Source organism: Streptomyces sp. NPDC008001 (assembly GCF_042958085.1).
Taxonomy (GTDB): Bacteria; Actinomycetota; Actinomycetes; order Streptomycetales; family Streptomycetaceae; genus Streptomyces.
This window is the reverse complement of sequence record NZ_JBIBIZ010000003.1, coordinates 566,067-622,176: the sequence shown is the minus strand read 5'-3', so window position 1 is coordinate 622,176 and position 56,110 is coordinate 566,067. Positions and strand designations below refer to the sequence as shown.

The window sequence follows — 56,110 nt, the reverse complement described above, 5'->3', positions numbered from 1 at the left end:
CCCAGCGGGCCGAGGATTCGCCGCTGCAACTCCTCGGCGAACGAACGGCCGGTGACCTTCTCGATCACCAGCCGGGCCAGCACGTAGTTGGTGTTGGCGTAGCTCCAGCCCGTCCCCGGTGCGAACCGCGCCGGCTTGGACAAGGACAGCCGTACCAGCTCTTCGGGCAGGTAGGTCTTGAACCGGTTGTCCACCCACTCCTTGCCCTGCCAGGGGACCCCCAGCACGATCGTTCCGTCCTCGTAGAGCTCGCCGGTGTGGTTGAAGATCCCGCTGGTGTGCTGCAGCAGCATCCGCACGGTGATCCGCCGGTCGAGACCGAACCCGGGCAGGTAGTCATCGGGCCGGGGCGTCCAGACCGATCTTTCCCTCGGCCACCAGCATGAGCACCGCGGTGGCGACGAAGTTCTTGGTGCTGCTGCCGATGCGGAAGTACCCGTTCGTCAGCGGCTTGGCGCTCTGCCCCAGCTCGCCCACGCCGGCACTGCCGACCCACTCGCCCTGCTCGTCGTTCACCCGGAGCTGGACCCCGGCGAAGCCGGACTCGGCCAACTCCTCGATCGTCTTCTGCAGCTCCGGACGATCCTGGCCCTGGCCGGAAAGGTTGGTGGACATGTTGCTCCTTCACATCGGTTGTGCCCAGGTCGGCGTCGCGCCGATGTGATGAGCCTCCAGCCTGCCCCGGGGTCAACCTCAAGCGTGATCCAGCCCACAGTCGCTTCAGCCGGCGGCGGCAGCCGGGAAGTCAATCGTCCGGCTCAGGGGATTGCGCAGCGGCGGACGGTGCGTCGACATCGGGGACAGCGTCCAGCCCCATCCCGGCGAGCGTTCCGTGCTGCACGACTGCACCGGCCGCGGCAGCAAGACGGACGGGACGGGCGGCCGCTGGCAGGCGGAGACCTTCGGCGACCGCACCCTCCGCTTCCGCAACGAGGCCGCGCACCTGTGCCTGGTGCCGTCGGCACGGGAGACGGGCTGCGTGACGATCCAGACCTGCAGCGAGGACGCCCGTCAGCGCTGGACGATCGTGCCGTAACTCCGCGACCGCGAGGCGACGGAGCCGGTTACGAGTGCGCGGTGACCGTCGGCTCGCCGCCGGGGCCGTACTCATCCGCAGGCCCGGATGAGGACGGCCCCCGAGCCGGGCAGAGCAGGTCCGGGCAAAGCAGGTCCGGGCAAAGCAGGTCCGGGCAGAGCGGTTGCGACCCCCGCGAACGCAGGTCGGGGCCCCTCACTCGTCTGCCGTCAGGATCGAGGCGATCACGGCGGGGGCGGGAGGGCCGTCGAGGACGCGGCGCAGTTCCGCCACTCCCCCGCGTCGCTGTTCCGGTGTGAGGGAGAGGTACTGCTCCATGCGTTCGTTGAACGTCCTGCGGAACCTCGCGTAAAGGTCGTCGTCCTTGAGGACCCGGCCGGCGACGCTCACGAGGGCCTCCGTGCCGGCGTAGTCGTCCTCGGGCAGCACATGGCCGGGCAGGACGTCCGCGAACCGGGCGGCCGAGTCCCCGAAGAGCGTTCCCACCAGCTTCCGGACGGTGAATGTGTGCGCGTAGTGCTGTTCGTGGAACCCCAAGGGCAAACGGCCCAGGAGCGTGGCTTCGTGGAGCGCCGACAGGCCGGGGGCGATGAGGGAGTGCGGTGTTCTCGCCACCTGCGGCAGCAGCTCGCGCTGGGGCAGGAAGCGTCGGTCGACACGGCGGCCGGATGCCCGGTGGGTGCCGCCGCGGCGTCCGGCGTACGGGCCTCCGCAGAGCAGGACGCGGGTGAACCGCGGCCAGTCGGCGAGGAGGTCCGGGATCCAGCGGTCGATGAGCCGGAGGTAGTCGTTGTTGACCTCGAAGTCCAGGAGGAAGTTCCTGAAGCCGCCGACGTTGATCAGCAGGTCGTAGTCCGGTCCGGCGACTGCCGGTTCCTCTTCTCTCGCCTGCCGCAGACCTTCCAGATCGACGAGGGGACCGGTCAGGTGCATTGCGCCGTCCGCCCCGGCATGGGCACCGGCACCGGCACCGGCACCGGCACCGGCACCCGCGAACTCCGCCATGCGCCCGGATACTCCGGGGAAGTTCTGGACCACGCTGTGGTCGGCCAGTAGATGGGCGGCGAGGATGCGCTCGTGCGGCGAGAGGCGGGCCAGGTGGCGGTGTGCTGCCGGGAAGGAGTGACGAGGGACGGTCGCGCACAGCTCGCGGATCTGCGCCGGCGAGTGCTGGTGGTGGTGCCAGAAGCCGAACAGGCAGTCCACCAGGACCACCGGGCGGCGCGCCACGACGGAGCGCAGGACGAGGTCGGCGTCCATGACCGAGACGACCTGGTCGCTGCTCTCCAGCAGCCGGTCCAGGAGTGCTGCTCCGTTCGCGCGCGGCCCAGTGAGCTCGTGGATCCCGTCGAAGGCGGTGGCGTTGCGGCGGGCGAACTCCGCCGCGACACCGCTCCCTACGAACACCCGCTCGTGCCCGGGAAGCAGCCGGGAGACGGCGACGAGTACGGAGGCCGGGCCGAAGCCGCAGTTCTGGGCGCCCATCAGGATGCGCATGTGCATCAGCCGGGTGCGGGCCGGGTGCCGGCCAGGACTGCCGCGAGGTGCTCGGCGAAGGGGGCGGGGTGGGTGGCGTAGCCGGCGTGCCCGCCGGGGAACTCCGCCAGTTCCCGGCCGAGCCGCTGCGCGAGGAGAGCCACCGGCCGGTGCACGTCGTGGGTGCGCGATGCCCGTCCGCCACCCGGGACGACGCGATCCGCGACGGCCGTCAGGGCGGTGACGTCGGGCACGCAGCGGGTCGAGGGCAGCATCACGTGGGAGAGGAAGAACTTGCTGTTGTCGGTCGCTGCGGGAAGAGGCGGCGAGGGCCTTCCGCTGAAGACGGCCCGGAGCCTGTCCAGGGCTGCCGGAACGCCTTCCCGGCGGAACGTCGCGTGTACGTCGTCGAAGAATGCGGCATGTCGTGCGGCGTCCGGCAACAGCCCCATGGCGGGCGGTTCGTGGGCAACGGCCAGCCGGATCGTCTGCGGATCGCGGACCAGGAGCTCCAGGGCGATCAGAGCGCCCGAGCAACTGCCGAACACCTGCACCGCGTCGCCGGGCCGGGTGAGGTGGTCGAGCAGCCGGGCGGCGTCGCCGGCCTGGGTGTCGAGCCACGGTTCGGGCGGTGGTCCGTCGACGGGGCTGCGGGAGATGCCGCGCGGGTCGTAGGTGACGACGCGGTGGCAGGCGGCGAGGTCATCGGCCAGGTCCCGGAAGACCTCGGCGTCGGAGGCACCGCCGGGGATGAGCAGCAGGGGCGGCCCGGTGCCGCGCACTTCGAAGTACAGCCTTGCGCCCGGCACGGCCAGTGCGCCGCTCTCCAGCGTGTCCATGTCTCTCCAGCTCGCTCCGGCACAGGCCCTGGGGGAGGCAGAAGGGGACGGCACGAGAGTACGCGTGGCACGGCCGGCGCGGACAGGCGTGCGGGCCGGTTCGCGCGCGGGGCACGTGACACCTGGCGTCCGTCGTCGCTCCGGCGCGCCGGTCTGAGGGCCGTACGGCGGGGGCATGGAGTGCCCCATGTTCCTCAGTGTGAAGAGAGCCGCGGTGGCGGTCGGTAAGAGGCAACTGCGCGCGGGGGCCCTGGTGGCTGCCTTGCTGCTCGGTGCGGCCGCACCGGTTCCGGCGTCCGCCCACCCCCGGGGATCGGGACTGCTGCAGTGCGAGGGCACCGAGTCCGTCAGCTACCAGCCGGGGATCACCCTCCGGGCACGACGCATTCACGTCACGGTCGACGGGCAATTCGCGTCCTGCGTCGGGGGCGGGGGCGGGGATGAGCGTGACGGCGGGGTCAAAAACGGCAGCTACCACGAAGAGTTCACGCTCGTCACGGGCTGCAGCAACCTCCTCGAAGGATTCAAGTCCCGGCGGACCTACACCTGGAACACCGAGGGCACCGGCCTCCGGCACACGGGTGACTCCAGCACTGCCGACATCAGCGGCAGCAGCACGGCTGTGGCAGGCCAGGTGGTCACCCAGGTCACCGGCACCATTCCCTATGGCCGCTTTCGCGGCCATAGTCTGCTCCAGGTCATCGTCTTGCCTCAGCCGAGCGCCCTGCAGTGCCTTGCGGGCGGCCTCACCGGCGTCACCGGGGCGACGACACTGATGATCTTCTAGTTGCTGTGACCGGTGGCGGCGTTCGCCGCGTTGCTCCTCGTTCCTCAGGCCGCCACCCACAGAGCCCGGAACGCTCGTTACGGGCGCAGCAGTCCCCATCACAGGGCCCATGTGCTGGGGGCAGTGAGGCCGGGAGGGCTGAGGTGATCTCTTAGAGTGCGTGACCGTGACGATCACTTCGGGAAAGTCGGCGCTGTGGCGCGACCGGCGGTTTGTCCTGCTCGTTTCTGCTCGGACCATCTCGGTCCTGGGCAATGGGTTCGCCCGGGTGGCTTTGGCCTTCGCCGTGCTGGCCCTGCCCGGCGCCGGCCCCGGACGGCTTTCACTCGTGCTGGCTTGCCAGGCGGTGCCCCAACTGGCGTTCATTCTTGCCGGGGGTGTGATCGCAGACCGGATGTCACGGTCTCGCCTCATGGTCATCGCCGATGGTGCGGGAGCAGTGGCCTACGCGGGGCTGGCCGCGATGACCTTGTCCGGGCATGCGCCGTTGCCCGGGATGTGCGCGCTGGCGGTGATAGCGGGCGTGGCGACCGCTCTGTTCGCGCCGGCGTTGGACGGTGTTGTGCCGCTCGTGGTGCCCACTGAACGCTTGCAGCAGGCCAACGGGTTACTGCGGATGAGCACCAACACCTGCTTGTGTCTGGGACTGGCGCTTTCGGGGCTGGTCGTCGCGTGGGTCGGAGCGGGCTGGGCCTTGGCTCTGAACGCACTGTCGTTCGTCGTCAGCGCTGCACTGACCGGCCGCCTGCGGCTGCCTGCACGGCCGACCAAGGCGTCCTCCGTGGGGGCAGACCTGCGTCAGGGCTGGCGGGAGTTCGCATCGCGCCAGTGGCTGTGGGTGGTGGTGGTTCAGTGCACGGCTGTGGTCGCCGTCTTCAACGCGACCGTGGGAGTCCTGGGACCACTGGCAGCCCAGCAGCATCTGGGCGGGGCTCGCTCCTGGTCGGTCATCGTCGCAGCCCAGGCACTGGGCGCCATCGCCGGAGCCGGCCTGGCCGTACGGGTCCGCGTCGGCCGACCGGTCCTGGTCGCCGTCCTCGCCACGTTCCCCGTGGCCCTGCCGATGGTGTTCCTGAGCGTCTCGGCACCGGTATGGCTGATCGCCGCCGCCATGTTCTGTGCGGGTGTGGCCGGTGACGTCTTCAACGTTCTGTGGGCCAGCACGCTGCAACGGGAGATACCCGAACAGATGCTGTCCCGCGTCAGTTCGTACGACTTGTTCGGTTCCCTGGCCTTCGCTCCGATCGGCCTGCTCGCCGCCGGACCCATAGCCCAAGCTGTCGGTTCCGGCACGGCTCTGGCCGGGTGCGCGGGCGTCGTCGTCCTCGCCACGGTCGCTGCCCTGTCGTCCCCCGGAGTCCGCGCGCTGCGGCGTACCGAACCGCCGCAGCCCGTGCCGTCAGCAACGGCAAGCAGCCAGGCCGACGAAGAGGGGGCTGTCCGGCGGGGCTGATGCGCGCCGGGACAGCGGCGGCGCGCCATCGCGTCAGAAGGCACCCAGGTCGGCGGACACCCAGTGTTCCGGCTGCATGCAGATGACGAGGTGCTCACCGAGCCGGGTCCGGTCGTATTCCACGAAGCCGGCGACCTTGTCCTGCGGCAGGTACCGGGCGGCCATCTCCCAGGCCTGCTCACGGCTGTCCGGTGCCGTCCTGGTCACCGGCCCCTCGACCGACACGTAGCGCACCGTCGGCTCGACCCGCTGCACCATGAGGCTGAAACGCCCCGCAGAGCGAATCGCTCGCGCCTTCCGGGAATCGGGCCCGGTACGCACCCACAGCTCGCCGCCCGGCGTGTACTGGTACCAGATGGGAACCGTCAGCGGCGCGCGGTCCGGCCGTTCGACGACCGACAGCGCGCCGATATGAGGTTCCGCCAGAAACTGCTCCCGCTCCTGTACCGACAACGTCATACCACCGACCATAGCGGCGCGTGACGTCTCCCGCTCGCAGCCGACGGCACGTAGCTTCCCGGGGCCTCATACGTGTGCGGGCAGCTGCGCGGGCGGCAGTCGGCTCAGTTCCGGGTTCTGCGGCATACGCCCTCAGCCCGGAATCGCACCCGGCCGGTACGTCCTCCTCGAGCCCCGCTACGAGCCGCCCGCCCACGCTGGGCCCGCCGGTCACCGCTGGATCACCCACCCGGACGGCACAGCCACCAACCTCGGAGCCGCCACACTCCCGGCAGGAAGCCACTGCCGGATACCGCACGCCCTCGTCTGCCCGTGCAGCGAAGAACCTTCAGGGCCGGCTGTACTCAAAGCCCTCTGGCAGCACAACTCAGGACTCATCCCCCACGTCGACCAGGTAGGGGACGGTCGGGCGACCTGAACCCCCGTTCCCCGGGAAACCGGACGGTCTCAGTCGCCCCTGCGGCCGCGTGCGCACCAGCGTGATCGGTTGTCGGACCGACGGCCTAAGATCACACCGCCCCGGGCGGCCGGAACGGTCAATGCCCGGGGCGGACAGTGACACAACGGGGAAAGGCTGATCAGAACGTGCGACTTACCGGCAAGCGCCGAATAGCCGCTGCCGCCGCGGGTGTCGTGGCGGCGATCGCGGTGACGGCTCAGCTCTCGCCCGGCGCATTCGGCACCGAGGGCACCACGACGGACGCCGCCGCGGCACCGGCGAGCACCGATCCGGCGAACGAGCCGGCGAACGAACCCGCGGACCAGGCGGACTCCGGCGTCTCCGCGACCGACGGGACCGTCTTCAAGAACGGTGTGATGTCGCTGAGCGCGGCACCCGTGCACACGAGGGCGGCCGTGGCCGCGGCACCCCAGGGGGAGGGGTGGAAACTGGCCAACGGCGTCACCAAGTCGCTGGCGAGCGGCTACACGATCAAGTTCTACGACCAGAAGTCCGTGGACTGGCTGGGCCGCTACGTGAAGGCGTCCGCCACCGACCTCAAGCGCATCACCAACCTGCCCATCACCGTCGACACCACCCCCGTGGGCTGGGACTACTCACGCCCCAAGGGCGTGATCGTCATCGGTGTGCTCAAGCGCCCGTGCGTGCCGCCGGCGGACAACGGCCAGACCGGCTGGAAGATCGTGCACGACGGCTCGGGCACCCCCAACCTGAGCTGCGGGCTCATCTCCTCGTCGGTTCCGAGCACGGTGACCAGCGGACACGCCTACATCGACAGCGAGTTCTTCACCGCGGACGGCAAGCCCGCGCCCTCCTGGGGCGAGACGTTCATGCGCAACCACATCAGTCATGAGCTCGGCCACACCATGGGCCTGACGCACGCGGACCGCAGCGCGAAGCGCGGCGACTGCGCCGTCGGCAAGGACTCCGGCGAGAAGCCGGTGATGTGCACCGCGAACCACGGCTACGAGGACGGGCGCGCGGGCGACTACATCCAGCAGTTCGACGTGCAGGGCCTGCGCTACCTCGCCGCCGGTGCCGGCGTGGCCGTCCCGCCCCAGGGCAAGGTGACCGGCCTCGGCGGCAAGTGCCTCGACGTCAAGGGCGGGAAGGCGGTCAACGGCACGCAGATCCAGCTCTACGCCTGCAACAGCTCGGTGGCGCAGTCGTGGATCCTGGGGAACGACGGCACGTTCCGCGCGCTGGGCAAGTGCCTGGACAACGCGCGCAACGCGAGCACCGACGGCAACAAGATCGAGCTCTTCGACTGCAACGGCGGTGCCTCGCAGCGCTGGTCGGTCAATGCGAAGGGGCAGATCGTGCACGTCGCGTCGGGCAAGGTCCTCGACGTGACCGGCGGCAGCACCGCCAACGGCACCAAGATCGAGCTGCACTCGGCCAACACCTACAAGCGTCAGCTCTGGTCCGTCCCGAAGTAACGGCCACCTGATGTACGGGCTACGGGGTGGCCCGCGAACCGCCCCGTAGCCTGCGGCATGTGGTGGCACATGCCCCGGCAGACGCCCACCGGCGCCTGTCGGAGCCGGCCGCAGCCGGAGAGCCGGTTCCGGGCAATGCCATGCGATCAACTCGCTATCGTCGACAGGCGGTTCCAGGACCGTACGGACTCTTACAGGGCCGACGAGGGGAAAGCCGATCGTGCCCGACTCCAATGGCCGGATCAGGAACGCTGCCACCGGGATCGTCGTCAAGGATCAGCATCTGCTGATGATCCGGGCGAGCTGGCGGCCGCGAACCCTGACACCGGGCGGCCACGGCCCGCATCGCCGCCCGGGGCCTGGGTAGGCGAAAGGCGGGGCCCGGCAGCGGTGCGGTATGCCGGGGAGTGAGCAGGGAGGGATCGCCATGGCTGTGGAGAAGCAGGCTCACGGAAGCCGCGAGGGCGACAGCGCGGAAGCCGACCGGAGGAGGGCCGAAGGGGCGGCCGAAGGCAGCCGGGAGGCGGAACGTCGCCTCGCCGGGCAGGAGCCGGACCACGAGTTCGGCGGATCGCCGACTTCTCGGGCGTCGCTCTCCCTGACCGTTGAGGAGTCCGGCACCGCTACGATCACCGCACGCGGGGGCAACGGAATACCGAAAGCGATCCGTGTCGTCGACGAGTCCGGCACGCTGATCGCCGCCTACATGGGTTTCGCCCTGGACGACCTGAGCGTGGCCAAGTCGGCCCGGTCCTCGGTCGCCGGCGCGATCGCGCTCTCCCTCGACAGCACCGACGAGGAGGACGAGGCCAAGGCGGAATCACCGTCGGGCGTCATCGCGGGCCGGACGGGCGAGGACGTCCCGGTGCAAGTGACACCCGAAGAGTTCCGGGACCGTGCCGTCGCTCTCTTCGCCGGTGAACTCATCGACCTGTCACGCGAGCTACGGGGAACGGCGCTGCGGCAGGCAGGGCAGCCGGCGGGCGGTGCGCCCCAGACATAACCCCAGGCACCCCCTTCAGCGCTGCTGCGGCTTCAGCGCTGCTGCGGCCGCCATTCGAAGAGGAGGATCGTCGCATCGTCCCGCAGGTCGTTGCGCTGGTGGTCGAGAATCGCGTGAATGAGCAGCCGTAGCACCTCTGCCGGGCGCTGACCGGCGGCCGTGGAGCGGATGATGAAGTCGGTGAACCGGTCGAGTCCGAACTCCGTTCCGCCTTCGCTGCGCGCTTCCGTGACACCGTCGGTGTAGAGGAGGATGCGGTCCCCGGGTTCGAGCACCGTTTCGTGCACGTCCCGGCTGATCGGTGCGAGCTGGAAGGGCAGCCCCATCGGCGGCTGCGGAGGATTGGCCAGGGCGTGATCGATGACGCGCTCGTCGCGGATCAGCAGCGGTGGCGGGTGGCCGCAGTTGATCCACCGCAAAGCCCCCGTTTCCACGTCGAGTTCACACAGGACACCTGTGCAGAACTGATCCGGGAGCCACTGAGCGAGTGTCTGGTCGATGGTGCCGACCAGATCGGGCAGGTCGGCACCGCTGCGGCGGGCGTTGCGTGCGCCGGCGAGGGCGACCGAGGTGGTCAGTCCCGAGGCGAGATTGTGGCCCATGGAGTCGAAAATCGCGGTGTGGAGGATGTTCTTGACCACCGAATGGTCGAACGCGTCACCACCGAGTTCGTAGGCCGGTTCCAGTACCGCGGTCGAGACGCACTCGCTGTTGCCGATGGTGCGCGGCGGGAGGAAGGCCCGCATCATTTCGGCGTGCAGGTGCATGGGTGCCCTGCGCGTCCGGGCGACCAGCCAGTCGCTGTAGGTCCGTTTGGAGGTGATCGCCATTGCGAGCAGGTCCGCCAGCATCCGGCTCCGGCGCAACCGCGGGCCGTCGAGCGTCGCCGACCGTACGGCGAGCACTCCCAGTCGTTCCGCACCGTCGACGAGCGGTACCCAGACGACCACGCCGTCGTCCTCGTTGGCTACCCGCAGCGATACCGTGCGGTACGCCCAGCCGGCCGAAGTCCCGTCCACCGGGACCTCGGGATACTGCTCGACGAGCGGGACGAGCAGTCTTTGCTGCAGGTCGACAAGGTAGATCAGCGCCGTGTCCATGCCCAGGACGGCGGCGCATCGGTCCACCAGTGCGGAGAGCTCCACCGGCATGGCGGTGTGCGCCGACGAGATCAGCTCTTCCAGCTGTTTGTCCTGGATTCCGGCTCCGGGCTCGGCGGGGTCTGCCGGGGGCCCGTGCAGTCGGTCGGGCACGGAGATCACCTCTTCCCACCGGGTCTCACCTCAGTCCCTGCGCCTCGGCGGTCGCACGCACCGGTTTGCGGTCGCACGCACCGGTTTACGGCTAGGGTGAGCCGCGCCCGGCCCACCAGCTTGCGCCCGGCCGGCGCGTCCCGCACGCGGGCCCTGGTCCGAGCGGTCCTCGGGCTCAGTCCGGAGGCTCCTGCTCCGGCAGCTCTCCAGTGCCACCCTTGGCATCGGTGCGCTTGCGTTTGCCCTCGCCGTTCTCCCGGCGCGCAGCCCGGTCGACGGGCGGGCCGGCCGGAGTGCGCGCCGGGGTGGCGCTCGCCTGCTGATCCTGCATGTCCCGGGGCACGGCCTTGCCACGGCCTGCGCGCTTCTCACCGCGCCGGCCGGTCACGGCTGGGTCCTCTTGCCGTGCGCCTCACCGCGTGTTCGCTCCTTCTCCTTCCTCTTGCCCTTCTCCGTAGCGTCACCGCTCGCCCTCACCCCTTCCAGGGCCTCGTCCTGCGCCGTGCCGCCCCGGGGCCCGTAGCCCTCGCGGGCACTCGCCGTACCCGGCACGGAACGCTCACGCGCCTGGCTCTCCTGACCGGAGTGAGCCCCCGGCTCCTGGTCGTCACGGGCCCGCTCAAACGGTTCACGATGTGCATCCTTGCGCTGATGCCGAGCCATCTCCGCCACCTCCGCAGTCGTAGGCGTTCGTCCCGCCGCGCAGACACGGCGGGACAACCCGGGTACCCGAACACCGACAGCACATGCGTCCCAGTGGCCTCATCGCCCGACCCGAAGCGCGATCGCCTGCAAGCGTGTACATGACCACCCATCGCTCCAGGGCGGCCCTCGCCACTACGCCTCCGCTCGCGATCCGCCGGGCAGCGCATAGGCTTCCGTCGTGATCGACGCGACGCACGGCATACGGATCAGACCCGGCAGCCCGGCCGACGTACCGGCCATCCTGGACATGCTCGACTCCGCGGTGGCCTGGATGAACGCCCGCGGGAACACCGAGCAGTGGGGCACGACACCGTATTCGCAGAAGCCCGGCGGGGCGGCGCGGGTCGAGCGGTACACCACCGAGAACGCCCCGTACATCGCGGAGCTGGACGGAGTACCCGTCGGAGCCCTGGTGCTGGACTCCGGGCCCAGCCCGCAGATGCCGATCGCACCGGCCGCGGAGCCCGAGCGGTACGTGCGGCTGCTGGTCTCCGACCGGCGGTACGCCCGGCAGGGCATCGGGGCCGCAATGCTGGCCCATGCCGCCGAGGAGACCCGGCGGGCCGGCGTGCAGCTGCTGCGGGTCGACTGCTGGGCGGGAGGCGGAGGCGAACTGGTCGCGTTCTACGAGCGCAACGGCTTCACCGCCACCGACAGTTTCCTGAGCGGCTCCTGGCCGGGTCAGGTACTGGCCCGACGAGTCGGCTGACGGCCTTCGGTCGCGCACGCTGACTTGCCGGGCGGGGTCCGGCTCAGGGTCCACGGTCGGGGGATCTTACGTCGGCCACCCGCCCACCGTCTGCGTCCTACAGGCGCAGCCCCGCCACCTCCGTTGGCGACAGCATGAGGTCGGCCACCGCCGCCGAGTCGCGGATGGAGGACGGGCGGCGGGCGCCCGGGATCGGGATGACGGCCGGTGACTGCGCCAGGTGCCAGGCCAGGCAGACCTGCTGGGGGCTGACGCCGTGGGCGCGGGCGAGAGTGTGGAAGGAGGAGTCCGGTGCCGGTTCGGTGGTTCCCGGATCGTCGACGGCGCTGAGCGAGATCCCGCCGAGCGGGCTCCACGGCAGGAAGGCCAGGCCGAGCTCGGTGCAGAGGTCGAGGGTGTCCCGGGTGGACGGATGTGCCGGGGAGAAGCGGTTCTGCACCGAGACCAGGCGCGGGCCGAGGATCTCCCGGGCCGTGCGGATCTGTGCGCAGTCCACGTTGGAGAGGCCGGCCATCCGGATCGTGCCGGCGTCGGCCAGGTCCCGCAGGGCGCCGATCGAGTCGGCGAAGGGGACGGCCGGGTCCGGCTTGTGCAGCTGGTAGAGGCCGATCGCCTCCACTCCCAGCCGGGCCGCGGAGGCCTCCGCCGCGCGGCGGAGATGGCGCGGGTCGCCGTTGACCGTCCATGACCCGTCGCCTGGACGGCCGCGACCGCCCTTGGTCGCCACCAGCACCTCGTCCGAGCCGCTGCCGTAGGCGGCCAGTGCACGGGCAATCAGTCGTTCGTTGTGGCCGAGTTCGCCGGCGTGCCAGTGGTAGCAGTCGGCGGTGTCGATCAGCCGCACGCCCGCGTCGAGCGCGGCGTGGATCGTGGCGATCGCCTGCTCCTCGTCCGGGCGGCCCTCGACGGAGAGCGGCATCGCGCCGAGGCCGATGAAACCCACCTCGATGCCGCCGATGGTACGGGCGGCGGCGTGCGCGGCCGGATTGCCCTTCGTCTTCATTTTCGCCGTCGCCTTCTCCGTGGCCTTCTCCGTCATCTTCACCGTGTCCTTCATCCCCGGACCTCCTTGAGAACCAGCGGCAGCCAGTCGGCGACCGCACCGAACCGGAAACCGAGGCGGTCCACCCGGCCGGTGTCCATTGCATAGCTGCGGTCGAAGGAGAGCGGCGAAACCGGCTCCCCCGTCCCGGCGACCAGCCTCGGCTCCAGGCCCACCACGCGGCCGACCGCCGCGCACAGCTCTCGCACGCCGAGCGTTCCGCGGGATGCCGCGTTGACGGGGCCCGTGAAGTCCGCCGCAGCGGCCCATGCCAGGAACCGGGCGATCTCCGGTGCGTGGACGAAGGACGCGGGCTGCGGGGCAGGGTGGACCACCACCGGCAAGCCCTGCTCGATCCGCTCGATGTAGTGGTCCAGCCGCCCGGTGAAGTCGCCGGCGCCCAGGACGTGCGCGGTACGGACGACGGCGACGTCGAAGGGCGCCTCCTGGGTCAGCAACGCCTCCGCCTGGCGCTTGCCCTCGCCGTAGCGTTCCGCGCGGAATTGCGGGTCGTCCCAGGCGAGTCCCAGGTCCACCGGCCAGGCCGACGGGTCGACGGCCTGTTCCGGAAGGGCCGCTCCGCCAGGGCGGCCGAGTTCGGCGTAGACCTCGACCGTGGAGGTCAGGACGTAGCGCCGGGTGCGTCCGGTGAAGGCCCGCGCGGCGATGGCCGCCTGGAGCGGTGAGTAGCAGACCTGGTCCACCACGACGTCGAAGGACCGGCCGGCGAGCGCAGCGTTCAGCGCGGCCTCGTCGTCGCGGTCGGCGCGCAGGTGGATCACGCCCCGCGGTACCGGCGCCGATCCGCGGTTGATGACGGTCACCGTCGCGCCCGCGTCCCGCAACTCCTCGACCAGCAGCCGCCCGAAGTAGCGGCTCCCCCCGATCACACACACGTCCATTCCGCGGCCCTCCCGGTCCGTCCGTCCCTCAACGCGTTCTCGGCTCACTTTGTGTTCTCGGCTCTCTTTGCGAGCTCGCTGATCAGCCTGCCCGATGTTGATCAAGAGCAGTAGCATGGATGACAGCGCCTCGTTTTAAGGAGAACTGTTGATTGACGTCCAGCGGCTGGCCGTGCTGCGCGAGGTCGCCCGCTGCGGCAGCTTCAACCAGGCGGCCCAGGCTCTGTTCTGCACACCCTCGGCCGTCTCGCAGCAGATCGCCGCACTGGAACGCAGCCTCGGCACGCCTGCCGTCGAGCGCTCCACCCGGGGCGTCACCCTCACGGACGCCGGCCGCCTGCTGGTGGAGGCCGCCGACGCGATCGCCGCCGAACTCACCGACACCCAGCAGCGCATCGAGCGGCTGACCGCCGAACGGATCACCCTCACCATCGCCACCTTCGTCAGCGCGGGCCGACGGCTGCTGCCCGCCGCCCTGGCCGGATTCGCGGCCGACCATCCCGAAGTCGAGCTGGCGATCATGGAGGCGGAGCCGGAAGAGAGCCTGCCCGCCGTCCGCGAAGGACGCGCCGACCTCGCCCTCGCCTACCACCTCGACGGCCCGCCACCAGCCCGGCCCGGCGACCGGTCCGGGCTGGACTGGACGCCCCTCGGCCCGGACCCCCTGCGCGTCGTGCTCCCGCGCCACCACCCGGCCGCGGCCCGCTACCGGACCCGGCCCGAGCCGCCGCACCTGGCCGAACTCGCCGACGAGCGATGGATCCTGGGCTGCCGGAAATCCGCTGCCCAGCTCGCCCGCCACGCCGATCTGGCCGGCGTCGAGCTGACGATCTCGTGCACGGCGACGGACTACGACTTCGCCCAGTCGCTCGTCCGCGCCGGCATCGGCATCGCACTCATCCCCGAAATCGGCCTGAGCCGGCATCCGGAACTGATCGCCCTCCCCCTGGCCGAGCCCAGCCCTCGCCGCCACCTGGGCCTGGCGCTCTCCCGGCGTCGCCGCGGGCCCGCCGCACGACTGGCCCAGGCGCTCGCATCCCTGCTCGTCGAGCAGACGCGGGTGGTGGCCGGTCCGAGCGCGGTTTTGGAGGAGGAACCGGAGCTCGTGCCGGGCCCGCGTGGAAACCTTGCCGCGGCCACGGGGCCGTCCCTGTGACGACGCGCTCGTCGTGATTCGCCGTACGTACCGGTCGTGGTCGCTGATCGGCTCGATGTCAGAAGTTCAAGTGGCGTTACGCGACGCTCGGGTTCAGTGACCAGGCGAAGCTGGACGAAGGCGCGATGTGGGCGCCCTGGTCACTCGGTCCCCGCCGGCTCGGGCCTGCCCGTTTCCCCCCGTGGGGCCCGGCGCCCACTCCCCCGTGGCCCGGGCCCCGGACGTGCCCCCCATGGGCCCGAGCCGGCGTCGCACCGGCGCCGTAAGCGGTGCTGCGCCTCGGTGCCGGTGTGCCAACCATTCAGCCCGGGGAGGCGGTGCGTGTCGAGGAGTTTCCTGGTTTCCCATGGAGGAGGAGACCGGGAAACCCCAGCTGACCTGCAGGGACCCCTCGCGGCTACTGCGGAGGGCTTGAGTGGCTCGGCCGCCGGTCGCCGAGGTCTATGAACGCGCGCCAGGGCCCGGCGCCGGCGGCAATCCTGCGTGGGAGCGCGGCGAAGGGCGCCCGCGCGTCAACACCGTGCAGCCCTCGTACACCCGGCCCAGCCGGCGGTGGGCGGGGCCCTTCTCGCCGGCGGGTTGCCGGTGTTCGGCGGGTCTACCGTTCTCGCCCGCCCTACCAGTCCCTCCTGCCAGGTCGGCTACAGGCCGGGAAACCACCACCCGGGGTCTCCGTGCACGGCCTGTCAGCCAGTCCCCCGGCACGGCCGGGACGACGGCGCGGCGCTGTCCGCCGCGAGCGAAGCTATTGGCCGTGCCGGCTGGTGTAGATCACGAGGACGATCAGCAGGAGCCCCGCGAGGAGCACGCCTCGGCCGGGCCAGGGTGCGGAGTCCTGGGCCCGGATGCCGTCACCGTCGGGGACGCCACCGTTGTGGGCCTCGCGGCGGTGCCGGTCGCGTTCCTGCTCGGCTTGTCGCATGTTGGTGACCTCGTCCCAGGTGATGCCGCACACGGCACACCGGTACTGATAGTTGGACACAGCGCTTACCTCCCGCCCGTGGCGGCCCCGTCCCGAGGCCGCGAACCTGTGGGGCTCCCGAACCCTAGTGCGGGCTCGGCCCGACGGGGGGCCACTCCGGCAGGCTTCCCACGTTCGGGCGAGATCCCGTAACGGCCGATGTGGTGAATGTGACGCTTGAGGAACGGCGAACGGCATCCGCGACCGACCGCGCGCATGCACACGATGCCGGTCTCACTGCGTCAAGCTCTGGGTGGAGGGCAGGAGTCAGGCGAGTACCAAGGCACACCCTTCACACCTCACCGTGCGGAACAGTTCGTCCGTCTACCTCTGCCGCAGGTGGGGTGACATGGGTAACATCGCGGCTCACACTCGGCAACAGGAGCGGGACAACCTCATGGCAGACACAGCCACTTCCCTTACGGACCAGTACACAGCGCAGGTCGCTGCGGACATCGAGCGCGTGTCCCAGGAACGGGAGCAGGTCCGCGCGGAGATCTCGGCGCTGCAGGAGCGCCTGGAGACACTGGAAGCCGACCATCAGCAACTGCTGAAGCTACAGGCCACCCTCACCGGTCAACTGGCCGCAACGGCGCAGCCCTCGGCGGGTGGGACCGCTGCCGAGCCGGAGGCCGGCAGGAACACGGGGGCGAAGGTGCCCCGGCCTCGCACGTCCCAGTCGCCGGAGGGAGGGCGATCCCCTCGCCGCGGCACGAAGGCAGGCCGGCGGGACACCACGTGGGGGGAGATCGTCCTGGCATACCTGGCCGGGCAGCAGGGGCCTCAGTCCGTTGCCGAGATCGCGCACGGCGTGAGCACCGCTGATCCCGCGCGTACGGTGCAGGCGACCGTGGTCCGGAACACTCTCGAAGCACTCGTCGCCCGGGGCAAGGTGCAACGCAGCAAGCAGGCGCGGTCGGTCGCCTACAGCGTGGCGGGCCAGAAGGAGGGGACGGCCCGGTCCAAGCAGAAGCAGGCAGACGTCGAGCCTCCCGAGTCGGCATAGGGGCATGGGCGGTGGCCGTGGCGCGGGGGCCACGACACCCTGCACATCAAGGTGGATCTGCACGTGGAGTTACGCGTAGATCTATTCATGGGCGTCGGCAAGCTCGGCAGCCATGAGCGCGCCGCAGCGTCGGCGCGGCTCAGAGAGCGCTCACCGAAAATTCTGGCCACCGTCCGCACTCCGCACCCCGTCCCGCCCCCGAAAGCGCTGCCTCACCCCTGGAGCAACCGCACCGCGGCATCCAGGATCTGTGCGTCCGTCGCCTCCGAGCGGAATCCGGCGACACCCGACCGCATCAGGGCGGCCCCTTCGACGAGTGCCACGAACGCCTCGGCGCGGGACCGGCAGGATTCCGCGGGCCACTCCGGCCGGCCCTCCCGTACGAATGCCTCCACATGGCCGACGTACTTCCGGTAGAACTCCCGGACGACCGTGGCGATGTCCTCGTCCCGGGCCGCCAGTGCCCACACTTCGGCGAACAGCCGGACCAGCTGGGGGTCCTCCTGCTCGGCCAGGAGCACCGCCACCGCCTCGCCGGGATCCGCCCGTACCGCCTCGGCCATGCCGGCCAGCCGCTCCAGCGAGCGGTCCAGTGCCCGTTCCAGTACGGCCTTGATCAGTTCGGCCCGGGTCGGGAAGTAGTGCTGCAGGTGGCCGACCCGCATCCCCGCCTCGGCCGCGACGGCCCGCAGGGACGCGTCCGCGTTGCCCCGGGCGATCAGTACGCTTTCCGCCGCGTCCAGGAGGCTCGTACGCCGGATGCCGCCCTGCTTCGTCAGCTGTTTCCCGGTCATGCCACCATCACCTCGGCTCCCGCCTTTTCCAGTGCGGCCACCACGTCTTGCGGGGCCGGTGTCATCTCGGGGAAGACCACGCCGCCGGGCGCGGTGGAACCGTCCTCGCCCAGGACCCGGCGCAGGCCCAGCAGGCCGCCCACCGCGGTGAGGTGCGCCTGGCCGGCCGGATCCGCCACCACCGCCGTACGGCTCGCGCCGTCCCGCCCGCGTACGTCGATCCGCAGCAGGGCAGTGCCGCCCTCGCCCGGGGCGTACAGCACCGAGCGCCGCAGTGAGGTGAACCTGTCCCCGCGCGCCCACCGGAAGAACCCGGTCTTCTTGAGCGCCAGCAGGGCCGTCGTCGAGGTGTTCGCGCTGAAGCCGATCCGTGTGACCGCCGTGTCGACGCCCAGCGACAGCGGCAACGTGAACTGCTCGGGGGTGTCGATCCGGGCGACCTTCGTGCGGTGCCCGCCGATGGTGACGTACCCGGCACCGCTCAGCGGCATGACCATCCGCCGCCGCCCCGCCTCGGTCACCTCGTAGTCCAGGCCCAGGCGGTCCATGAAGGCCACCGAGTCGGCGCCCGCCCGGTCCTTGAGGTCGTACCGTACGGCGATCTCCACCGCCGACGCCCCGCCGAGCGCGTCCGCCAGGGCCGCGGCGACGAGTGAGCTCACCCCGCCCATCCAGCCGGACGACAACAGCACGGGTGCCTTCGGCGGGGACACGGCCGCGAGTGCGGCGGCCCGCTGCAGCCGCGCGGTCCACCGCGTGACGTCCACGTACGGCACCCCGCCGCGGAGGGCGGCCCGCAGCACCCGGTCGTCCGGGTCGTTCACCGTGCTCACCACGGCCCGTACGCGCGCCGAGAAGGGCTCCGGGTCGCCGAGGTCCCAGCGCCGCACGGACGCGCCCAGTTCCTCGGTCAGTGCCCTGCCGCGGGCCGGGGTGCGGCCGGTGAGGAGCAGGGGCCACGAAGGGGCGGCGAGCCGGGCCAGTTCGCCGCCGACGGTGCCGTATCCGCCGACGAGAAGCACCGGACCTGTCACATCGAGCTGTAAGGCGTCGTTCATGCGAGCGAGACTAGGTCAGTCGACCTAGAAATCTCAACTGCCCGGCCACGGTGGAAAACAGGTCGCTCAATGGCCGAACCGGGCCACGAGATGGGCGGCCGTCATGCACCATGTGACCGGAGGTGCCTGATGGAGCACGAACTGCGCGCCGAGTACGAGGACGGTTCCGGCCCGGGGGACCCGGCCCCCGGGGTCAAGATCTGGCACGTCGTCCGAAATCATGCGGGCCCGGATCACGCGGGCCGGGATCACGGGGGCCGGGATCACGGGGGCTTGGGCCACGCGGCCCGGGATGCGGCCCCGGGTGATGGCCTCGCGGCGATGTGCGGCCGTGAACTCGACCCCGCCTCGGCCGCCAGGCCGGCCGACGACTGGGGCACCGCCCGCGTCCCGGTCTGCCACAGCTGCGGGGCGCTCTACCTGCGCGAGGCGCCATAGCCTGCCGAACGGCCGGCCGGCCGGGCGATCGATCGGTGTCGCATTCGGGTAGCCGCTGTGCCAGAACGTCGCATTCCGCCGTGATGCCGCGAAAGCGCCTTCCGGCCCGCTACGGCTTAACTGCGCCCGGCTGCTCCGTGGCCTGTTCCACGCACATCCGCGGGCCGGAATATGCCTTAAATCGTCACTCCGGCCGGGTTGGGTCGGGGCAATGCGACAAGATCCGGCCACGAGTTCTAGCGGGTATTGCCCTTACCGGCTTCGTGGCCCTCCCTCAGGATCGTGGGACATCCGGAAGACCTGCGTCCGGTTAATCGGCTCTGCACCCCTATGAGGACTCATGTCGGCCCCCTCCCACTCCCCCGCCGCCCCGTTCGCCGGGAGCCCCGGCGGAAGCCCCGCGCTCAGCGCGCCGCGAGGGCGGAACGCCCCGGGCGATGTCACCTCATGCTGCGCCCGGGGAAGGCCGTGCCGGACTGCGGGCGGGGAGCGCTGACCCCTTGAGATTCCGGATCGGCCGCCCCGGCGGCACCCCCGCACCCCCGTCCCCGCAGTCCGCGCAGGCCCCTGCATCCGCCCTCCGGGCCGTATACGGCGAAGAGCCGGAACACCCGGAGTACGCGGAATACCCGGAATACGGACACCCGGACCCCGGATATCCGGAACCGGGATACCCCGACCCCGGACACCCGGAACCGGAATACCCGGAATACGGCCGAGAGCCGCAGGCGGACACCCCCGAAGCACCACTCTCCGACCACGAGATCGGCCTCATCAGGACGTCCCTCGCCCTGGTCGAGCCCCTCGCAGGCGAGATCACCGTCTACTTCTACGCCACGCTGTTCGCCCGCTACCCCGAAGTCCGCGCCATGTTCCCGCAGGAGATGGACACCCAGCGCGACCGCCTCCTGCGCGCTCTGCTGCGCATCGTGGACCTGGCGGACGACCCCGGGAACCTCGTCCGCTTCTGCGGGCACCTCGGCCGCGACCACCGCAAGTTCGGCACGCTCCCCGCCCACTTCCCGGCCGTGGGCGAATGCCTCCTCGCCACTCTCGCCCGCTACGCCGGCCCCGCATGGACCCCCGACATCGCCGCAGCCTGGACGAAGGCCTACGGCACCGTCGCCCAGGTCATGATCAGCGCGGCCGAGGAGGACGAGGCCCTGCGGCCCGCGGTGTGGCCCGCCACCGTGGTGCACCGCGTCTCGCGCGGCCACGGCATCGCCGAAATCACCGTACGGCCCCACACGCCCTACGCGTACGCCGCCGGTCAGTACGTGAGCGTCGAGACTCCCTGGTGGCCCAAGCAGTGGCGCTACTACTCCCCCGCCAACGCACCCCGCCAGGACGGCACCCTCACCTTCCACGTCCGTGCGGTGCCCGGCGGCTCGGTCAGCCAGGCACTGGTCCACCGGGCGGCGGTGGGCGATGTGATCCGGCTGGGACCTCCCATGGGCGACATGACCCTGGATGCGGCCGGCCACAGAGAGCTGCTCTTCGTCGCCGGCGGGACCGGGCTCGCCCCGATCCGCGCCCTCGTCGAAGAGGTCGCACGGCGAGGAGGCCACCACCAGGCCGTGCTGTTCCTCGGCGCCCGGACCAGCGCCGAACTCTACGGAGTCGACGACATGCTCCGCATGGCCCAGCGCCACCACTGGCTGACCATCAGGGGAGCGGTCTCCCACGAGCACATCCCCGGGATCCGGGGGTCCCTGCCCGACGTCCTGGCCGAGTACGGGCCGTGGTACGAGCACGACGTCTTCCTCAGCGGTCCCGTGCAGATGGTCGTCGCCGCCAAGGAAACGCTCACCCTCAGCGGCACCCCGCCCCACCGGATCCATCACGACCCGTTCGACACTCCGGTGCTGTCCACTCCCTGACCACACCGCACCGCCGCACCGCCGCGCCACCGCGCCGGAACAGCTCCGTACCGCCGTACCCACCGTCCTGCCCGCCTGCCAGGAATTCCCGGAGAACCCCTCGTGACCTTGCCTCCACCGCCATACGGATCAGCAGGAGAACACCGGCTGCAGCAGCACTTCGGCACCGCCGACCGTGCCGCCCGGTTCTACGACCAGCAGGTGCGTCCCCATCTCACACCCGAGATGCGGGACTTCATCAGCCGCCAGGCCATGGTCTTCCTGTCCACCGCCGACTCCCGCGGGCAGTGCGACGCCAGCTTCCGTGCCGGGCCCCCGGGATTCGTCCACGTCATCGACGACTACACGCTCGCCTATCCCGAATTCCGCGGGAACGGCGTTCATGCCAGCGCCGGCAACATGCTCGAGAACCCCCATCTCGGCATGCTCTTCGTCGACTTCACCCACCATCGCGTAGGGCTCCACGTCAACGGCACGGCCCACCTCTACCGCGACGAGGACCTGCGCAGCGTCCACCCCGCCCTGCCCATCGACACCGCGCCCGGGCGCAGCCCGGAGTTGTGGGTCCATCTCACGGTCGAGGAGGCGTACATCCACTGCTCCAAGTTCATACCCCACTTGCAGCCGGCCCCCGGTTCCGCCGCCCGCGACACCAACCGCCCCAAGGACGCGGACTACTTCACCGCTTCCCACGCCCACGGCGGATGAGGTGGAGAAGGGTTCCTCCGCCTGCTGCCGCTGATACCTTCCGGCCGTGAGCATACGGAAAAGAGACGGCAGTGCGGGGGACACGGACTACGGCGCGATCGGCGCGGGCTATTCCGGCTACCGGCAGCCCGATCCGCGGATCGCGGATGCCGTCGCCCAAGCCCTGGGTGACGTGAAGACCGTGGTGAACGTCGGTGCAGGAGCAGGCTCCTACGAGTCGGCCGCGTGGGAGGTGACGGCGGTGGAGCCGTCGGCGTCGATGCGCGCGCAACGGCCGGCGCACCTGCCGCGAGCCGTCGACGGGCTCGCCGAGGACCTGCCGTTCGACGACGACAGCTTCGATGCGGCCATGACCACCTTCAGCGTTCACCAGTGGAGCGACGTCGAAGCCGGTCTCCGTGAGATGCGGCGCGTGGCCCGCGGCCCGGTGGTGGTCCTGACCTGCGATCCCGACCGGGTGCGCGACTTCTGGCTCCACGAGTACGCGCCCGCGGTCCTGGACACCGAAGCCCGGCGCTACCCGCCCGTCCCTGCCGTCGCCGCCGCGCTGGGCGGCACCGTGACCGTCCGGCCGGTACCGATCCCGGCCGACTGCACGGACGGTTTCAACGAGGCCTACTACGCACGGCCGGAGCGGCTGCTGGATCCCGGTGCCCGGCAGGCGTGTTCAGCGTGGAGCTTCGTGGACGCCGCGCTGAGCGAGCAGTACGTCCGGGCACTGCGACGTGACCTCGCATCGGGAGCCTGGGACGAGCGTCACGGTGCTCTGCGCGAGCAGCCCTTCCTGACCGGATCCCTCGTCCTGATCCGCTCTCTTCCCTCGTAGCTCCCCCATAGCTCCCTCACAGTTGCAGGGGCGGGGACGCCAGCCTCTCCAGATAGTCGTCGAGGAGCTCGATCTGCCGGGCGGGCGGGAACCCCGCGGGATCGAACAGGGCCTGTACCACCAGCCCGAGCACGAAGGCCTGGGCGCCGGCCGCGATACGCGCCGGGTCCCCGCCCGGCAGCTCGCCGAGCCCCTGCGCCGCGGCGACCAGATCACGCAGCTTGTCGCGGCTCTGCCCGTACATGCGGGCGTAGTCGCTGCTCACAGCGGGGTCGGCGAGCGCGGTGTCCCAGGAGGACACCCAGATCCGGTTGCTGTCCGTGGCCTCGGCCGTCAGCGGCAGGATGTCGAGCAGGGCGGCCCTCACCGCGGCCAGGCCGCCCTCGGCCGCGCGCCGGGGGCGGGAGGCGCTCCGCTGCGCGAGCAGGTCGAGGGCGTGCGCGACCAGGTCGCGCTTGGCGGGGAAGTAGTGGGTGAGCAGGCCGGTGGTGGCGCTGAGTTCGGCGGCGACGGCGCGCATCGTCAGCCCGCCGAAGCCGTGCGCGGCCAGCACCCGCCAGACCGCCTCCGATACGTCACGGCGACGGGCTTCGTGATCACCCTTGGTACGTGGCATGCTGCTACCCTACATATCCATAACGCTTGTTGTGTGAATGGGGTCATCATGTTCTCCCTCCCGCTGCGGGACGACGCTCGCCTCCGACCGCTCGAGACGTGGCATGCCGAGGAGTTCGCCGCCCACATGGACCGGGCCCGCGAGCACATCCGGCCCTGGGTCGGCCGGTCCTTCGTCACCGACGACCTCGGCGGAGCGCGGGAAACCCTGCGCCGCTACGCCGAACGCCAGGCCCAGGACGGCACCCGCCTCTACGGCATCTGGCTCGGAGACACCCTGGTCGGCGGCGTCATGTTCACCGACTTCGCCACCGCCTTGGGCTCCTGCGAGATCGGCTGCTGGCTCGAACCGGCCGCCGAAGGCCACGGCCTGGTCACCAAGGCCTGCCGGGCCCTGCTCGACTGGGCCTTCACCGACCGGGGTTTGCACCGCGCCGAATGGCACTGCCGCGCCGACAACGACCGGAGCTCCGCCGTGGCCAAGCGCCTCGGCATGACGCTCGAAGGCACGCGACGCGAGGCCTGGCCCTACGGCGGCGCCCGCCACGACAAGCAGATCTGGGGCATCCTCGCCTCCGAATGGCGAGCCGGTCACCGTTAGCCACTCCCCCGGCCGGCCACCTGCGGCATGGGCGTACGCCCCGGGCAGTACCATCGGCCCTCCGTAGATGATCACATCGGCTGCTCCTGGCCGCTTCCTGCTCCCTGCTTCCCTTCCGGGGCAGGGGGCGGGGCCGGGAAGCGGCCAGGAGGGCAGAACCGTGTCGGGTGGAACCACGTCCTGGCTGGCGGCGAGACGCGCGGAGCGGGCCTGGCTGGACGCCGTCGGCCTGCTCGGGAAGGGCGACACCGCCCGGGCGGCGGCGCGTTTCGCGGACGCGGTGCGCGAGGACCCGACCGCGGCCGATGCGTGGCTCGGCCTGCACGCGACGGGCGAGCGCCAGGAGGAGGCCCTGGCCGCCATGGACCGGCACGCGGCGAAGTTCGGGGCCCTGCGGGCCAAGCACCGGACATCCCTGGCGTCCCAGTTCCCCATCGGCCGCTTCGTCAGCCTCGCCCTGGAGACGGGCCAGGAACTGTGGCTGGCCACCGTGAGCGCTCGTCTGGACGCCGGCGCCCTCGACGAGGCGTGGCAGTCGCTGGCGGGTGCGGCGCTGGACTGCGACGAAATACGCTTCGTCGCCACGCGGCTCGCCCACCTCTCGGAGGACTGGGACTGGGTGCTGTCCGCCTCGACCGGCATCGGCGAACCGCTGCTCAGGGCCGAGGCACAGCTCTACGTCGCGCAGGCGCTCATCGCGCAGAAGGTGTGGCACGAGGCCCTCAACACCCTCGGCCGGCTCACGGAGGAGACCGACGCCGGCAGCCCCTTGGACGCCGAGCTGGCGTACTGGACCGGCGTGGCCCACGAGGGCCTGGGGGCGCAGGAGGAGGCCCTCAAGCACTACCAGTACGCCTTCCGGTACTCCCCCGCGCTGTACGACGTGGCGGAGCGGGCCCAGGTGGTCCGGGCCGGGTCCGGCTCGGCCGCCGTGGCGGCGGAGGAGCGCGCGGACCTGCTCGCCGAGGCGCGTGCCGAGCTCGACGGAATGATCGGCCTGGAGTCGGTCAAGCGCCAGGTCCACACCCTGATCGCCCAGCTGGAGATGGCCAAGCTCCGCGCGGAACAGGGCATCCCCACCCGTACGCGGCCGCAGCACTTCGTCTTCGCCGGCCCGCCCGGCACCGGGAAGACCACGGTGGCGCGCATCGTGGGCAAGGTCTTCGCGGGGCTCGGCCTGCTGGAGCGCGGTCACGTCGTCGAGACGCAGCGCGTCGACCTGGTGGGCGAGCACCTCGGGTCCACCGCGCTGAAGACGTCGGCGGTCATCGACTCCGCCCTGGACGGCGTGCTCTTCATCGATGAGGCGTACGCCCTGGTCAACGACGGTTACAACGGCGGTGACGCGTTCGGCAACGAGGCGCTGCAGGTGCTCCTGAAGCGCGCCGAGGACGACCGCGAGCGCCTGGTCGTGATCCTGGCCGGCTACCGGCGGGAGATGGAAACCCTCCTGGCGGCCAACCCCGGCCTGGCCTCGCGCTTCACCACGCACGTCGACTTCCCCTCGTACGCGCCGGAGGAGCTGCGGCAGATCGCCACCGTGCTGCTGGACGGCAACGGCGACGTGCTGTCCCCGGAGGGCGCGAGCGCGCTGGAGCAGAGCCTCGGCGCCGCAGCGGACAGGATCGACGCGCTCGGCAACGGACGGTTCATCCGCAACCTGTGCCAGAAGGCCGCCGCCCAGCGCGACCTGCGTCTCTCGGCATCCACGCGCAATGGCGAGCCGCTGACCCGGGAAGACCTCGTCACGGTGCACGCGCCGGACGTCTTCGCGGCCTTCGACGAACTCATGGCGAGCAGCCACTGAACAGCCCGGACCGAACGCGCCGGCCGGACCGGACTCCGGTCGGCGCGCCGAGCCCTGCGGTGTCCGGTCAGCTCAGGTGCCGGGCGAAGAACGCCAAGAGGAACTGCACGGGTACGGTAACCGCGCGGCGTCCTCGGCCGGGCCGTGCACTCATGGCCGGCACACGGGGCCGGACGGCTGGTCGCGCAGGTACGACGACCGTTCGCCGGCGGTGAAGTCCCGGTGGAGTGCCCGGCAGATCCTGGCGACGGCTTCGGCGGCACCGGGAAGGTCCACGTCCCAGAACTGCACGCCCGTGTCACCGCCGCTGGTGGCCAAGGTCTTTCCGTCAGGGCTGAACGCCAGCAGGTCCACTCGCCCGAGGTTGTCGGAGAGCACGGTGCGGGATTTCCCCGTGGCGACGTCCCAGAGCTGCACCGTCCTGTCGTCGCTGCTCGTGGCAATGGTCTTGCCGTCGGGGCTGAATGCCATCGCCAGCACGTTGCCGGACAGACCGGTGATGACGTTGCGGGCCTTCCCCGTGCGGGCGTCCCACAGCCCCACGGTGACGTCGTACGTGCCGGTGAAGAGGGACTCTTCGCCGCTGCTGGTGGCGAGTGTCCTCCCGTCCGGACTGAACGCCATCAGCACCGCCCGGGCGGTGTGGCCGGTGGTGATGGTGCGGGTGCTGCTGCCGGTGGCCACGTCCTGGACCCGTACCGTCCTGTCGGAGCCGCCGGGAAGGCTGCCGGTGACGACGGTCTTGCCGTCGGCGCTGAACACCACCGGTTCGCCGCGGGTGGGGGCGGCGCGGCGGGTGGAGGTGTTCCGTTCTGCGCCCGTGGCCACGTCCCAGGTGCGGACGGTCTTGTCCTGGCTTCCGGTGACCAGTGTCTTCCCGTCCGGGCTGAACGCCACCCTTCCCACCGCCGCAGGATGCTCGGGGAGGATTCTGCGGGTCTTGGCCGTGGCGATGTCCCAGATCCGGACGCTGCCGTCGTAGCCGCCCGTGGCGAGACTCCTGCCGTCGGAGCTGAACGCCATGGAAGCGACCAGCGCGGGCTGACCGGTGAGGGTGCGGCGGATTCTCCCCGTGGCCATGTCCCACACGCGCACGGTCCTGTCGTAGTTGCTGGTGGCCAGGGCTTTGCCGTCAGGGCTGAACGCGACCGCCTCCACGGGGCCGGTCCGCCCCGGGAGAGCACTACGGGCTTTTCCCGTGGTGATCTTCCAGATGCTTGCGGTCCCGTCGGAGCTGCCGGTGACGAGGGATCTGCCGTCGGGGCTGAACGCCACCGACTGCACCGGGTGGGTGTGGTCGGTGAAGGTGGTGCGGAGGGCACCCGTCGCCACGTCCCACAGCCTCACGGACTTCATGCTGCTCGTGGCGAGGGTCTTGCCGTCGGGGCTGAACGCAAGAGACCGTACCGGGGCGCCTTGCCCCGTGAAGGTGGTGCGGGCTTTTCCGGTGGTCGTGTCCCAGAGTTGGACGGTGCCGTCGTCGCTGCCGATGGCTAGAGATGTGCCGGCGGGGCCGAACGCCAGCGAGTGCACGTTGTTCCAGGGCTTTCCCCTGAGGCTGTGAAGGCTTCTTCCTGTGGTGACGTCCCAGATTTGGTTGATCCCGCTTTCGCCTCCGGTGGCGAAGGGTGTGCCGTCGGAAGTGAAGGTGACCCCGGCCACCTGGCTGTGGGCGGCGAAGGTGGTGCGGGGCGTGCCCGTTGCCACGTCCCACAGCCGGGCTGTTTCGTCGTTGCCGCCGGCGGTGGCGAGGGTGAGGCCGTCGGGGCTGAAGGCCACCGATTGCAGCGGACGGGTATGGCCCGTAAGAATGCCGCGGGTTTCCCCTGTGGCGACGTCCCAGAGCCGCACTATTCTGTCGTCGCTGCCGGTGGCGAGGATTTTGCCGTCGGGGCTGAACGCGACCGATCGCACCGGCGCGCTGTGGCCGGCCAGGGTGGTGCGGGACTTCCCGGTGGCGGAGTCCCAGATGCGTGCGGTGCCGTCGGAACCGCCGGTGGCGAGGGTCTTTCCGTCAGGGCTGAACGCCACGTCCGTCACCGCTCCGGAATGGCCGGTGAGGCGGTGGAGGAGAGGAAGGGCAGCGGCCCCGTAGAGGCTCGCGGTCGCTTCACCGGTGGGGCTGGTGCGGTGGGCCTGCACGGCCAGCAGCGAGGCCAGATCGGGATCGGAATCGAGGAGGGCTGCCGACTGGGCGGCCAGCTGCCGGGACTGCGCCTCGTGCTGAGCGGTGACGGCGGTCTGCCGCTGCCGGAAGGCCACTGCCGTGGCGATCAAGGCGAGGGCCAGCAGGATCGCGAGACCGGCGAGCAGTTGGCGCAGGCCTCTGCTGCGGCGTCGCTCTCTCTTCCGCTCTGCGGTCTCGTGGCCGGTGCTGGCGTCGAGGAACGCCTGCGCCCCGGGGCTGAGGGTGGCGCGGCGGGCGGGGTCGGCGGCCCATTCGCGGGCCGCGGCCAGGCGGGTGCCGCGGTAGAGCAGGCCTTTGTCGCGGCGCTCGTTCTCCCACGCCGCGGCCGTCTCGACGAGGAGCTGGCGCGTGCGCAGGCCGGCGCGGTCGTCGTCGATCCACTTCCGGAGGCGCGGCCAGGCGTGCAGCAGGATTTCGTGGGCCGGTTCCACGTGGTCGGCGTCGACGGTCAGCAGGCGGGCGCGGGTGAACACTTCGAGGACGGCTTCGGTCGTCTCCCGGTCGGGGTGACCTTCCAGCAGTTGCCTGCGGTGGGTGCGGTGACTGGTCTCCCCGTCCTCTCCGACGTGGACGAGCTGGAGGAGGAGGCGCCGGGCCGCTGCTTGCCGGGCGGTGGGCAGTGAGGTGTAGGCGCGTTCGGCGGTGGCGGCGACGGCCCCCGAAATGCCTCCGGTGAGGCGGTAGCCGGCCACGGTCAGCGTGGCGTTCTCGCGGTGCTGCCAGGTGCCGAGGAGAGCGTGCGAGAGCAGGGGAAGCGCTCCGGCCCGGGACACGCCTGCACTCGCAGCGTCGCCGGGCACGAGACCGATGTCCCGCAACAGGACTTCGACCAGCCCCGCCTCCACCTCCAGGCCGGCCTCGCGGGCAGGTGCCGTGATGGCTTCCCGCAATCGGGCGTCGTTCATCGGGCCCAGGGTGATGTGGCCGTGCTGAAGGGAGGACGCGAGTCCGGGGTAGGCCAGGCAGCGGTCGTAGAAGTCCGCACGGACACCGAGCACGACCAGGGCCGTCGGCAGTCCGGCCCCCGTGTCTCCTCGCCCTGCGGCCAGAGCGAGGAGCGCTTCCACGAAGGTGGCGCGTTCTTGTCCGTCCCGGCAGAGGGTGAAGAGTTCCTCGAACTGGTCCACGACGACCACGAGAGCCGCCGGACCGTTCGGACCGTTCGTCACCTCACGTACTGCTTCGGCGAATGCGGCGGGCCCTTCGCTGAACGCTTTCTCCAGCAGTCGGTGAGGCCCTCCGGTGGCCTTCGTGACCTGTGAGAGGAGCTCCTCGACGGGGTGCTCGCCGGGGGTGAGCAGTACTGCGGGCCAGTCGCACGAGCCGGTGACCGGCAGGACGCCGCGGGCCAGGGCGGGCAGCATGCCTGCCCGTAACAGAGAGGACTTGCCCGCACCGGAAGGGGCCATGACCAGGAGGGGGCCCGGTGCGGTGAGCCGTTCCGTCAGCTGGGCGACCACGGCGGCGGTTTCCGCTTCCCGGCCGAAGAACCACCGGGCGTCCTCCGCCCCGAACGGCGACAGCCCCTGGTACGGGCACACGCCGTCGTCCTGCGTCCGGGAGCTGCCCTGGTCCGCCGCCGGGGCCGGGACGAGGAGCTCGAGTGCGCCGCCGGTCTCCAGTGCCTGATCGCAAGCGCGGGCCAGCTCCAGGGTCAGCGGCTTCTCGCCGTTCTCGACCTTGCTCAGGTAGCCCTTGCTGTAGAACGCGAGCCGGGCCAGCCCGACCAGGGAGACGCCGCGTTCGAGGCGTAACCGGCGTAACTCCTCACCGGCTTGCTCCGGCCCCGGGGGCCGTGTCCCGGCGGCCCGGCCACCGGGTCCGTCGCCTCTGCCATTCACTGTCCGGCCCCTCCTCTGGTCGTCCGACCGGGGGTGCGCTCGCCTTGCGCCGGCGATCCCCGTCGACGGTGCACAACTCCCCCGAAGATCCTTTCAGGGAACGTACGGCCGTCTCAACGGCACTTCCGGCCGCGGACCGGGGGACAGGGGCGCAGGGAATGGCGTTGCTCCGCTCGGCAATGATCATTAAGATCGGCCGGGTGACTGCCGGGTCGGCCTTGGGCCATACACGAGTGGGGTTCCCGGCCTCGGCGTGAGCGCGAGGCGGGCCAGAGCCCCGCCCTTCTTCTCCGAATCTTCCTGCGTTGCGCCGCGTTCCGGCGCCCTTCCAGTGAATTCCAAGATCTCGGAGAAACCAGAACACCTATGCCGAACGAACAGCAGATCCCGCACGCGTCCGAACTGCCGGCGGCCTCCGTCCAGCTGAACCACACCGCCGTCTACGCCAGCGACCGGCACCTGTCGGCCGAGTTCATGGCCGCCGTCCTCGGGCTGAAGGTGGGGGCTCCCTTCGGGCCCTTCCTCCCCGTCGACCTCGGCAACGGCGTCACGCTCGACTACTACGAGAAGCGCGACGAGCCGATCCAGTCGCAGCACTACGCGTTCCTCGTGCCCGACGGGCAGTTCGACGCGATGATCGACCGCCTGGAGGCCCTCGGGGTCACCTACTACGCGGATCCCCGTCACACGGAACCGGGCCGGGTCAACAGCCTGTTCGGGGGCCGCGGCGCGTACTTCACGGACCCGGACGGCCACAACATGGAGATCATGACCCGCCCGTACGTCCGCCCGTAGCGGTACCGGTGCCCGGCGGCCGACCGAGTCCGCCCGATCAGGCCGCCGCCCGGGCCGCGGTCATCCAGGGCAGGCACCGGCACGGGGGCGTTTCCTCGTTCGGTGATTCGGTAGCAGGTCCGTGTCCGCTCCATGATTCCCTGTGCTGCTCTTTTCAGGACACCGTTTTCTCCCGGCCGTCCTCGGCCGGGACAGCGGACGGAAGTTCGCACAGGGCGATGCCCGCCTCCAGGAGGCTGCCGAGGATGAGGGTGCCTTCGTGCTCGTACGCGCTGGTGACCATCCGGTAGCCCGTGCCGCGACGTCGCAGGTCGTGGGTGACGCTGCCGCCGGCGTCGATGCCCATGACGCGGGCGACACGGCTCGGGGGCGGGCGCAGGCGGACCGCCGCGGCGGCTGCTCCCCGCCGTACCCGCGTGGGGGCGCGGTGGAGCCATTCGAGGGGCGCCATCCGGGGCGAGGCCAGGGCGGTCCAGATGGTCCCGGTGGCGCTGCGGGACAGGTTGTCGGGGAAGCCCGGCAGGTCGTCGATCAGGGTGTCGCGCGTCCCTGCCCGGGGGCCGGTGAGCCAGAGCCGGGTGAGGCGGTAGGCGCCGGTTTCGGCCACGGCGACGTAGGATTCGTCGGCCGCCAGGACGACTCCGTTCGCGAACTGCAGGTCGTCGAGCAGCACTTCGGGTTCGCCGCCCGGCACGAGCCGCAGGAGTCTGCCGGTGCCGGAGTGCTCGGTGATGTCGGCCTGCCACGCGTGCAGCCCGTACCGCAGGCTGGAGGCGGTGAAGTAGACGGTGCCGTCCGCGGCGGCGGCCGCGTTGCTGCAGAAGCGCAGCGGCGCGCCGGCCACCGAGTCCGCGAGCACCTCGACGCTGCCGGCGGCCTCCGGGGTGACGCGCAGCAGCCCCCGTTCCGCGTCGCAGACGAGCAGCCGGCCGTCGGGAAGTGCTTCCAGGCCCAGCGGCCTGCCGCCCGTCCGGGCGATCTCCTCCACCGTGGCGCCGCTGCGCGGGCCGGGCAGGGTGATCCGCCGTATCCGGCCGTCGCCGGTGCCGGTGAGCACCCGCCCGGCGGTGTCGACCACGACGTCCTCCGGCCCCGCTCCTCCGATGCGGAGCACGCGCAGGGGAGGCAGCGGGCGGGTAGGCGCGGCGCGGGTGGGAGCGGGGACGCGCCTCATGAGGCGGGAGCCGAGCGCCGGGCGCGCAGGCACCGGGACATCTCCTCGCCGTACGGCAGGAGCACCCCGGCGCAGATCACCGCTCCCAGGGCCGCGAGGTACTTCGCCGGCAGCGGGTTGTCCTTGGGCAGGAGCTTCCAGTCGCGGGGGCCGCGGCCGCCCCGCAGCAGCGCACGGGCCTCGTCGGCGTGCAGGCACGCGGTGAACGCCAGCGCCGACAGCGGCAGCACCTCGAGGAAGCTGTGGATGTGCTGTTCCAGGGGACGCACTTCGCGTTCCGCGGTGGCCAGACTCACGTCGTAGAGGGCCGTGGCGCCGTGGGCGACGGCGGCCCCTCCCATGACGGACAGGACGAGCGGGTTGATCTTGGCCAGGAGTCCCATGGCGACGGGGATGCCGGCCTCGGTCATCATCAGGGCGTGGACGGCCGACTCCTTTACGCCACTCGTGTGCTCGATGCGGGTCCTCTTGTGCATCCACCAGTCGGAGACCGCGGGCACCACCCACATCGGGAGCACCCCGTAGAGCAGGAAGCGCCGGTTGGTGTCCTCGACGGTGGTGGAGTGGAGGGGGACGGCGAGGTCGCTTCCGCGACGCCAGTGCCGCCAGGTGCGGACGAAGGAATTGCCGGGGAAAGCCATCAGAGCCTCCGGGGAGGACGGGGGCGGACAGGGGTACGCACGGCAATGGCGCCGGTCAGGTGTCGTCGGCGACGTCCTCCCGGGCGTTCTTCTGGGCATCCTCCTGGGCGTCTTCGCTGGGGGTGAGGGCGTCTCCTTGCTTGACGGTCGGCTGCCTTCCGTCGCCCTTCTCGCCGTGGCGGCGCCGGCGCGCTTCCGCCCGGCCGGTGCCGCCGGACTCGGCCGCCTCGAACTCTTTGACCACTTCGTCGAGGGCCGTGTCGGGGCGCCCGGCCGGGGCGCCACCGCCCTTCTGATGGGAACGGGTCATGTCACTCCCTGGCGGGTAGGTCGGTCGGTCCGCGCCCGCACGCTCATCCATACGGATGATGCGATCATCGGACCGCAGCTTGCTACACATCTACCCCGTCGTCCCCAACCATGCAGCCGGGGCGCAGATCGGCCGAACAACAGTGCCTGCGGGACGGATGCGAACCCGCGCCCCGCTGCCGACCCCGTCAGCCTCCCGGTGCTCCCGCTCGCAGGCCGTCCATGACGAGGTCCAGCAGCCGGGTCGCGCGCGGGTGCCAGTCCGAGTCGGGGTCGATCTGCCACAGGCCGGCGATGGCGAGGAGGAAGTCGTCCGGGCTCACCCCCGGGCGGATGGTGCCGGCGTTCTCGTTGGCGCGGAGCAGGAGGCCGGCCGCGGAGGTCACGGGAGCGTGTCCCGGTTTCGACGGTCCCCCGGGCCCGGAGGTGGCCATGCGGATCGCGTCGGCCAGGCCGGCCTTGGTCATGGCGAACCGGGCGAGGCGGTCCATCCACTCGCGCAGGGCCTGGGCCGGTTCCCGCGTCGCGAGCAACTGGGCGGCCGTGTCGGCGACCTGCTGCATCTCGTAGCGGTAGATCTCGAGGACGAGCGCCTCGCGATTGGGGAAGTTGCGGTAGAACGTGCCCTGTCCGACGCCCGCCTTCCTGGCGATCGTGCTCAGCGGGGCGTCCGGGCAGCGCGTCAGCTCGGCCACGGCCACGGCCAGGATGCGCTCGCGGTTCCGCTGCGCGTCCGACCGCAGAGCCGCTTCCTTCTTCTCCTGCACTCGCCCTCCCGGCGGCACGTGCCCGGACTTCGCCCTTGTTCAACCGGACACGTGTCCACTACGCTCCACGAGAGCGGACAGCTGTCCGCTTGTGCTCACCATAGCGGCAGTTGCGGCTCGGCCGGTCGCCACGGGGACGACCGGCACTGCGGGCTTCGCCGCCTGCAGTGTTCCCGGAGTTCCCGCACCTACGTCCCCACGCACGCTCGCACACGCACTTCCACACGCCTACGCCTACGCACAGCGCCACCTCGTGATCTTCCGAGTCATCTTCTGATTCATCTGCCTGCCGGTTCGTGCCTGCTCGCCCCTGCGACGCCACGCTCCGGATACGCGAAAGAAGGCTGATCATGGCCCCACCCCCCTCGCCGACGCACAGCGCCGTCACCTTGGACATCAACGGCGAGAAGCACACGCTGACCGTCGACCACCGCACCACCCTGCTCGACGCACTGCGCGAGCGCCTCGATCTGACCGGCACCAAGAAGGGCTGCGACCAGGGGCAATGCGGTGCCTGCACGGTCCTGCTCGACGGACGCCGGGCCGTTGCCTGCCTGCAGCTCGCGGTGGCGGCCGAGGGGCGTGCGGTGACCACCGTCGAAGGCCTCGCCGAAGGCGGGCAACTGCACCCGGTCCAGCAGGCGTTCCTCGACCTGGACGGCTACCAGTGCGGCTACTGCACGCCGGGGCAGATCTGTTCGGCGGTCGCGGTGATCGAGGAGCACGCGGCGGGCTGGCCGAGCGCCGTCACCGGCGACGTCCGGCCCGAAGCGGGTCCGCCCCCGCTCACCCCCGAGGAGATCCGCGAGCGGATGAGCGGCAACCTGTGCCGCTGCGGTGCCTACGTGTCGATCGTGCAGGCGGTCGCCCGCGCGGCCGCCGTCCGCACGGAGACGATCACGGACACCGTCCATACGGAGACGGTCCGGACGGGCCCCCTCCGGACAGGCGCCTTCCAGGCGGAGACCACGCGGACCCAGGGGGCGGCGTGAAGGAGTTCGGTTATCAGCGCGTGTCCGACGTACCCGGTGCCCTCGCCCTGCTCGGCGCGGATCCCGGGGCGCGCTTCCTCGGCGGCGGCACCAACCTCGTCGACCTGATGAAGGCCGGCGTCGAGCGCCCCTCCCGCCTCGTCGACGTGCGCGAACTGCCCCTGGACCGCATCGAGCCGGCGGCGGACGGAGGCCTGCGCATCGGCGCCACCGTCACCAACAGCGAGCTCGCCGCCCACCCCGAGGTCCGCCGCCGCTTCCCGGCGCTGACGCAGGCGGTGCTGGCCGGCGCCTCCGGGCAGCTGCGCAACATGGCCACGGTCGGCGGGAACCTGCTCCAGCGCACCCGCTGCGGCTACTTCACCGACGTGACGCGGCCGTGCAACAAGCGCGTCCCCGGCAGCGGTTGCCCCGCCGTCGAGGGCGAACACCGCAACCACGCGATCCTGGGCGCGTCCGGCCACTGCGTGGCGGTCCACCCCTCGGACATGGCCGTGGCGCTGACCGCATTCGACGCCGTCGTGGCGTACGAAACGGCCGACGGGCCGGGCCTGTTACCGCTCGCCGACTTCTACCTGCCCGTGGGCGACACCCCGCACCTGGAGACCGCCCTGCCGCAGGGAGCGCTGATCACCGGCGTCATCCTGCCGCCCGCGCCGGTCGCCGCCCGCTCCCGCTACCGCAAGGTGCGCGAGCGCGCCTCGTACGCGTTCGCGATCGGCTCGGTCGCCGCCGCGCTCGACGTCCGGGACGGTGTGGTGCGAGAGGCACGCCTGGCCTTCGGGGCGGTCGCGTCCCGGCCGTGGCGGGCCCGGGCGGCCGAACGCGTACTGACCGGGGCACACGCCGGCGCCGAGACGTTCGCCGCCGCCGCGGACGCCGAACTGGCCGCCGCCGAGCCGCTGCCGCACAACGGGTACAAGGTGACGCTGATGCGCAACCTCGTGGTGGCGGTGCTGACCGAACTCGCCGAGGAGGCAGCCCGATGACCACCGCTCCCGCAGCGCACAAGCCCTCCGCCGGCACCGCGCACACGCGCATAGAAGGCCGTGACAAGGTCACCGGAGCCGCCCGCTACGCCGGTGAGATCCCCTTCGCCGGGCTCGCCCACGGCTGGCTGGTGCTCTCCACCGTCGCCCGTGGCCGCATCCGCTCGGTGGAGACCGCCGGGGTCCTCGCGATGCCGGGGGTGCTCACCGTCCTCCATCACGGGAACGCCCCGCAGCTCAACACCGGCTACGTCGGCCTCCTGGGAGCCCCGGACCCGACCTGCGCCGTCTTCCAGCACGACCGGGTGCCGCACCTGGGGTGGCCCGTGGCGCTGGTCGTCGCCGAGACGTCCGAGCAGGCCAGGGAGGCGGCCGAAGCGCTCGTCGTGCACTACGAGGAGGAGCCGCACGACATCACCTTCACGGACGGGCGCCCGGACGCGTATGCCCTGGACGGTCACCTGCCGGGCGTGACCGGGAAGGGGGACCTGGAGTCCGCACTGGCGTCCTCCGCCGTCGTCGTGGACGCGGAGTACACCACTCCGGAGGAGTACCACCAGCCGATGGAGCCGCACGCGGCCACGGCCCGCTGGGACGGCGGCCGGCTCGACATCGTGGACTCCAACCAGGGCGCCACCTGGGTCGTCGGCGAGCTCGCCCAGCTGTTCTCGCTCGATCCGGCCTCGGTGCGCGTCCGGTCCGAGCACGTCGGCGGCGGCTTCGGGAGCAAGGGGGCCCGTGCGCACCAAGTGGCCGCCGTGATGGCCGCGACCGCCCTCCGGCGGCCGGTCCGGGTCGTCATGACGCGCCGGCAGATGTTCTCCCTCGCCGGCTACCGCAGCCCCACGATCCAGCGGCTCAGGCTCGGCGCCGACGCCGGCGGCCGGCTGCGCGCGCTGGAGCACCGCTGCCTGAGCATGACCTCCAGCGTGCACGAATTCGTCGAGCCGGGCGCGTCGGCGGCACGGGTGATGTACGACGCCGACGCCCACCACACGGCCAACCGGGTGGTACGGCTCGACGTGCCGACGCCGACGTGGATGCGCGCGCCCGGCGAGGCACCGGGCTCGTTCGCGCTGGAGGCGGCGCTCGACGAGCTGGCCGAGAAGTGCGGCATCGACCCGGTCGAGCTGCGCGTGCGCAATGAGCCCGCGCGGGGTCCGGTGTCCGGCCTGCCCTTCAGCAGCCGCAACCTGCTCGCCTGCTTCCGGGAGGGCGCCCGCCGGTTCGGCTGGGCGGACCGGGACCCCCGTCCCGGCCTGCGCCGCGAAGGCCGCTGGCTGCTCGGCACCGGCACGGCGGCGGCCTCGTTCCCGGTGGGGGCCCGGCCATCCACGGCAGCCGTGACGGCGGAGGCGGACGGCACGTTCACCGTGCGGATCTCCGCGGCCGACATCGGAACCGGGGCGCGGACCGCGCTCACCCTCGTGGCCGCCGACGCGCTCGAAGTCGGGCCGGAACGCGTCCGGGTGCGCATCGGGGACAGCGACTTCGGACCGGCGATGATCGCCGGAGGCTCGATGGGGACGCGCTCCTGGTCCTGGGCGATCACGGCCGCGGCCGGCGAGTTGCGCGAGCGGCTCGTCCCGGGCGCCGGCATCCCGCCGGAAGGGATCACGGTGCGGTCGGACACCACCGAGGCCGTCGGCGCCCTCGCGCAGAAGGAACGGCATTCCTTCGGCGCGCAGTTCGCCGAGGTCGCCGTGGACGTGGCCACCGGCGAGGTGCGCGTGCGGCGCATGCTCGGCATCTTCGCCGCGGGCCGGATCATCAACCCGCTCACCGCGCGCAACCAGTTCACCGGCGGAATGATCTGGGGCATCTCCATGGCCCTCCACGAAGAGGGGGTCCGGGACCGCGCCTCCGGCGGTCCTTACGGGGCCGACCTCGCGGGTTACCACGTCGCCACGCACGCCGACGTACCGCACATCGAGGCGGACTGGATCGACGATCCCGATCCGGACGACCCCGTCGGGATCAAGGGCATCGGCGAGATCGGCATCGTGGGCGCCGCGGCGGCCGTCGCCAACGCGGTCTGGCACGCGACGGGCGTACGCCACCGGAACCTGCCCATCCGGCCGGACCGCGTCATCCTGGCGGGAGCGGGAGCGGGAGCGGGAGCGGGAGCGGGAGCGGGGGCAGGAGCGGAGGCAACGCAGGCCGGTACGAAGGAACCGCACGCCGGCACAGGGGAACCCCACGCCGGCACGAAGGAACCGCATGCTTGACATCGCCGAGCAGTTGCACTGCTGGGCCGAGGAGGGCCGCGACTTCGCCGTCGCCACCGTCGTGGCCGTCAGCGGCAGCGCCCCGCGCGGCCCCGGCGCCGCCCTCGCCGTCGACAGTGAGGGCACGGTCATCGGTTCGGTCTCCGGGGGCTGTGTGGAAGGGGCGGTGTACGAGCTGTGCCGGCAGGCGCTGGCGGACGGCGAGACGGTCGTCGAGCGCTTCGGGTACAGCGACGAGGACGCCTTCGCCGTCGGCCTCACCTGCGGCGGAGTCATCGACATCATGGTCACGCCGGTCGCCGCGGACGCGCCTTGGCGGGCGGTGTTCCGGTCCGCGCTGTCGACCGCCGCCCGGGGCGGACCGGTGGCCGTCGCCCGGGTCGTCGGAGGCCCGGCCGGACTCCTCGGCCGGGTCCTGTCCGTGCGGCCCGAAGGCCCGTACGAAGGCGGCCTCGGCGGCCACGCCGGGCTCGACCGGACAGCTGCGGCCGAGGCCCGGGCCATGCTGGACGCCGGCCGCACGGGCACGGTCGGCCTCTCGGAGGACGGATCGCACTGCCCCCGTGACCTCACGCTGCTCGTGGAATCGAGCGTGCCACCGCCCCGGATGATCGTCTTCGGGGCGATCGACTTCACCGCGGCGCTCGTACGCGCGGGCAAGTTCCTCGGCTACGACGTGACCGTGTGCGACGCCCGCCCGGTCTTCGCCACGCGCGCCCGTTTTCCCGGGGCCGACGACGTCGTGGTCGACTGGCCGCACCGCTACCTGCGGCGCACCGCGGTCGACGGGCGCACGGTCCTGTGCGTGCTCACCCACGACGCCAAGTTCGACGTGCCCCTGTTGCAGGAGGCGCTGCGGATGCCGGTCGCGTTCGTCGGCGCGATGGGGTCGCGCCGCACGCACGCGGACCGCGTCCGGCGGCTGCGCGAAGCCGGCGTGACGGCCCGGGAGCTGGCCCGGCTGAGGTCCCCGATCGGCCTCGACCTCGGGGCCCGTACGCCGGAAGAGACCGCTCTGTCGATCGCAGCGGAGATCGTGGCGGCCCGCCGGGGAGGGACGGGCGTTCCGCTGACCGTCTCGGACGGGCCGATTCACCGCGGTGCGGCCGGCGGCTCGCTCCGCCTCCCCGAGGACGTCCGCACCGGCACGCCGAAGGCGCCCGCGCTGCCCCGGCCGCGCAGCCGCCCGGCGGGGGCGCGGTGCACGAACGTCCCCGGCTGAACTGCCGGCCGGTCGGCGGTCAGAGCCCGGGGCGGGCCCTGGATTCGTTCGAGGGCGCGCGAGCCGGGCTACGGAGTGAGGAGGCTTTGGCCACGGATGGGCACAGGCGGGCTCACGCAGCGTGGCTGCCCCATGGGGCGGATACCCCCATACGAGCGGCTCGTGAGCAAAGGTGTTTGCATCGAACACGTACGGCAAGGCGATAGGAGAACCCACCGCCGCTGCGGAAGGGGCCCCCGTGGTCGCCGTCGCTCTGCTCCTGCCCCCTTTGATGTTGTGCGCGGTGCTCGCGCTGGGCCGCTACGAGGAACGACTGCTCAGCGGACCCGAGGCCGACCGCCGCGCACAGCACCGGCGCGCCCTGCGTGCCGTCCCCGACCTCCCCAGTGAAGAGACGGCCCCGCAGGCGCGCCGGGCATCACCCGCCGGGCGGACGACGAGGGGCGGCGGCAGGCACGCCGCCTGAGCAAGGCCCGGCCGGGCAGTGGACCCGGGCAGTGAACCCTGCACTGCACCGGCCGGGCCGGTTTCCGGCGGGCGCCGCCGGATCCGCTGCCCGTCCCCCGCGAGGAGCCGTCGGCGCGCGGCTCCTCGCGCCCGGTCTCACCGCGTTCCCTTCACCGCACCCGTCTCGCCCTCCGGCTCGGGACGTGGCCGCGAGCGGAAGGTGCGGCGGTAGGTGTCCGGGGGGACGCCGACGGTCCGGTTGAAGTGCCGGCGCAGCGTCGTGGCGGTGCCGGTGCCCGTGGCCGCCGCGATGGCGTCGATGCTGTCGTCGGTCTTCTCCAGCAGTTCCTGGGCACGGCGGATCCGCTGGGTGAGCAGCCACTGGAGCGGGGTGGTGCCGGTGGTCGCCCTGAAGTGGCGGCCCAGGTGGCGCGAGCTCATCCGGGCCCGGCGCGCCATGTCCTCCACGGTCAGCGGCTGGTCGAGCCGTTCGATCACCCAGGGGAGCAGTGCGGAGAGCGGGTGGTCGTCCTGGGCGGGCATCGGGGTGGTGACGAACTGGGCCTGGCCGCCGGCCCGGTGCGGCGGCACGACCAGGCGGCGGGCGACGACGTTGGCGACCGACGAGCCGTGGTCGAGCCGGACGAGGTGCAGGCACAGGTCGAGCGCGGCGGCCTTGCCCGCGGAGGTGAGCACGCTGCCGTTGTCCACGTAGAGCACGTCCGGGTCGACCTCGACACGGGGGTAGCGGGCGGCCAGGTCGCCGGTGTGCGCCCAGTGCGTGGTGGCGCGTTTGCCGTCCAGCAGGCCGGCTGCGGCGAGCACGAAGGCGCCCGTGCAGAGGGAGGCCACGCGCGCGCCGGCCTCGTGGGCCGCCCGTACGGCGTCGACCAGGTCGGCGGGCGGGGCCACGTCGACGTCGGCCCAGCCGGGGACGATCACGGTCTCGGCGCGCCGGAGCCGGTCGAACCCGTGGTCGGGCTCCAGGCGGAACCGGCCGACCTGTACCGCGTCCGAACCGCAGACGGCCACGTCGTACCAGGGGCCTGCCACGCCGGCAGGGGCGGCGCCGAAGATCTCGTAGGCCACGGACAGTTCGAAGTGCAGCATCCCGTCGGTGACGGCCAGCGCGACAGTACCCATGTCCGGAATTGTACGCGTCATGTCGTTCCGGACACTCACAGGGAGGCGTCCGACCCCACCAGAATGGCCGTAGTCGATCAACCGGGCACGGGGGAGAGAAGTCATGACAACGGATCACAAGGTGGCGGTGTACGGAGCGTACGGGCACACCGGGCGGTTCGTGGTGGCCGAGCTGCGGGACCGGGGGTTCCTGCCGGTCCTCTCCGGCCGCGACGCCGGCAAGCTGCAGGCGCTGGCGGCGTCCTGTCCCGGGGCCGGCGCCCGTCCGGCGCCGGTCGGTGATCCGGCCTCGCTCGACCGCGCTCTGGCCGGTGCGGCGGCCGTGATCAACTGCGCCGGGCCGTTCGCCGCGACCGCCGCCCCGCTGATCGAGGCGGCGCTGCGGGCGGGGGTCCCGTACGTGGACGTGGCGGGCGAGATCGAGGCCAGTGCCGATACGTTCGCGGGGTTCTCGGACCGTGCCCGGGCTGCGGGAGCGGTGGTCGTCCCCGCGATGGCCTTCTACGGCGGTCTGGGCGACCTGCTGATCACGGCGGCGATGGGTGACTGGACGGCCGCCGACGAGGCGGAGATCGCGTACGCGCTGAGCAGCTGGCACCCGACCGCCGGCACCCGCGCGTCGAGCGAGGTCACCCGTCGGCGGCGCAACGGGCGGGGACGCGTCCGCTACAGCAACGGGCAGCTGGAGTATCGTCAGGACGCCGCGCCGGCCCTTCAGTGGTCGTTCCCCGAACCGGTGGGCCTCCGGGCCGTCATAGGGGAGTTCACGACGGCCGACGTCGTCACCGTCTCCAGCCACCTGTCCGTTCCCGAGGTGCGCACCCACATGACGGTGGAGGCCGCCAGGGAGGTGCTGGCCCCGGACACGCCTGCCCCCGCTGCCGCCGACGAGCAGGGGCGTTCCGCCCAGACCTTCCTCGTCGACGCCGTCGTGCGCCGCGGCGGCACCGAACGCCGTGCCGTGGCGAGGGGCCGGGACATCTACGCCGTCACCGCGCCGCTCGCGGTGGAAGCGGTCCACCGCATCCTCACGGGCCGGACGAGGACGGTCGGTGTCGTCTCCGCCGGGGCGGTCTTCGACGCGCCGGGCTTCCTCCGTGCGCTGTCCGCGCACATTTCCTTTGAGCTGGTCCGGTAGCGGCCCGGCCGGTGCCGGCCGGGCCGCCGCCCTGGTCAGGCCAGGTGCTTTCGCGCGGTGACGTAGCTGAACGGTTCGGAGACCCCGGCGCTGTGGTGGCCGGCGGCCGCCAGGGCCAGCGCCAGCCGCTTGCGCGGTTTGAGGTCCAGGCCCGTCGTGGCGTGCAGGGCGCCGAGGGCGATTTCGCCCCCGCACCCCACGGCCGCGTATCCGTCGGCGGGCTCGGCTATCTGGTAGTCGTCGTAGACGGCGAACAGGCGGCCGTGCACACCGACGAGGAACGTCCCGGCCTTCTCCTGCTCGGAGTCCTTGCTCGCCCAGCCGCCCTCCTTGAGGCACTTGCGCAGCTTGTCGACGAAGACGGTGGTCATGAACCGGTCCAGGTCGCCCTGGGGTTCGGGCGCCCTGAAGGCGTGGTGCAGCAGCTGCCCCATGCGGAAGCTGGTGGTGAAGCCCATGGCGTAGGGACCGTTGCGGAAGGTCTTCGGGTCCTGGCGGACGGTCAGTCTGAGGCCGGAGACACCGGCCGAGTCCCCGCCCAGGTGCACCCGCCCGCCGTGGACGAGCCCGACGATCACGGTCATGGCCTCTCCCCCTCCGCTGTGCCCACTTCTCGATACTGCGCCCGGGGAGGCGGGCGGAAACCGGACGTCTCAGGAGCGGGCTGCCGCCGGTTCCCCGGCGCCGGCAGCCCGCCAGGTCCTGCGGGCCGGCCCTACAGGCGTTCGAATCCCCGGACGCGTTCCCAGTCCGTGACCGCGCTCTCGAAGTTCTCCAGCTCGGTGCGGGCCGCCTGGGCGATGTGGCCGACGACGCCGGTGCCGAAGGCCTTCGCCGCGACGGCGCTGTTCTCCCACCGGTGGAGCGCCGCGGTGAGCGTGCCGGGCAGGCGGGGGACGGACGGGTCGGCCAGGGCGTTGGACTCGTGCGGGGCCGGAAGCGGGAGTTCGTTCTCGATGCCGTGGAGGCCGGCGGCCACGGCGGCGGCCATGGCGAGGTAGGGGTTGGCGTCGCCGCCGGGGACGCGGTGTTCGATGCGCAGGGAGTGACCGGCGCCGACGACGCGGATGGGGCAGGTGCGGTTGTCGCGGCCCCAGCCGATGCCGGTCGGGGCGAACGCCCCGGGGCGCAGCCGCTTGTACGAGTTGATGTTGGGGGCCATCAGCAGCGTGAAGTCGGCGAGGCAGGCGAGCTGTCCGGCGATGAAGTGGCGCATGAGGGCGGACATGCCGTCCTCGGCGTCCGGGTCGGCGAGGACGGCCGTGCCGTCGGTGCCGCGCAGCGAGAGGTGGATGTGGCAGGAGTTGCCCTCGCCGTCGTCGAACTTCGGCATGAAGGTGACGGCGCGGCCCTCGTCGGCGGCGATCTGCTTGACGCCGTTCTTGAAGAAGACGTGGTTGTCGCAGGTCTTCATCGCCTCGTCGTAGCGGAAGACGATCTCGTACTGGCCGGGGTGGACCTCGCCCCGCGCGGTCTCCATGCGCAGCCCGGCGCGCGTCATCTCGCGGCGGATGCGGCGGACGAGCGGTTCGACGCCGGCGAGGCCCTGGAGGGAGTAGTCGACGTTGTAGCGGGTGGCGGGCTGCAGGTCGTGGTAGCGGCGGTCCCAGGCCTCGTCGTAGGAGTCGTTGAAGACCATGAACTCCAGTTCGGTGCCGGCGAAGGCGGTCAGGCCGTGGCCGGCGAGCCGGTCGAGCTGTGCGCGCAGGATGTGGCGGGGGGCGACCTCGACGGGAGCGCCGCCGGGCCAGGTGGCGTCGGCGAGGACCACGGCGGTGCCGGGGTCCCAGCCGGGCAGCCGCACGGTGCCCGGGTCGGGGCGGAGGGTGAAGTCGCCGAAGCCGCTCTGCCAGGCGTCGATGCCGTAGCCGGGGCCGGTGTTCATCTCGGCGTCGGTGGCGAGGAGGTAGACGCAGGCGTTGAAGCCGTTCCCGGCGGCTTCGTCGAGGAAGTAGGGGGCCGACAGGCGGCTGCCCTGGAGGCGGCCCTGCAGGTCGGGGACGGCGACGACGACCTCTTCCAGGCGGCCGGCCGCGGCCTCGGCGCGCAGGTGGTCGAAGGCGGTGGTGTCCTGGCTCACTTGGTCTCCCCGGCGGTGGCGGTGGCGAGCGGGTTGGCGACGCGGCCGTGGACGACGTCGAAGCCCTCGTCCTTCTCCGCGCGGTCGTGGAAGCCGCCGCCGAGGAGCTGTTCGCGGTTGAGGGCGACCCGGTCGAAGTCGGGGGCGAGGAGGCCGAAGCCGTCGAAGCGGCCGGCGAGCTCGGGGAAGCGGGCGTGGTAGCGCTCGATCTCGGCGCGGACCATGGCCCAGAAGGTGTCCTCGGGGACGTCCAGGTGCTCGGCGGCCAGCGGGGCGAAGAAGCGGAAGTGCCCGGCGAAGACGGCGCTGAGCAGGGAGTGGGCCAGCTCGTGGGCGGGCCAGCGCAGCAGGATCCGGTCCGCGCGCTCGGACAGGGACGCGTACTCGGGGTGGTCCCCGGGCAGCAGGTTGACGTCCTCGGCGAAGTCCTTGACGGCGATGCCGATCGGGGTGTCCTTCGCGTCGTAGAGGACGACGGTGTTCTCGCCGTGCGGGCAGAAGGCGGTGCCGTAGCGGTAGAGGTAGTGCAGCAGGCCCGGCAGCAGGGCGGCGAAGAACCTCTCCAGCCACTGCTGCGCCGTCAGGCCGGAGCGCTCGACCAGCTCGGCGGCCAGGGCCCGGCCGTCGGAGCCCACCTTGAGCAGGGCGGCCATGGTGCGGGCCTGCTCGCCGGCGCCGAGGAGGGCGCCCACCGGCTCGCGCCACACGGCGCCCAGCAGCTCGTGGAACCGGTACGGGGCGTCGGTCACGGAGTCGTAGAGGGGGTGGGCCACGGACACGGCGGCGACCTCGCCGAGCGGGTGGAAGCGCAGCTCCTCGCTGAGGAACGGGTCGCCGGCGCGGATGCCGTGCAGCCAGGCGCTCACGTCCGGGGCGGCGTGCGTGGGCTCGGTCTTCAGGCCGCGCCACACCAGGGTGTTGCGGATGAGCAGGGGCACCTTGACGTTGCGGCGGTGCGGGTGGTCGAGGTTGGCGAGGGTGCGGATCGACTGCAGCGGGCGGTAGCGGTCCGGGCTCTCGCCGAGCCGGACGATGCGGCCCTCGGCGAGGTACTGGGCGAAGAGAGTCTCGACGGCCTCGTCCCAGTGGAAGGGGTGCACCGGCAGCCACACGAAGTCGGACGCGTCGTACGGTCCGCCGGCGCAGGCCGCCTCCAGGGCCGCGGCGAACCGCTCGCGGACGTCGTCGTCCAGCTCCTCCTTGAGCAGTGTCCCGGCGTCCAGGCCGGGGACGCCCGAGTACGTGGCGAGGCCGGTGTGGACGGCGGCCCATATCAGGTGGACGGTGCCGGCGGTCTCGGGGGCGTAGGCGGCGGAGTCGGAGGCGGAGAAGCCGAGGCGGCCCTTGTTGAGCAGCATGCAGGGGTGCCCGTCCTGGTGGGCCTCCAGGTCGAGGTGGTCCAGGTCGGCCAGCCGGGCGGCGGGCAGGGCGCGGGCGAGGGAGGCGGCGTCGCTGCGCCGGGTCGCGGTCAGCTCCCGCAGCACCTCGGCGGTGGTGGGGCCGTCCCAGCCGAGGACGCCGCGGGCGTCGAGCAGGAGCCGCTCGGGGCCGGCGTCGCCGTCGGCGGGGGCCGGGTGGCGGACGGGCGGGCCGGCGAGGCGCCAGGTGCCGAACGTGCCGCGTGCCGCGCGGAAGGTCCAGTGGACGCCGTCCGCGAAGTCGAGGCGGTACGCGCCGGGCCCGGCGGACTCGTCGGGCCGCGGCGTCAGCAGCTCCTCGTAGGCGAACTCCTCGACGGCCTTGACCAGCAGCCGGCGGCCGGCTTCGGCCCAGGTGTCTCGGGTGGCGCGGTTCATCGGTCGTACTCCTTGGCGTGCGCGGATGCGTCGGCGGGGACGGTGACGGGGATCGGGTCGGGAACGGGTGGTGCGGGCGCGGTGCCCGCGGTGGTGGTGTGCGGTGCCTTCGCCAGGGAGGCCACGGCGGCGCAGGCCAGGGCCGCGGCGGCGACCGTCAGCGGCAGCGCGAGGTCGTGGGAGACGACGGCCGCCGAGATCAGCGGGGCGGCGAGCAGGCCGGCGGAGCGGACGGTCTCCACGGCGGTGAAGGCGGGCCCGGCCGTGCCGGTGGTCCGGAACATCCGCATCTCCACGGCGACCTGGACGAGGCCGAGGCCGAGGCCTGCCAGCAGCCGGCCGCTGACGAGCGCGGGGAGGCCGTCGGCGGCGTACTGCCACAGGAAGCCGGCCGCGCAGACCAGGGCCGACACCGGCAGCAGGCGGCTGCCGAACCGGTCGTGGCAGGTGCGTGCCAGCGGCAGGGTCACCAGCGCGCCCAGGCTGGGCAGGAAGAACAGCACGGCGCCGCCCAGGGAGCCGCTGCCGAGGTCCTCGGCGAACTCGGTGAAGAAGGGGCGGGCCACGGCGATCGCGAAGTCGAAGGCGACGCCGATGAGGGCCGCTTGGGCGAGCAGCAGCCGGCGGCTGCGGCGCGGGACGGCGGCTCGTACGGGCGTGGTGCTCGCGGGCTTCTTCTCCCCCGGCGGCAGCCGGCGCAGCACGCGCAGGATGAGGACGGCGAGGACGACGTCGACCACGGCGAACGCCGAGACGCCCAGGCGCGGGTCGGGCAGGGCGAGCACCCCCGCGCCGACCAGGGTCGCGGCCACCGCTGCGAGGTGGAAGACGAGGACGATGGAGCGCACGGCGGCCAGTTCGGCGTGCTCGGGGTCGCTCTGCTCCTCGGTCGCCTTGCGGGTGTGCTCGGCGATGAAGGCCGGGTAGGCGAGCAGCAGCGCGGCGTTGGCGGCCACGGAGGCCGCCGACAGTGCGGTGAAGGCGGTGTAGCTGGGTGCGAAGCCGAGGAAGACGTCCACGACGGCCGCCGAGCACAGGCCGGTGACCACCAGCTGGTGCAGGGGCCGGCGGCGGGCCGCGAGCCCCCACAGCGGGAGGGCGATCAGCCCCACGATGCGGCAGACCCACAGGTACAGGCCCGTGGCTCCGGGGTCGTCGACGCCGTAGAGGCGCTGGAAGAGCTGGGGGAGGAAGGGGGCGAGCGCGGTCTCGGCGATGAGGTAGAGCGCGATGACGGCGATCAGGACGGCCCGCAGCGGCAGGCCCGACCGTGCGGGGGCCGCTCCCCCGGCCTGCCGGGCCGGGGTCACCGCAGGGTCCCGATCGGGTCCGGCCGGCGGTCCGCGGCGGCGGGACCGGGACCGGCTGCGGAGCCGGCGGCGGGGGCGCCTTCGGGAGCGCCGAAGGTCGTCCAGGCGGCTTGCTCGGGCACCGGCAGCACGGGACGGCCGCAGACCGCGTTGAGGATCTTGGCGGCGCGCCAGGCGCCGAGGGTGAGGTCCGGGGCTCCGACGCCGTGGGTGTGCATCTCGGCGTTCTGGACGTAGAGGGTGCCGCCGACCCGCGGGTCGAGGGCGACCCGGTACTGGCCGTCGACGCGGTAGCGCTGCCGGTCGTCCCAGTCGACGAGGTCGCTCATGGTGTCGAGGAAGGCCGGGCGGGTGGCGCTGTAGCCGGTGGCTGCGACGATCGCGGAGGTGCGGAAGGTGAACTCGCTGTCCTGCGGGCTGTGACGGCACGTCAGGACGTATCCGTCGCCGTCCGTCTCCACGGCGCGCAGCTCGACGCCGGGGTGCAGGTCCGCGCGGGGGCGGCCGCCGCCGATGGTGCGCTCGTAGAGCTCGTCGTGGATGGCGCCGAGGGTGTCGGCGCTGACGCCCTTGTACAGCTGCCACTGCTCGCGGACGAGGTGCTCGCGGCGCTCCTCGGGCAGGGCGCGGAAGTAGCGGATGTAGTCGGGCGTGAAGTGCTCCAGGCCGATCTTGGAGTACTCCATGGGCGCGAACGCGGGCGTGCGGGCCAGCCAGCGCGTGAAGGGGCCGCCGAGGCCCTGGCCGTCCTGGTGGCGGATGAGGTCGAGGACGACCTCGGCGCCGGACTGGCCGGCTCCGATGACGGTGACGTCGTCGGCGGCGGCCAGGGCGGCCCGGTGCGTGCGGTAGTCGGCGCTGTGCAGCACCCGGCCGCGGTGCTCGTCGGTCAGCAGGGGGCGCAGCGGCTCGGGCACCACGGGGCTGGTGCCGACGCCGAGGACGACCTGGCGGGCCAGGACGCGGGTGGCGGTGCCGTCGGCGGAGCGGTGGGTGACGGCGAAGGCGCCGGCGCTCTCGTCCCACTCGACGGCGGTGACGCGGGCGTCGAAGCGGCAGGAGGGCAGGCTCTCGGCGACCCAGCGGCAGTAGTGGTCGTACTCGCGGCGCGGGATGAGGAAGCGCTCGGAGAAGAAGAAGGGGAACATGCGGTCGTGGGACCGCAGGTAGTTCAGGTACGACCAGGGGCTGGTGGGGTCGGCCATGGTGACCAGGTCGGCGAGGAAGGGCACCTGGAGGGTGGTGCCCTCCATGAGCAGGCCGGGGTGCCAGGAGAAGGCGGGCTTCGCGTCGAGGAAGAGGGCGTTCAGGTCCGGCACGCCGTCCGCGAGGGCGGCCAGCGACAGGTTGAACGGGCCGATGCCGACGCCGACGAGGTCGTAAGGGGTCTGGGCGCTCAACGCAGGGCCTCCGCGAGGGGGTTGGGAAGGTCGATGTAGACGGACTGGGTGTGCACGTCGCCGACGAGTTCGTCGAGCCCGTCCACGCAGGTGAGGTAGTTGCCCTTGCAGCGCAGCACCGGTGCGTCGAGCAGCAGGTCCAGCAGGCTCTTGGCGCCGGGCTCGCTCGCGCGCAGCCGTTCCAGCCCGGCGCGCAGCACGCGCAGCAGGTCAGGCTCGCCGGCCAGGCCCTGGGCGCCCATCGCGCCGATGAGGCCGAGGAGGTTGCTGATGTAGAGGTAGTAGCCGACGCGCTCGTCGACGAAGGCGTCGGCGAAGACGAGTTCGACGTCGTCGGTGGCGCCGGGCAGGAGGCGTTCGACGTCGGCCGCGCGGGATTCGGCGAGGTAGTAGCCCTGGCTGTCGCGGTACCAGCCGGCGGTGGGCAGGCCGTCCTCGCCGAGGGCGACGAGGGTGTTCTGGTGGTGCGGTTCGAGCGCGATGCCGTACCGGGCCTGGAGGCGGATGAGCGGGACGGCCAGGACGTCGAGGTAGTACTCCAGCCAGCGGGCGGCCGCCTCGGCGACCGTCGTGCCGTGGGTGCGCGCGGCGCGGGTCACCGCTTCGGCGAGCAGGCTGCGGTGGCGCGGGGCCGTTCCGTCGCCGGGGCCGGTGCGCTCGGCGAGCAGGCCGGCGACGCACAGGCCTTCGCGGGCGCCGCCGCGGAAGGGGTTGTCGCGGACGGCGGTCTCCAGCCCGGTCTCGGCGCCCGAGGTTCCGGCGGAGATCCAGGCGAAGTCGCGCAGGATCCCGAAGTCGGGGTGTTCGGCGCGCAGCCAGTCGGCGGGGCCCGCGGCGAGCAGCCGGGCCGCGCTGACGCCCAGGCGCATCTCGCCGCGCAGGTTGTTGCGGCGCGAGTTGGTGATGCGCATGCCGAGGGAGAGCTTGAGCATGACGTCGGCGTCGGGGCGGTGGACCGTGCGCACCGAGGACGTCGGGAACCACGGGTCTCCCCCGGGGCCCAGCGGTATGAGCAGCCCGTCGTCGACGAGTTGCCGGACCTCCGGCCGGTTCAGCACGTCGCGCGCCTGCCAGGGATGCGCGGGGAGGGGCACGGTGCCCGGGGGCAGGTCGAGGCCGGCGGCGGCGGAACGCAGCAGGCCGGCGACGGGGCGGCCGTCCCAGCTCTCCCCCACCACGATGTCCGGGTGGGCGGCGAACCAGTGCAGGGGGAAGGATCCGCGCAGCTCCGGGGAGAAGGCGGCCAGTTCGTGCTCGGTCGCTTCTTCGCGGCTCTTGGGGGCGGGGTGGAAGGGGTGGCCGAGCAGGAGTGCCTGTTCGGCGTCGAGGTACGGGGTGGGGCCGGTGGTGTCCTCGCCCTCGGCGCGGCGGGCGGCCAGGTGGGCGGCGACGCGTCCGGCGGAGTTCAGGACCCGGCCGGCGGCGTCGGCGCCGAGGTGGGCGGGGTGGCCGCGGCCGGTGGTGGACTCGCGGATCGCCGCCGAGGCGACGAGGGTCGCGTCGGCGGGCGGGGGGACGTCCCGGCCGGTGCCGAGGACGACGGGGTCGCCGAAGCGGTGCCAGCCGGTGGCCGAGCGGTAGCGGACGGGGACGCCGAGCCGCAGTCCGCTGGCGGGGAAGTCGAGCTGCAGGTCCTCACCGGCGGCGGGGACGCCGGTGGCGGTCTCCCGGACGTAGGCGCGCAGAAGCGTTTCGGTGGCGGCCGAGTCGGCGGCGCGCAGCGGGTCGGGGTGGTCGAGGGGATCCGGTCCGGGTGCCGTGGGGTTCGGCGGGAGGGTCATCAGGGACTCCGGGTGCGGGACGGGCGCGGGGCCCGGCTCAGAGCAGGATGCGGTCGGCGACGGGGTGGCCGAGGAAGGAGTGCATGGCGAACTCCCAGCCGTAGGAGCCCGCGTAGGGGAAGACGGCGATGTCGCCGGCGCGGACGCGGTCGACGCGGACGTCCCGCAGCAGGGTGTCCTCGGGGGTGCAGAGCTCGCCGACGAAGGTGACGGGGGTGCCGGCGGCCTCGGGGCGCGGGAGGCCCTCGGGCCAGGTGCCGACGGGCAGGACCGCGACGTTGTGGACGATGTCCCAGGAGGTGGGGAGCTGGAAGTGGTTGATGCCGCCGCGCAGGGCGGCGAAGGACTGCCCGTAGGAGTGCTTGACGTCGGTGACCTCGGCGGCGTACCAGCCGCAGTCGGCGACGAGGAAGCGCCCGGGTTCGAAGGCGACCTTGACGCCGGCCGGGGGTGCGAGGGCCGCCATGAGCTCGCCGAAGCGGGCGGTGTCGAAGGGCTTCTGCCCCTTGAAGTCGCCCTCGAAGTCGACGCCGATGCCGCCGCCGACGTCGATGTGGCGGAGGTCGATGCCGTGTGCGGCGGCGGTGGCGGCGCTCCATTCCACGCACCAGCGCACGTAGTCGGCGTGGGACTCGGCGTCGAGGTTGTTGGAGGCGGCGTGGATGTGGAAGCCGATGAGGTCGATCGCGGGCAGGCTCCGGGCGATGCGGACGGCTTCGGCGACGTCGGGCTCGGGGATGCCGAACTGGGAGGCTTCGCCGCCCATGTGGAGGGAGCCGGTGACGGGGATGGTGGCCGGGTTGACGCGCAGGGCGACGCGGGCGGTGGTGCCGCGCTCCTGGGCGATGCGGCTGATGCGGTGCAGTTCCAGGGGGCTCTCGGCGTTGATGGCCTCGGCGCCCGCCTCGACCAGGCCCGTCAGGACGGGGACGGACTTCGCCGGTCCCGCCGCGAGGACGGGGGCCCAGGTGCCGGGGGCGGCGGGCTTGGCGGCGGTGGCGAGGGCGAGTTCCGACAGCGAGGCGACCTCGAACCCGTCGACGTGGGGGGCGAGCGCGTCGATGATGCCGGGGAAGGAGTTGGCCTTGACCGCGTAGTAGACGGCCGCCCACTCCGGGAGTGCCGCGCGCAGCTCGCGGGCGCGGGCCGCCGCGACGTCGCCGTCGTAGAGGTAGGCGGCCACCGGGGTCCCGGTCCCGGCGAGTTCGAGGATCCGCCGCTGCACGTGTGCGGGAAGGGTGTCCTGCGGGTGGGCGGAGCGGGGCGCTGCGGACGGCGGGAGTTCTATGGACACGGTGCTGCCTTGCTGCTGGTGAGGGACGTTCGGTACGGGCCGGGGCCTGCGGTCAGGCCTGGCGCAGCGGGCGCACGATCATGGTGTGCGGGCGCCAGCCGGGGTAGGGCTCCATGGTGCCGACGGGGGTGAACCCGTAGCGGGCGTAGCTGTCCAGGACGACGGCGTTGCCCTCGGCGACCAGGGCGGCGGCCCGCTCCTCGGGGCGCTGCGCGAGGAAGGCGTTGAGGAGGGTGCCGCCGATGCCGCCGCGGCGCCAGGGCACTCCGACGAGGAGCTCGCAGACGCCGATGGTGCGTCCGGGGTGTTCGCGGACGTACTCCGGGTCCGGCGCGGGGGTGAGGCCCTCCCACCACAGGGAGTCCTCGGGCAGGGTGTAGCCGTAGACGAGGGCGGCGACGCGGTCCTCGTCGAAGGCGGCGACGAGCTCGAAGCCGGGGCGCGCGCAGTGGCGTGCGAGGCGCTCGGCGATGGGCGGGTCGTTGTGGTCGCTGAGGCCGAGGGCGTGGGCGTAGACGTCCTCGTAGGCGCGCACCCAGAGCGCGAGGCGGTCCGCGGCGGCCGGGCCGTCGAAGCGCTCGACGCGCAGGGCCGGTGCGTCCGGTCCGGGTATGACGGCGGTGCCGCCGCCGGTGGCGATGGTGTTCATGGTTCCCCTCGGGCGGCACGGGGGCGCCGGCGCGCGTGGTGCGCGACCGGCCGCCCCCAGCTAGTTAGGCGAGGCTAAGCTAATTCATTCTCGGCGGCATTCCAAGCCGCCCCGGGAACCGCTAGGCGCCGGCGGCCACCGCCGCGGGGGACTCGGCCCGCTCGGTGACGAGCTTGAGCAGACCCTCCAGGTCGGCCGCCGTGGTGCGCGGGTGAAGGAGCGTCACCTTCAGCCACAGGCGGGGCGTGCCGTCGGCGTCCGGCACCAGGGCGCGGCCCAGGACGGCCCGTCCCTCGGCGAGCAGGTCCCGGCGGACGGCGGCGACGAGGTCGTCGCCCGCCTCGCCGGGCAGCTCGTCGGCGGCCACCGGCCGGAACAGCACCGTGCTGATGCCGGGGCTGCCGGCGCGCAGCCGCAGCGCGGGGTGTTCGTCCACGGCCCGGGCGAACTCCGCGGCGGTGTCGACGCAGTGCTCGGCCGTGCTGCCCATGCCCCGCCGGCCCAGGGCCCGCAGGGTCGCCGCGATCTTCAGGACGTCCGGGCGGCGCGTGGTGCGGATGGAGCGGCCGAGCAGGTCGGGCAGGCCGGCTTCGGTGTCGTCGTCGGCGTTGAGGTAGTCCGCGGTCAGCGCCAGCGGCTCCAGCAGGGAGGCGTCGGCGACCGCGAGCACACCGGCGGCGACCGGCTGCCAGCCCAGCTTGTGCAGGTCGTACGTCACCGACACGGCGTGCTCGATGCCCGCCAGCCGGGGCGCGAGCCGCTCGCTGAAGAGCAGGGGTCCGCCGTAGGCGGCGTCGACGTGCAGCTCGGCGCCGTGCGTGCGCGCGAGGGCCGCGAGTTCGGGCAGCGGGTCGATCATGCCCTCGTCGGTGGTGCCGGCCGTGGCGACCACCAGAGCGGGGCCGGGGCCGCAGTCGGCCAGCGCCCGGCCGAGGGCCGCCGGGCTCATCCGGCCGTCCGGGCAGTCCACGACGACCGGGGTCGGCAGGCCGAGCATCCAGGCGGCCCTGCGCACGCTGTGGTGCGCGTTGGCGCCGACGAAGACCTGCAGCGGGCGGCCGCCGGTGGCGCGGGCCCGCTCGCGCGCCAGGAGCAGCGCGACGAGGTTGGACTCGGTGCCGCCGCTGGTGATGACGGCGTCGGGCTCCGGACGGCCGGCGTACACCAGGTGCGCGAGGGCGGCGGTGACTTCTTCCTCGATGACCGCGGAGGCGGGTGCCTGGTCCCAGGAGTCCATCGAGGGGTTGAGCGCGGATGCGACCAGGTCGGCCGCGGCGGCGACGGCGAACGGCGGGCAGTGCAGGTGCGCCACGCAGTGCGGGTCGGAGGGGTCCGCCGCGCCCTCGGCGGCCGCGCGGGCGACGCCGTAGAGGGCGTCCTCCGCGCCCAGGCCCTCGTCGGGCAGGACGGGCGAGCACAGGGCGCGGGTGCGGGCGGCGACCTCCTCCGGTCCGCCGGCGGGCAGCGGGCCGCCGCGGGCGGCGGCTCCGTCGGCCAGGGCGTCGAGCGCGACGGCGGCAAGGCGGCGCAGGGCGTGCGGGGTGGCCGGGTCGGTGACGGCGTCGGGGCGGATGGCCTCGCTCATGCGGCACGCTCCACGGAGACCTCGGACAGGGCGTCGGCGATGCGGTTCAGGACGGAGTCGGCCTGCTCGTCGGTGAGGACGAGCGGGGGCAGCAGGCGCAGCACGTTGTCGCCGCGGCCGCCGAGTTCGAGGATGAGGCCGCGCTCCAGGCAGGCGGCCTGGAAGGCGCGGGCGAAGGCCGGGGCGCCGGGGCGGGAGCCGAGGGCGTCCGGTTCGGCGGCGGGGTCGACCAGCTCGGCGCCGATCATCAGGCCGCGGCCGCGCACCTCCGCGATCTGCGGGTGGACGGCGGCCAGCTCGCGCAGGCCGGCGCGGATCCGCTCGCCCAGCTTGGCGGCGCGCTCGGTCAGTTGCTGCTCGGCGACGGTCCGCAGCGTGATCTCGCCGGCGACCATGGCCAGGGTGTTGCCCCGGAAGGTTCCCGTGTGGTCGCCCGGCTGCCAGGTGTCGAGGTCGGGCCGGTAGGCGATGAGCGCCAGCGGGAGGCCGCCGCCGACGGCCTTGGAGGTGACGAGGATGTCGGGGGTGACGCCCGCGCGCTCGCAGGCCCAGAAGTCGCCGGTGCGGCCGATGCCGGTCTGCACCTCGTCGATGATGAGCAGGATGCCGTGCTGCTCGGTGATGCGGCGCACCTCGCGCAGCCACGCGTCGGGGCCGGGCACGACGCCGCCTTCGCCCTGGACGACTTCGAGGATGACGGCGGCCGGCTTGCCGACGCCGCTGCTGGGGTCGGTGATGTAGCTCTCCATCAGGCGGGCGGAGAGCTCGCCCGCCCGCTCGGCGCCGACGCCGAACGGGCAGCGGTAGCCGTAGGGGTAGGGCAGCCGGGTGACGGGCTGCGCCTCGGCGGGGCCGAACTCGGCCGATCCGCGGCGCATCCGGCCCGGGCCGGAGACGGAGGACGCGCCGAGGGTCATGCCGTGGTACGCGCCGGTGAAGGCGAAGACGCCCTGCCGGCCGGTGGCGTTGCGGGCCAGCTTGAGCGCGGCCTCGACGGCGTCGGTGCCGGCCGGGCTGCAGAAGTGGAGCTTGGCGTTGTTGTTCAGCGTTCCCGGCAGCCGCTTCAGCAGTTCCTCGCTGAAGGCGTCCTTCTGCGGGGTGATCATGTCGAGGGCGTGCAGCGGGGCACCGGAGCCGATCACCTGTTGCAGGGCGGCGATGACGTCCGGGTGGTTGTGGCCGAGGGCGAGGGTGCCCGCACCGGAGAGGCAGTCGAGGTAGGTACGGCCGTCGGCTCCGGTCACCTCGGCGCCGGCGGCGGCGACGGGCGCCACCGGGATGGACCGGGCGTAGGTGCGGGCGGCTGACTCACGTTGCGCCTGTCGGTCGAGGAGACGAGCACGCAGCATGGTGGGATCCTTCGGTCACGAGCGGAGAGCTGGGCAGGCAAAGGCGAAGGCCGGCGGGAGGTGATTTCTCGCCACCCACCGACTTAGGTAAGCCTAACCTACTGAGCGGCGTGTGGGACCTCCGGGCCCCAATCACCGCCGCTCCCCGCCGGTCTCACACCGCGTCAGCCTTCACCGGCGTGTGCCGGCTCAGCGGGATCACCATCGGGGAGCCGGTCTCCTCGTCGTGGCGGACCCGGGCGCGGAGCCCGAAGACCTCCTGCACCAGCTCCTCGGTGAGCACCTCGGACGGTGCCCCCTGGGCCACCACGCGCCCCTCCTTCATCGCCACCAGCCGGTCGGCGTACCGCGCGGCGAGCGACAGGTCGTGCAGGACCACCACGACGGTGCGGCCCGTCGTCAGGTGCAGCTCGCGGACGAGGTCCAGCACCTCGATCTGGTGGGCCAGGTCGAGGTGGTTGGTGGGCTCGTCGAGCAGCAGCAGTTCCGTCTCCTGGGCCAGCGCCATCGCGATCCAGGCGCGCTGGCGCTGGCCGCCGGACAGTTCGTCCAGGGTCCGCTCCGCCAGCTCGTACATGCCCGTGGCGCGCAGGGCCTGCTCGACCGCGGCCTCGTCCTCGGAGGACCACCGCCGGTACCAGCTCTGGTGCGGATGCCGCCCGCGCGCCACCAGGTCGGCGACGCTCAGCCCCTCGGGGGCCGCCGGCGACTGCGGGAGGAGGCCGACGCGCTCGGCGACCTCCCGCGTCGGGATGCGGTGCACGGGCCTGCCGTCGAGCAGCACGCTTCCGCTCGTGGGCTTCATCAGCCGCCCGAAGGCCCGCAGCAGCGTCGACTTGCCGCAGCCGTTCGGCCCGATGATGGCCGTGACCGTCCCGTCCGTGATGTCGAGGTCGAGCTCGTGCACGACCGTCCGGTCCCCGTAGGAGAGCGTCAGGGCCTCCGCGCGCAGGCGTACGGCGGGGCTCGCCGCCCCGTCGCCGCTCCCGGCACCCGACGGCGCCGGGCCCGCGGAGGGAGTGGGGGTGATGTCGGTCGTCTCGGTCATGACGTGCGGGCCCTTCCGCTCCGAATGAGCAGGTACAGCAGGTAGGGGGCGCCCAGAGCGGCGGTGAGGATTCCGACGGGCAGTTCGATGTTTCCGAAGGCGGTGCGCCCGAGCACGTCGGCCCAGACCGTGACCGCCGCGCCGATCAGCGCGGAGGCCAGCAGCGGCGGCGTGCCGGTGCGCAGCAGCCGGACCGCGAGCTGCGGGCAGGCCAGTGCCACGAAGGCGACCGGGCCCGCGGCGGCGGTCGCGGCAGCGGTCAGCAGCACCGCCGTGAACAGCAGCGCCACCCGGGTCCCGGTCATGCGGACGCCGAGGCCGCGGGCGGTGTCGTCGTCGAAGACGAGCGCGCCGAAGGGGAAGGAGAGCAGCAGGGCGACGGGCATGAGCACCACCAGCGCCCACAGGGCCGGCTGCAGGGTGTCCCAGGACGCGCCGTTGAGGCTGCCGTTGAGCCACAGCAGCGCGCGCCCGGCGTCGACGATGTCGGCCTTGAGCAGCAGCCAGGACAGCACGCTGGTCAGGATGGCG

Annotated in this window: 50 protein-coding genes and 2 pseudogenes (2 of these 52 only partly in view); 22 read left to right on the top strand and 30 right to left on the bottom strand. The window is 72.4% G+C overall.

Annotated features, from left to right (window positions below):
- Positions 1 to 615: pseudogene (locus ACFZCD_RS11170) on the bottom strand (serine hydrolase domain-containing protein) (it extends 484 nt beyond the left edge of the window).
- A 133-nt stretch (positions 616 to 748) separates the two neighbouring features.
- Between ACFZCD_RS11170 and ACFZCD_RS11165 the strand changes: the two are divergent.
- Entirely contained in the window at positions 749 to 1,036 is a 288-nt protein-coding gene (locus ACFZCD_RS11165; RefSeq protein WP_391829630.1) for a ricin-type beta-trefoil lectin domain protein, read from the top strand.
- 195 nt (positions 1,037 to 1,231) lie between these two features.
- Here the strand turns inward: ACFZCD_RS11165 and ACFZCD_RS11160 are convergent, their stop codons facing one another.
- Both ACFZCD_RS11160 and ACFZCD_RS11155 read right to left on the bottom strand, forming a co-directional pair.
- Positions 1,232 to 2,533, bottom strand: coding sequence for a hypothetical protein (locus ACFZCD_RS11160; RefSeq protein WP_391829534.1), 1,302 nt, complete (start codon positions 2,531 to 2,533; stop codon positions 1,232 to 1,234).
- A gap of 5 nt (positions 2,534 to 2,538) precedes the next feature.
- On the bottom strand, positions 2,539 to 3,351 hold the full coding sequence (locus tag ACFZCD_RS11155) for an alpha/beta fold hydrolase (RefSeq protein ID WP_391829533.1): 813 nt from the start codon (positions 3,349 to 3,351) through the stop codon (positions 2,539 to 2,541).
- Positions 3,352 to 3,538: 187 nt separating this feature from the next.
- Between ACFZCD_RS11155 and ACFZCD_RS11150 the strand changes: the two genes are divergently transcribed.
- Together ACFZCD_RS11150 and ACFZCD_RS11145 are read left to right on the top strand one after the other, a co-directional pair.
- On the top strand, positions 3,539 to 4,138 hold the full coding sequence (locus ACFZCD_RS11150) for a hypothetical protein (RefSeq protein ID WP_391829532.1): 600 nt from the start codon (positions 3,539 to 3,541) through the stop codon (positions 4,136 to 4,138).
- Between the two features lie 160 nt (positions 4,139 to 4,298).
- On the top strand, positions 4,299 to 5,591 hold the full coding sequence (locus ACFZCD_RS11145) for an MFS transporter (RefSeq protein WP_391829531.1): 1,293 nt from the start codon (positions 4,299 to 4,301) through the stop codon (positions 5,589 to 5,591).
- 33 nt (positions 5,592 to 5,624) lie between these two features.
- On the opposite strand, the gene ACFZCD_RS11140 is transcribed toward ACFZCD_RS11145, so the two are convergent.
- Positions 5,625 to 6,050, bottom strand: coding sequence for a pyridoxamine 5'-phosphate oxidase family protein (locus tag ACFZCD_RS11140; protein ID WP_391829530.1), 426 nt, complete (start codon positions 6,048 to 6,050; stop codon positions 5,625 to 5,627).
- On the opposite strand from ACFZCD_RS11140, the gene ACFZCD_RS11135 reads away from it, so the two are divergent.
- From ACFZCD_RS11135 to ACFZCD_RS11125, 3 genes are all read left to right on the top strand, one after another.
- Complete coding sequence (locus tag ACFZCD_RS11135) at positions 6,049 to 6,468, top strand: DUF6083 domain-containing protein (RefSeq protein ID WP_391829629.1); 420 nt, start codon at positions 6,049 to 6,051, stop codon at positions 6,466 to 6,468. The two genes, ACFZCD_RS11140 and ACFZCD_RS11135, sit on opposite strands and share 2 nt — an antisense overlap.
- 167 nt (positions 6,469 to 6,635) lie before the next feature.
- Positions 6,636 to 7,949, top strand: a complete 1,314-nt coding sequence (locus ACFZCD_RS11130; RefSeq protein WP_391829529.1) for a ricin-type beta-trefoil lectin domain protein — start codon at positions 6,636 to 6,638, stop codon at positions 7,947 to 7,949.
- Positions 7,950 to 8,376: 427 nt separating this feature from the next.
- Positions 8,377 to 8,952, top strand: a complete 576-nt coding sequence (locus ACFZCD_RS11125; protein ID WP_391829528.1) for a hypothetical protein — start codon at positions 8,377 to 8,379, stop codon at positions 8,950 to 8,952.
- Positions 8,953 to 8,984: 32 nt separating this feature from the next.
- Here ACFZCD_RS11125 and ACFZCD_RS11120 read toward each other — a convergent pair whose 3' ends face one another.
- Both ACFZCD_RS11120 and ACFZCD_RS11115 read right to left on the bottom strand, forming a co-directional pair.
- Positions 8,985 to 10,214, bottom strand: coding sequence for a PP2C family protein-serine/threonine phosphatase (locus tag ACFZCD_RS11120; RefSeq protein ID WP_391829527.1), 1,230 nt, complete (start codon positions 10,212 to 10,214; stop codon positions 8,985 to 8,987).
- Between the two features lie 166 nt (positions 10,215 to 10,380).
- Positions 10,381 to 10,593, bottom strand: coding sequence for a hypothetical protein (locus tag ACFZCD_RS11115; RefSeq protein WP_391829526.1), 213 nt, complete (start codon positions 10,591 to 10,593; stop codon positions 10,381 to 10,383).
- Positions 10,594 to 11,088: 495 nt separating this feature from the next.
- Between ACFZCD_RS11115 and ACFZCD_RS11110 the strand changes: the two genes are divergently transcribed.
- On the top strand, positions 11,089 to 11,619 hold the full coding sequence (locus ACFZCD_RS11110; RefSeq protein ID WP_391829525.1) for a GNAT family N-acetyltransferase: 531 nt from the start codon (positions 11,089 to 11,091) through the stop codon (positions 11,617 to 11,619).
- 97 nt (positions 11,620 to 11,716) lie between these two features.
- Here the strand turns inward: ACFZCD_RS11110 and ACFZCD_RS11105 are convergent, their stop codons facing one another.
- Entirely contained in the window at positions 11,717 to 12,622 is a 906-nt protein-coding gene (locus tag ACFZCD_RS11105; protein ID WP_391829628.1) for an aldo/keto reductase, read from the bottom strand.
- A 50-nt stretch (positions 12,623 to 12,672) separates the two neighbouring features.
- Positions 12,673 to 13,563, bottom strand: a complete 891-nt coding sequence (locus ACFZCD_RS11100) for an NAD-dependent epimerase/dehydratase family protein (protein WP_391829524.1) — start codon at positions 13,561 to 13,563, stop codon at positions 12,673 to 12,675.
- Positions 13,564 to 13,711: 148 nt separating this feature from the next.
- Between ACFZCD_RS11100 and ACFZCD_RS11095 the strand changes: the two genes are divergently transcribed.
- Positions 13,712 to 14,719, top strand: a complete 1,008-nt coding sequence (locus ACFZCD_RS11095; RefSeq protein WP_391829523.1) for a LysR family transcriptional regulator — start codon at positions 13,712 to 13,714, stop codon at positions 14,717 to 14,719.
- A gap of 59 nt (positions 14,720 to 14,778) precedes the next feature.
- Positions 14,779 to 14,985, top strand: a pseudogene (locus ACFZCD_RS11090) (hypothetical protein); the annotation flags it as partial.
- A 479-nt stretch (positions 14,986 to 15,464) separates the two neighbouring features.
- On the opposite strand, the gene ACFZCD_RS11085 reads toward ACFZCD_RS11090, so the two are convergent.
- Entirely contained in the window at positions 15,465 to 15,701 is a 237-nt protein-coding gene (locus ACFZCD_RS11085; protein ID WP_391829522.1) for a hypothetical protein, read from the bottom strand.
- 376 nt (positions 15,702 to 16,077) lie between these two features.
- Here ACFZCD_RS11085 and ACFZCD_RS11080 point away from each other — a divergent pair, with 376 nt between their 5' ends.
- Positions 16,078 to 16,686, top strand: a complete 609-nt coding sequence (locus tag ACFZCD_RS11080) for a hypothetical protein (RefSeq protein ID WP_391829521.1) — start codon at positions 16,078 to 16,080, stop codon at positions 16,684 to 16,686.
- A gap of 212 nt (positions 16,687 to 16,898) precedes the next feature.
- On the opposite strand, the gene ACFZCD_RS11075 is transcribed toward ACFZCD_RS11080, so the two are convergent.
- Entirely contained in the window at positions 16,899 to 17,480 is a 582-nt protein-coding gene (locus ACFZCD_RS11075; protein ID WP_391829520.1) for a TetR/AcrR family transcriptional regulator, read from the bottom strand.
- Positions 17,477 to 18,538, bottom strand: coding sequence for a saccharopine dehydrogenase (locus ACFZCD_RS11070; RefSeq protein WP_391829519.1), 1,062 nt, complete (start codon positions 18,536 to 18,538; stop codon positions 17,477 to 17,479). Before ACFZCD_RS11070 ends, ACFZCD_RS11075 begins: the two co-directional genes overlap by 4 nt.
- Before the next feature lie 938 nt (positions 18,539 to 19,476).
- Here ACFZCD_RS11070 and ACFZCD_RS11065 point away from each other — a divergent pair.
- From ACFZCD_RS11065 to ACFZCD_RS11055, 3 genes are all read left to right on the top strand, one after another.
- Positions 19,477 to 20,856, top strand: coding sequence for a globin domain-containing protein (locus ACFZCD_RS11065; protein ID WP_391829518.1), 1,380 nt, complete (start codon positions 19,477 to 19,479; stop codon positions 20,854 to 20,856).
- A gap of 102 nt (positions 20,857 to 20,958) precedes the next feature.
- Complete coding sequence (locus ACFZCD_RS11060; protein WP_391829517.1) at positions 20,959 to 21,564, top strand: pyridoxamine 5'-phosphate oxidase family protein; 606 nt, start codon at positions 20,959 to 20,961, stop codon at positions 21,562 to 21,564.
- A gap of 46 nt (positions 21,565 to 21,610) precedes the next feature.
- Positions 21,611 to 22,390 (top strand): class I SAM-dependent methyltransferase, encoded by a 780-nt coding sequence (locus ACFZCD_RS11055; RefSeq protein ID WP_391829516.1) that lies wholly within the window; start codon positions 21,611 to 21,613, stop codon positions 22,388 to 22,390.
- Between the two features lie 16 nt (positions 22,391 to 22,406).
- On the opposite strand, the gene ACFZCD_RS11050 is transcribed toward ACFZCD_RS11055, so the two are convergent.
- Positions 22,407 to 23,006, bottom strand: a complete 600-nt coding sequence (locus ACFZCD_RS11050) for a TetR/AcrR family transcriptional regulator (RefSeq protein WP_391829515.1) — start codon at positions 23,004 to 23,006, stop codon at positions 22,407 to 22,409.
- Positions 23,007 to 23,054: 48 nt separating this feature from the next.
- On the opposite strand from ACFZCD_RS11050, the gene ACFZCD_RS11045 reads away from it, so the two are divergent.
- Together ACFZCD_RS11045 and ACFZCD_RS11040 are read left to right on the top strand one after the other, a co-directional pair.
- Positions 23,055 to 23,606 carry a GNAT family N-acetyltransferase gene (locus ACFZCD_RS11045; protein WP_391829627.1) on the top strand — a complete coding sequence of 184 codons (552 nt, stop codon included), beginning with the start codon at positions 23,055 to 23,057 and terminating at the stop codon, positions 23,604 to 23,606.
- A gap of 160 nt (positions 23,607 to 23,766) precedes the next feature.
- Entirely contained in the window at positions 23,767 to 25,413 is a 1,647-nt protein-coding gene (locus tag ACFZCD_RS11040; RefSeq protein WP_391829514.1) for an AAA family ATPase, read from the top strand.
- Positions 25,414 to 25,563: 150 nt separating this feature from the next.
- On the opposite strand, the gene ACFZCD_RS11035 is transcribed toward ACFZCD_RS11040, so the two are convergent.
- Positions 25,564 to 29,442, bottom strand: a complete 3,879-nt coding sequence (locus ACFZCD_RS11035; protein ID WP_391829513.1) for a helix-turn-helix domain-containing protein — start codon at positions 29,440 to 29,442, stop codon at positions 25,564 to 25,566.
- A gap of 366 nt (positions 29,443 to 29,808) precedes the next feature.
- On the opposite strand from ACFZCD_RS11035, the gene ACFZCD_RS11030 reads away from it, so the two are divergent.
- Complete coding sequence (locus ACFZCD_RS11030; protein ID WP_391829512.1) at positions 29,809 to 30,237, top strand: VOC family protein; 429 nt, start codon at positions 29,809 to 29,811, stop codon at positions 30,235 to 30,237.
- A 154-nt stretch (positions 30,238 to 30,391) separates the two neighbouring features.
- On the opposite strand, the gene ACFZCD_RS11025 is transcribed toward ACFZCD_RS11030, so the two are convergent.
- From ACFZCD_RS11025 to ACFZCD_RS11010, 4 genes are all read right to left on the bottom strand, one after another.
- Positions 30,392 to 31,444 carry an SMP-30/gluconolactonase/LRE family protein gene (locus ACFZCD_RS11025; protein ID WP_391829511.1) on the bottom strand — a complete coding sequence of 351 codons (1,053 nt, stop codon included), beginning with the start codon at positions 31,442 to 31,444 and terminating at the stop codon, positions 30,392 to 30,394.
- Entirely contained in the window at positions 31,408 to 32,052 is a 645-nt protein-coding gene (locus ACFZCD_RS11020; RefSeq protein ID WP_391829510.1) for a diguanylate cyclase, read from the bottom strand. The genes ACFZCD_RS11025 and ACFZCD_RS11020 overlap by 37 nt, the downstream gene beginning before the upstream one ends.
- 55 nt (positions 32,053 to 32,107) lie before the next feature.
- Positions 32,108 to 32,362, bottom strand: a complete 255-nt coding sequence (locus ACFZCD_RS11015; RefSeq protein WP_391829509.1) for a hypothetical protein — start codon at positions 32,360 to 32,362, stop codon at positions 32,108 to 32,110.
- A 187-nt stretch (positions 32,363 to 32,549) separates the two neighbouring features.
- Complete coding sequence (locus ACFZCD_RS11010) at positions 32,550 to 33,128, bottom strand: TetR/AcrR family transcriptional regulator (RefSeq protein WP_391829508.1); 579 nt, start codon at positions 33,126 to 33,128, stop codon at positions 32,550 to 32,552.
- A 350-nt stretch (positions 33,129 to 33,478) separates the two neighbouring features.
- Between ACFZCD_RS11010 and ACFZCD_RS11005 the strand changes: the two genes are divergently transcribed.
- The 5 genes from ACFZCD_RS11005 to ACFZCD_RS10985 all read left to right on the top strand — a co-directional run bounded on the left by ACFZCD_RS11005 (position 33,479) and on the right by ACFZCD_RS10985 (position 39,025).
- Positions 33,479 to 34,120 carry a 2Fe-2S iron-sulfur cluster-binding protein gene (locus ACFZCD_RS11005; protein WP_391829507.1) on the top strand — a complete coding sequence of 214 codons (642 nt, stop codon included), beginning with the start codon at positions 33,479 to 33,481 and terminating at the stop codon, positions 34,118 to 34,120.
- On the top strand, positions 34,117 to 35,109 hold the full coding sequence (locus ACFZCD_RS11000; protein ID WP_391829506.1) for an FAD binding domain-containing protein: 993 nt from the start codon (positions 34,117 to 34,119) through the stop codon (positions 35,107 to 35,109). The genes ACFZCD_RS11005 and ACFZCD_RS11000 overlap by 4 nt, the downstream gene beginning before the upstream one ends.
- Positions 35,106 to 37,337, top strand: a complete 2,232-nt coding sequence (locus tag ACFZCD_RS10995; RefSeq protein WP_391829505.1) for a xanthine dehydrogenase family protein molybdopterin-binding subunit — start codon at positions 35,106 to 35,108, stop codon at positions 37,335 to 37,337. Before ACFZCD_RS11000 ends, ACFZCD_RS10995 begins: the two co-directional genes overlap by 4 nt.
- Entirely contained in the window at positions 37,330 to 38,559 is a 1,230-nt protein-coding gene (locus tag ACFZCD_RS10990) for an XdhC family protein (RefSeq protein ID WP_391829504.1), read from the top strand. The genes ACFZCD_RS10995 and ACFZCD_RS10990 overlap by 8 nt, the downstream gene beginning before the upstream one ends.
- A 238-nt stretch (positions 38,560 to 38,797) precedes the next feature.
- The gene (locus tag ACFZCD_RS10985; RefSeq protein WP_391829503.1) at positions 38,798 to 39,025 is read left to right on the top strand and encodes a hypothetical protein; all 228 of its coding nucleotides are present in this window, start codon (positions 38,798 to 38,800) and stop codon (positions 39,023 to 39,025) included.
- Between the two features lie 137 nt (positions 39,026 to 39,162).
- On the opposite strand, the gene ACFZCD_RS10980 is transcribed toward ACFZCD_RS10985, so the two are convergent.
- Positions 39,163 to 40,149 carry a helix-turn-helix domain-containing protein gene (locus ACFZCD_RS10980; RefSeq protein ID WP_391829502.1) on the bottom strand — a complete coding sequence of 329 codons (987 nt, stop codon included), beginning with the start codon at positions 40,147 to 40,149 and terminating at the stop codon, positions 39,163 to 39,165.
- A 103-nt stretch (positions 40,150 to 40,252) separates the two neighbouring features.
- Between ACFZCD_RS10980 and ACFZCD_RS10975 the strand changes: the two genes are divergently transcribed.
- Complete coding sequence (locus tag ACFZCD_RS10975) at positions 40,253 to 41,287, top strand: saccharopine dehydrogenase family protein (protein WP_391829501.1); 1,035 nt, start codon at positions 40,253 to 40,255, stop codon at positions 41,285 to 41,287.
- A gap of 35 nt (positions 41,288 to 41,322) precedes the next feature.
- Here ACFZCD_RS10975 and ACFZCD_RS10970 read toward each other — a convergent pair whose 3' ends face one another.
- The 12 genes from ACFZCD_RS10970 to ACFZCD_RS10915 form a co-directional block, all read right to left on the bottom strand.
- A complete protein-coding gene (locus ACFZCD_RS10970) occupies positions 41,323 to 41,871 on the bottom strand; it encodes a hypothetical protein (RefSeq protein WP_391829500.1) in 549 nt (182 codons plus the stop codon).
- A 131-nt stretch (positions 41,872 to 42,002) separates the two neighbouring features.
- Positions 42,003 to 43,367, bottom strand: a complete 1,365-nt coding sequence (locus tag ACFZCD_RS10965) for a glutamine synthetase family protein (protein ID WP_391829499.1) — start codon at positions 43,365 to 43,367, stop codon at positions 42,003 to 42,005.
- Entirely contained in the window at positions 43,364 to 45,163 is a 1,800-nt protein-coding gene (locus ACFZCD_RS10960) for an IucA/IucC family protein (protein WP_391829498.1), read from the bottom strand. The genes ACFZCD_RS10965 and ACFZCD_RS10960 overlap by 4 nt, the downstream gene beginning before the upstream one ends.
- Positions 45,160 to 46,473, bottom strand: coding sequence for an MFS transporter (locus tag ACFZCD_RS10955; protein WP_391829497.1), 1,314 nt, complete (start codon positions 46,471 to 46,473; stop codon positions 45,160 to 45,162). The genes ACFZCD_RS10960 and ACFZCD_RS10955 overlap by 4 nt, the downstream gene beginning before the upstream one ends.
- On the bottom strand, positions 46,470 to 47,873 hold the full coding sequence (locus ACFZCD_RS10950; RefSeq protein WP_391829496.1) for a lysine N(6)-hydroxylase/L-ornithine N(5)-oxygenase family protein: 1,404 nt from the start codon (positions 47,871 to 47,873) through the stop codon (positions 46,470 to 46,472). The genes ACFZCD_RS10955 and ACFZCD_RS10950 overlap by 4 nt, the downstream gene beginning before the upstream one ends.
- On the bottom strand, positions 47,870 to 49,654 hold the full coding sequence (locus tag ACFZCD_RS10945) for an IucA/IucC family protein (protein ID WP_391829495.1): 1,785 nt from the start codon (positions 49,652 to 49,654) through the stop codon (positions 47,870 to 47,872). The genes ACFZCD_RS10950 and ACFZCD_RS10945 overlap by 4 nt, the downstream gene beginning before the upstream one ends.
- A gap of 37 nt (positions 49,655 to 49,691) precedes the next feature.
- Complete coding sequence (locus ACFZCD_RS10940) at positions 49,692 to 50,948, bottom strand: alanine racemase (protein ID WP_391829494.1); 1,257 nt, start codon at positions 50,946 to 50,948, stop codon at positions 49,692 to 49,694.
- Positions 50,949 to 51,000: 52 nt separating this feature from the next.
- Positions 51,001 to 51,597, bottom strand: coding sequence for a GNAT family N-acetyltransferase (locus ACFZCD_RS10935; protein ID WP_391829493.1), 597 nt, complete (start codon positions 51,595 to 51,597; stop codon positions 51,001 to 51,003).
- Positions 51,598 to 51,718: 121 nt separating this feature from the next.
- Positions 51,719 to 53,182 carry a pyridoxal phosphate-dependent decarboxylase family protein gene (locus ACFZCD_RS10930; protein WP_391829492.1) on the bottom strand — a complete coding sequence of 488 codons (1,464 nt, stop codon included), beginning with the start codon at positions 53,180 to 53,182 and terminating at the stop codon, positions 51,719 to 51,721.
- A complete protein-coding gene (locus ACFZCD_RS10925; protein ID WP_391829491.1) occupies positions 53,179 to 54,531 on the bottom strand; it encodes a diaminobutyrate--2-oxoglutarate transaminase family protein in 1,353 nt (450 codons plus the stop codon). The genes ACFZCD_RS10930 and ACFZCD_RS10925 overlap by 4 nt, the downstream gene beginning before the upstream one ends.
- A 154-nt stretch (positions 54,532 to 54,685) precedes the next feature.
- Entirely contained in the window at positions 54,686 to 55,579 is an 894-nt protein-coding gene (locus ACFZCD_RS10920; RefSeq protein ID WP_391829490.1) for an ABC transporter ATP-binding protein, read from the bottom strand.
- Positions 55,576 to 56,110: the final stretch of a FecCD family ABC transporter permease gene (locus ACFZCD_RS10915; protein WP_391829489.1), read on the bottom strand. Its footprint extends 590 nt past the window's final position; the window shows 535 of its 1,125 coding nt (coding positions 591-1,125); its start codon lies beyond the right edge, outside the window; its stop codon occupies positions 55,576 to 55,578. Before ACFZCD_RS10915 ends, ACFZCD_RS10920 begins: the two co-directional genes overlap by 4 nt.

Excerpts from the sequence above, each read along its gene's own strand:
- ACFZCD_RS11045 (WP_391829627.1), top strand. The coding sequence starts at position 23,055 with ATGTTCTCCCTCCCGCTGCGGGACGACGCTCGCCTCCGACCGCTCGAG.
- ACFZCD_RS10925 (WP_391829491.1), bottom strand. The coding sequence starts at position 54,531 with ATGCTGCGTGCTCGTCTCCTCGACCGACAGGCGCAACGTGAGTCAGCC.
- ACFZCD_RS10995 (WP_391829505.1), top strand. The coding sequence starts at position 35,106 with ATGACCACCGCTCCCGCAGCGCACAAGCCCTCCGCCGGCACCGCGCAC.
- ACFZCD_RS11100 (WP_391829524.1), bottom strand. The coding sequence starts at position 13,563 with ATGGACGTGTGTGTGATCGGGGGGAGCCGCTACTTCGGGCGGCTGCTG.
- ACFZCD_RS11015 (WP_391829509.1), bottom strand. The coding sequence starts at position 32,362 with ATGACCCGTTCCCATCAGAAGGGCGGTGGCGCCCCGGCCGGGCGCCCC.
- ACFZCD_RS10920 (WP_391829490.1), bottom strand. The coding sequence starts at position 55,579 with ATGACCGAGACGACCGACATCACCCCCACTCCCTCCGCGGGCCCGGCG.
- ACFZCD_RS11070 (WP_391829519.1), bottom strand. The coding sequence starts at position 18,538 with ATGAACGACGCCTTACAGCTCGATGTGACAGGTCCGGTGCTTCTCGTC.
- ACFZCD_RS10980 (WP_391829502.1), bottom strand. The coding sequence starts at position 40,149 with ATGGGTACTGTCGCGCTGGCCGTCACCGACGGGATGCTGCACTTCGAA.
- ACFZCD_RS10960 (WP_391829498.1), bottom strand. The coding sequence starts at position 45,163 with ATGAACCGCGCCACCCGAGACACCTGGGCCGAAGCCGGCCGCCGGCTG.
- ACFZCD_RS11080 (WP_391829521.1), top strand. The coding sequence starts at position 16,078 with ATGGCAGACACAGCCACTTCCCTTACGGACCAGTACACAGCGCAGGTC.
- ACFZCD_RS10935 (WP_391829493.1), bottom strand. The coding sequence starts at position 51,597 with ATGAACACCATCGCCACCGGCGGCGGCACCGCCGTCATACCCGGACCG.
- ACFZCD_RS10930 (WP_391829492.1), bottom strand. The coding sequence starts at position 53,182 with ATGAGCGAGGCCATCCGCCCCGACGCCGTCACCGACCCGGCCACCCCG.
- ACFZCD_RS11155 (WP_391829533.1), bottom strand. The coding sequence starts at position 3,351 with ATGGACACGCTGGAGAGCGGCGCACTGGCCGTGCCGGGCGCAAGGCTG.
- ACFZCD_RS11140 (WP_391829530.1), bottom strand. The coding sequence starts at position 6,050 with ATGACGTTGTCGGTACAGGAGCGGGAGCAGTTTCTGGCGGAACCTCAT.
- ACFZCD_RS11125 (WP_391829528.1), top strand. The coding sequence starts at position 8,377 with ATGGCTGTGGAGAAGCAGGCTCACGGAAGCCGCGAGGGCGACAGCGCG.
- ACFZCD_RS10990 (WP_391829504.1), top strand. The coding sequence starts at position 37,330 with ATGCTTGACATCGCCGAGCAGTTGCACTGCTGGGCCGAGGAGGGCCGC.
- ACFZCD_RS11150 (WP_391829532.1), top strand. The coding sequence starts at position 3,539 with ATGTTCCTCAGTGTGAAGAGAGCCGCGGTGGCGGTCGGTAAGAGGCAA.
- ACFZCD_RS11030 (WP_391829512.1), top strand. The coding sequence starts at position 29,809 with ATGCCGAACGAACAGCAGATCCCGCACGCGTCCGAACTGCCGGCGGCC.
- ACFZCD_RS10975 (WP_391829501.1), top strand. The coding sequence starts at position 40,253 with ATGACAACGGATCACAAGGTGGCGGTGTACGGAGCGTACGGGCACACC.
- ACFZCD_RS10945 (WP_391829495.1), bottom strand. The coding sequence starts at position 49,654 with ATGACCCTCCCGCCGAACCCCACGGCACCCGGACCGGATCCCCTCGAC.
- ACFZCD_RS11160 (WP_391829534.1), bottom strand. The coding sequence starts at position 2,533 with ATGCGCATCCTGATGGGCGCCCAGAACTGCGGCTTCGGCCCGGCCTCC.
- ACFZCD_RS11050 (WP_391829515.1), bottom strand. The coding sequence starts at position 23,006 with ATGCCACGTACCAAGGGTGATCACGAAGCCCGTCGCCGTGACGTATCG.
- ACFZCD_RS11005 (WP_391829507.1), top strand. The coding sequence starts at position 33,479 with ATGGCCCCACCCCCCTCGCCGACGCACAGCGCCGTCACCTTGGACATC.
- ACFZCD_RS10970 (WP_391829500.1), bottom strand. The coding sequence starts at position 41,871 with ATGACCGTGATCGTCGGGCTCGTCCACGGCGGGCGGGTGCACCTGGGC.
- ACFZCD_RS11105 (WP_391829628.1), bottom strand. The coding sequence starts at position 12,622 with ATGAAGACGAAGGGCAATCCGGCCGCGCACGCCGCCGCCCGTACCATC.
- ACFZCD_RS11020 (WP_391829510.1), bottom strand. The coding sequence starts at position 32,052 with ATGGCTTTCCCCGGCAATTCCTTCGTCCGCACCTGGCGGCACTGGCGT.
- ACFZCD_RS11075 (WP_391829520.1), bottom strand. The coding sequence starts at position 17,480 with ATGACCGGGAAACAGCTGACGAAGCAGGGCGGCATCCGGCGTACGAGC.